General features: G+C 71.0%; 54 protein-coding genes (2 of these 54 cut by a window edge). 15 read left to right on the top strand and 39 right to left on the bottom strand.

The genetic code is table 11. The features are described 5' to 3' along the window. Positions 1-3,891, bottom strand: partial view of an SCO7613 C-terminal domain-containing membrane protein gene (locus ACFO6V_RS14175; protein ID WP_377136374.1) — the 5' portion only. Its footprint begins 1,884 nt before the window's first position; the window shows 3,891 of its 5,775 coding nt (coding positions 1-3,891); the start codon lies at positions 3,889-3,891; its stop codon lies off the left edge, out of view. 149 nt (positions 3,892-4,040) lie between these two features. On the opposite strand from ACFO6V_RS14175, the gene ACFO6V_RS14180 reads away from it, so the two are divergent. Continuing rightward, on the top strand, positions 4,041-5,696 hold the full coding sequence (locus tag ACFO6V_RS14180; protein ID WP_377136376.1) for an AlkA N-terminal domain-containing protein: 1,656 nt from the start codon (positions 4,041-4,043) through the stop codon (positions 5,694-5,696). Between the two features lie 67 nt (positions 5,697-5,763). Continuing rightward, positions 5,764-6,324 (top strand): methylated-DNA--[protein]-cysteine S-methyltransferase, encoded by a 561-nt coding sequence (locus tag ACFO6V_RS14185; RefSeq protein WP_377136378.1) that lies wholly within the window; start codon positions 5,764-5,766, stop codon positions 6,322-6,324. An 86-nt stretch (positions 6,325-6,410) separates the two neighbouring features. Here ACFO6V_RS14185 and ACFO6V_RS14190 read toward each other — a convergent pair whose 3' ends face one another. The 3 genes from ACFO6V_RS14190 to ACFO6V_RS14200 form a co-directional block, all read right to left on the bottom strand. Beyond that, positions 6,411-7,337, bottom strand: a complete 927-nt coding sequence (locus ACFO6V_RS14190) for a carbohydrate ABC transporter permease (protein WP_377136380.1) — start codon at positions 7,335-7,337, stop codon at positions 6,411-6,413. Continuing rightward, positions 7,334-8,320 (bottom strand): carbohydrate ABC transporter permease, encoded by a 987-nt coding sequence (locus ACFO6V_RS14195; RefSeq protein ID WP_377136382.1) that lies wholly within the window; start codon positions 8,318-8,320, stop codon positions 7,334-7,336. The genes ACFO6V_RS14190 and ACFO6V_RS14195 overlap by 4 nt, the downstream gene beginning before the upstream one ends. Before the next feature lie 121 nt (positions 8,321-8,441). After that, positions 8,442-9,839: an ABC transporter substrate-binding protein gene (locus ACFO6V_RS14200; protein WP_377136384.1), complete on the bottom strand. Its 1,398-nt coding sequence runs from the start codon at positions 9,837-9,839 to the stop codon at positions 8,442-8,444. A gap of 289 nt (positions 9,840-10,128) precedes the next feature. Here ACFO6V_RS14200 and map point away from each other — a divergent pair, with 289 nt between their 5' ends. Next, positions 10,129-10,908, top strand: a complete 780-nt coding sequence (gene map / locus ACFO6V_RS14205; protein ID WP_377136386.1) for a type I methionyl aminopeptidase — start codon at positions 10,129-10,131, stop codon at positions 10,906-10,908. A gap of 91 nt (positions 10,909-10,999) precedes the next feature. On the opposite strand, the gene ACFO6V_RS14210 is transcribed toward map, so the two are convergent. The 7 genes from ACFO6V_RS14210 to ACFO6V_RS14240 form a co-directional block, all read right to left on the bottom strand. After that, positions 11,000-11,851, bottom strand: a complete 852-nt coding sequence (locus tag ACFO6V_RS14210; protein ID WP_377136388.1) for an HAD family hydrolase — start codon at positions 11,849-11,851, stop codon at positions 11,000-11,002. Between the two features lie 104 nt (positions 11,852-11,955). Next, positions 11,956-12,738: an HAD family hydrolase gene (locus ACFO6V_RS14215; RefSeq protein ID WP_377136616.1), complete on the bottom strand. Its 783-nt coding sequence runs from the start codon at positions 12,736-12,738 to the stop codon at positions 11,956-11,958. A 103-nt stretch (positions 12,739-12,841) separates the two neighbouring features. Then, positions 12,842-14,113, bottom strand: coding sequence for a serine--tRNA ligase (gene serS, locus ACFO6V_RS14220; RefSeq protein ID WP_377136390.1), 1,272 nt, complete (start codon positions 14,111-14,113; stop codon positions 12,842-12,844). Continuing rightward, a complete protein-coding gene (locus tag ACFO6V_RS14225) occupies positions 14,110-14,754 on the bottom strand; it encodes a hypothetical protein (RefSeq protein ID WP_377136392.1) in 645 nt (214 codons plus the stop codon). The genes serS and ACFO6V_RS14225 overlap by 4 nt, the downstream gene beginning before the upstream one ends. Further along, entirely contained in the window at positions 14,751-16,070 is a 1,320-nt protein-coding gene (locus ACFO6V_RS14230) for a hypothetical protein (protein WP_377136394.1), read from the bottom strand. Before ACFO6V_RS14230 ends, ACFO6V_RS14225 begins: the two co-directional genes overlap by 4 nt. Next, a complete protein-coding gene (locus ACFO6V_RS14235) occupies positions 16,067-16,768 on the bottom strand; it encodes an ATP-binding cassette domain-containing protein (RefSeq protein WP_377136396.1) in 702 nt (233 codons plus the stop codon). The genes ACFO6V_RS14230 and ACFO6V_RS14235 overlap by 4 nt, the downstream gene beginning before the upstream one ends. Positions 16,769-16,836: 68 nt before the next feature. Beyond that, the gene (locus ACFO6V_RS14240; protein WP_377136398.1) at positions 16,837-17,322 is read right to left on the bottom strand and encodes a hypothetical protein; all 486 of its coding nucleotides are present in this window, start codon (positions 17,320-17,322) and stop codon (positions 16,837-16,839) included. A 264-nt stretch (positions 17,323-17,586) separates the two neighbouring features. On the opposite strand from ACFO6V_RS14240, the gene ACFO6V_RS14245 reads away from it, so the two are divergent. Both ACFO6V_RS14245 and ACFO6V_RS14250 read left to right on the top strand, forming a co-directional pair. Continuing rightward, complete coding sequence (locus ACFO6V_RS14245; RefSeq protein WP_377136400.1) at positions 17,587-17,892, top strand: LysR family transcriptional regulator; 306 nt, start codon at positions 17,587-17,589, stop codon at positions 17,890-17,892. A gap of 117 nt (positions 17,893-18,009) precedes the next feature. Then, a complete protein-coding gene (locus tag ACFO6V_RS14250) occupies positions 18,010-20,385 on the top strand; it encodes a hypothetical protein (RefSeq protein WP_377136402.1) in 2,376 nt (791 codons plus the stop codon). A gap of 27 nt (positions 20,386-20,412) precedes the next feature. Here ACFO6V_RS14250 and ACFO6V_RS14255 read toward each other — a convergent pair whose 3' ends face one another. The 3 genes from ACFO6V_RS14255 to ACFO6V_RS14265 all read right to left on the bottom strand — a co-directional run bounded on the left by ACFO6V_RS14255 (position 20,413) and on the right by ACFO6V_RS14265 (position 23,388). After that, positions 20,413-21,531, bottom strand: coding sequence for a diacylglycerol/lipid kinase family protein (locus ACFO6V_RS14255; RefSeq protein WP_377136404.1), 1,119 nt, complete (start codon positions 21,529-21,531; stop codon positions 20,413-20,415). A gap of 39 nt (positions 21,532-21,570) precedes the next feature. Then, positions 21,571-22,368 (bottom strand): glycosyltransferase family 2 protein, encoded by a 798-nt coding sequence (locus ACFO6V_RS14260; protein WP_377136406.1) that lies wholly within the window; start codon positions 22,366-22,368, stop codon positions 21,571-21,573. Between the two features lie 195 nt (positions 22,369-22,563). After that, on the bottom strand, positions 22,564-23,388 hold the full coding sequence (locus ACFO6V_RS14265; RefSeq protein ID WP_377136408.1) for a DUF5926 family protein: 825 nt from the start codon (positions 23,386-23,388) through the stop codon (positions 22,564-22,566). An 88-nt stretch (positions 23,389-23,476) separates the two neighbouring features. On the opposite strand from ACFO6V_RS14265, the gene ACFO6V_RS14270 reads away from it, so the two are divergent. Next, positions 23,477-24,787 carry a CoA transferase gene (locus tag ACFO6V_RS14270; protein WP_377136410.1) on the top strand — a complete coding sequence of 437 codons (1,311 nt, stop codon included), beginning with the start codon at positions 23,477-23,479 and terminating at the stop codon, positions 24,785-24,787. Positions 24,788-24,823: 36 nt separating this feature from the next. On the opposite strand, the gene ACFO6V_RS14275 is transcribed toward ACFO6V_RS14270, so the two are convergent. The 3 genes from ACFO6V_RS14275 to ACFO6V_RS14285 form a co-directional block, all read right to left on the bottom strand. Beyond that, positions 24,824-25,687, bottom strand: coding sequence for a hypothetical protein (locus ACFO6V_RS14275; RefSeq protein WP_377136412.1), 864 nt, complete (start codon positions 25,685-25,687; stop codon positions 24,824-24,826). A 246-nt stretch (positions 25,688-25,933) separates the two neighbouring features. After that, positions 25,934-27,355 (bottom strand): hypothetical protein, encoded by a 1,422-nt coding sequence (locus tag ACFO6V_RS14280; RefSeq protein WP_377136414.1) that lies wholly within the window; start codon positions 27,353-27,355, stop codon positions 25,934-25,936. A gap of 172 nt (positions 27,356-27,527) precedes the next feature. After that, complete coding sequence (locus ACFO6V_RS14285) at positions 27,528-29,006, bottom strand: glutamyl-tRNA reductase (protein WP_377136416.1); 1,479 nt, start codon at positions 29,004-29,006, stop codon at positions 27,528-27,530. Between the two features lie 49 nt (positions 29,007-29,055). Between ACFO6V_RS14285 and hemE the strand changes: the two genes are divergently transcribed. The 7 genes from hemE (at position 29,056) to ACFO6V_RS14320 (ending at position 36,740) form a co-directional block, all read left to right on the top strand. After that, entirely contained in the window at positions 29,056-30,141 is a 1,086-nt protein-coding gene (gene hemE, locus ACFO6V_RS14290) for a uroporphyrinogen decarboxylase (protein WP_377136418.1), read from the top strand. Between the two features lie 142 nt (positions 30,142-30,283). Beyond that, entirely contained in the window at positions 30,284-31,900 is a 1,617-nt protein-coding gene (locus ACFO6V_RS14295; protein WP_377136420.1) for a protoporphyrinogen/coproporphyrinogen oxidase, read from the top strand. A gap of 86 nt (positions 31,901-31,986) precedes the next feature. Next, a complete protein-coding gene (hemC, locus tag ACFO6V_RS14300) occupies positions 31,987-33,057 on the top strand; it encodes a hydroxymethylbilane synthase (protein ID WP_377136422.1) in 1,071 nt (356 codons plus the stop codon). Beyond that, entirely contained in the window at positions 33,054-33,863 is an 810-nt protein-coding gene (locus tag ACFO6V_RS14305) for a uroporphyrinogen-III synthase (RefSeq protein ID WP_377136424.1), read from the top strand. Before hemC ends, ACFO6V_RS14305 begins: the two co-directional genes overlap by 4 nt. A gap of 136 nt (positions 33,864-33,999) precedes the next feature. Next, a complete protein-coding gene (gene hemB / locus ACFO6V_RS14310) occupies positions 34,000-34,944 on the top strand; it encodes a porphobilinogen synthase (RefSeq protein ID WP_377136617.1) in 945 nt (314 codons plus the stop codon). A gap of 23 nt (positions 34,945-34,967) precedes the next feature. Continuing rightward, positions 34,968-36,311, top strand: coding sequence for a glutamate-1-semialdehyde 2,1-aminomutase (gene hemL, locus ACFO6V_RS14315; RefSeq protein ID WP_377136618.1), 1,344 nt, complete (start codon positions 34,968-34,970; stop codon positions 36,309-36,311). A 114-nt stretch (positions 36,312-36,425) separates the two neighbouring features. Then, positions 36,426-36,740 carry a hypothetical protein gene (locus ACFO6V_RS14320; RefSeq protein WP_377136426.1) on the top strand — a complete coding sequence of 105 codons (315 nt, stop codon included), beginning with the start codon at positions 36,426-36,428 and terminating at the stop codon, positions 36,738-36,740. Between the two features lie 3 nt (positions 36,741-36,743). Here the strand turns inward: ACFO6V_RS14320 and ACFO6V_RS14325 are convergent, their stop codons facing one another. The 22 genes from ACFO6V_RS14325 to ACFO6V_RS14430 form a co-directional block, all read right to left on the bottom strand. Further along, a complete protein-coding gene (locus ACFO6V_RS14325; RefSeq protein WP_377136428.1) occupies positions 36,744-37,589 on the bottom strand; it encodes a rhamnogalacturonan acetylesterase in 846 nt (281 codons plus the stop codon). 83 nt (positions 37,590-37,672) lie between these two features. Then, positions 37,673-38,461, bottom strand: coding sequence for a rhamnogalacturonan acetylesterase (locus ACFO6V_RS14330; protein WP_377136430.1), 789 nt, complete (start codon positions 38,459-38,461; stop codon positions 37,673-37,675). Between the two features lie 104 nt (positions 38,462-38,565). Then, the gene (locus tag ACFO6V_RS14335) at positions 38,566-39,378 is read right to left on the bottom strand and encodes a hypothetical protein (RefSeq protein ID WP_377136432.1); all 813 of its coding nucleotides are present in this window, start codon (positions 39,376-39,378) and stop codon (positions 38,566-38,568) included. A gap of 1 nt (position 39,379) precedes the next feature. Next, positions 39,380-40,462, bottom strand: a complete 1,083-nt coding sequence (locus ACFO6V_RS14340) for a helix-turn-helix domain-containing protein (RefSeq protein WP_377136434.1) — start codon at positions 40,460-40,462, stop codon at positions 39,380-39,382. 180 nt (positions 40,463-40,642) lie between these two features. Next, positions 40,643-41,083 (bottom strand): hypothetical protein, encoded by a 441-nt coding sequence (locus ACFO6V_RS14345; protein WP_377136436.1) that lies wholly within the window; start codon positions 41,081-41,083, stop codon positions 40,643-40,645. A gap of 470 nt (positions 41,084-41,553) precedes the next feature. Continuing rightward, positions 41,554-42,165, bottom strand: coding sequence for a hypothetical protein (locus ACFO6V_RS14350; RefSeq protein ID WP_377136438.1), 612 nt, complete (start codon positions 42,163-42,165; stop codon positions 41,554-41,556). A 33-nt stretch (positions 42,166-42,198) separates the two neighbouring features. Further along, positions 42,199-45,483, bottom strand: coding sequence for a LysM peptidoglycan-binding domain-containing protein (locus ACFO6V_RS14355; protein ID WP_377136440.1), 3,285 nt, complete (start codon positions 45,481-45,483; stop codon positions 42,199-42,201). After that, complete coding sequence (locus ACFO6V_RS14360) at positions 45,483-45,932, bottom strand: pilus assembly protein TadG-related protein (RefSeq protein WP_377136442.1); 450 nt, start codon at positions 45,930-45,932, stop codon at positions 45,483-45,485. The genes ACFO6V_RS14355 and ACFO6V_RS14360 overlap by 1 nt, the downstream gene beginning before the upstream one ends. A 1-nt stretch (position 45,933) precedes the next feature. Continuing rightward, positions 45,934-46,404, bottom strand: coding sequence for a TadE/TadG family type IV pilus assembly protein (locus ACFO6V_RS14365; protein WP_377136444.1), 471 nt, complete (start codon positions 46,402-46,404; stop codon positions 45,934-45,936). Further along, positions 46,401-46,814, bottom strand: a complete 414-nt coding sequence (locus ACFO6V_RS14370; RefSeq protein WP_377136446.1) for a TadE/TadG family type IV pilus assembly protein — start codon at positions 46,812-46,814, stop codon at positions 46,401-46,403. The genes ACFO6V_RS14365 and ACFO6V_RS14370 overlap by 4 nt, the downstream gene beginning before the upstream one ends. Further along, a complete protein-coding gene (locus ACFO6V_RS14375; RefSeq protein ID WP_377136448.1) occupies positions 46,811-47,011 on the bottom strand; it encodes a hypothetical protein in 201 nt (66 codons plus the stop codon). The genes ACFO6V_RS14370 and ACFO6V_RS14375 overlap by 4 nt, the downstream gene beginning before the upstream one ends. Positions 47,012-47,076: 65 nt before the next feature. Beyond that, on the bottom strand, positions 47,077-47,988 hold the full coding sequence (locus ACFO6V_RS14380) for a hypothetical protein (RefSeq protein WP_377136450.1): 912 nt from the start codon (positions 47,986-47,988) through the stop codon (positions 47,077-47,079). Beyond that, entirely contained in the window at positions 47,985-48,860 is an 876-nt protein-coding gene (locus ACFO6V_RS14385; protein WP_377136452.1) for a type II secretion system F family protein, read from the bottom strand. Before ACFO6V_RS14385 ends, ACFO6V_RS14380 begins: the two co-directional genes overlap by 4 nt. After that, positions 48,857-50,554, bottom strand: coding sequence for a CpaF family protein (locus tag ACFO6V_RS14390; protein ID WP_377136454.1), 1,698 nt, complete (start codon positions 50,552-50,554; stop codon positions 48,857-48,859). Before ACFO6V_RS14390 ends, ACFO6V_RS14385 begins: the two co-directional genes overlap by 4 nt. Next, positions 50,551-51,345, bottom strand: a complete 795-nt coding sequence (locus ACFO6V_RS14395; RefSeq protein ID WP_377136456.1) for a hypothetical protein — start codon at positions 51,343-51,345, stop codon at positions 50,551-50,553. The genes ACFO6V_RS14390 and ACFO6V_RS14395 overlap by 4 nt, the downstream gene beginning before the upstream one ends. Before the next feature lies 1 nt (position 51,346). Further along, complete coding sequence (locus ACFO6V_RS14400) at positions 51,347-52,039, bottom strand: SAF domain-containing protein (RefSeq protein ID WP_377136458.1); 693 nt, start codon at positions 52,037-52,039, stop codon at positions 51,347-51,349. Between the two features lie 82 nt (positions 52,040-52,121). Continuing rightward, on the bottom strand, positions 52,122-52,394 hold the full coding sequence (locus ACFO6V_RS14405) for a hypothetical protein (protein ID WP_377136460.1): 273 nt from the start codon (positions 52,392-52,394) through the stop codon (positions 52,122-52,124). Between the two features lie 174 nt (positions 52,395-52,568). Next, the gene (locus ACFO6V_RS14410) at positions 52,569-53,510 is read right to left on the bottom strand and encodes a hypothetical protein (RefSeq protein WP_377136462.1); all 942 of its coding nucleotides are present in this window, start codon (positions 53,508-53,510) and stop codon (positions 52,569-52,571) included. Between the two features lies 1 nt (position 53,511). Then, a complete protein-coding gene (locus ACFO6V_RS14415) occupies positions 53,512-54,138 on the bottom strand; it encodes a hypothetical protein (RefSeq protein WP_377136464.1) in 627 nt (208 codons plus the stop codon). A 71-nt stretch (positions 54,139-54,209) separates the two neighbouring features. Then, positions 54,210-54,557, bottom strand: a complete 348-nt coding sequence (locus tag ACFO6V_RS14420; protein ID WP_377136466.1) for a DUF6507 family protein — start codon at positions 54,555-54,557, stop codon at positions 54,210-54,212. Positions 54,558-54,561: 4 nt separating this feature from the next. Further along, positions 54,562-54,861 (bottom strand): pore-forming ESAT-6 family protein, encoded by a 300-nt coding sequence (locus ACFO6V_RS14425; protein ID WP_377136468.1) that lies wholly within the window; start codon positions 54,859-54,861, stop codon positions 54,562-54,564. 48 nt (positions 54,862-54,909) lie between these two features. Then, a complete protein-coding gene (locus ACFO6V_RS14430; protein WP_377136619.1) occupies positions 54,910-55,245 on the bottom strand; it encodes a hypothetical protein in 336 nt (111 codons plus the stop codon). A gap of 300 nt (positions 55,246-55,545) precedes the next feature. On the opposite strand from ACFO6V_RS14430, the gene ACFO6V_RS14435 reads away from it, so the two are divergent. Further along, entirely contained in the window at positions 55,546-56,658 is a 1,113-nt protein-coding gene (locus ACFO6V_RS14435; RefSeq protein WP_377136470.1) for a DUF6177 family protein, read from the top strand. A gap of 18 nt (positions 56,659-56,676) precedes the next feature. After that, a protein-coding gene (locus ACFO6V_RS14440) for a toxin glutamine deamidase domain-containing protein (protein WP_377136472.1) crosses the window boundary here: on the top strand, positions 56,677-57,671 show its 5' end (the start). Its footprint extends 1,807 nt past the window's final position; only the first 995 of its 2,802 coding nucleotides appear in the window; the start codon lies at positions 56,677-56,679; its stop codon lies off the right edge, out of view.

Raw genomic sequence — 57,671 nt, forward strand, 5'->3', positions numbered from 1 at the left:
GGTCCGTTCGAGCACCACCGTGACGACGCCCGCCGCGAACGGCCCGGCGGTGACGCCGAGGACCACGTACCACTCGTTGCGCGAGGTGCGTCCACCGAGCGTGACCACGATGGCCACCAGCGAGGCGACCGCCGAGACCGTGCAGATCGCCGCCACGGTGGACAGCTCGAACCAGCTCAGCACGACGCCGAGCACGGCGAGCGGGTACGCGTATCCGGCACCGACCAGCCACGGGTGCGTCGTCGGCCGCAGGACGGCGCGCAGGGAGAGCAGCAGCACGCAGACGACGAGCGCGCCGGCGGCCGCCGTCGGGCGCGACGCCCAGGAGAAGGCGAGGAGCATGCCGGTCGCGGCGAACGCGCCGGTGAGTGCGGCGGCCCGGGCGAGACGCAGGTCGGCGCCGGTGATGCCGGTCCCGCCGATCGAACGCAGCCGCCCCGACGCGCGGACCAGCGCCCGGACCGCCCCCTGCACGGTGACGACGGCCGGACGCAGCGTGCGCCAGGCCGCCGACCGGTCGGCCGTGGCCGCGACGAGCGTGAACGCGAGCACCGCCACGGCGGTGAGCGAGAAGGCGATGGCGAGCCGGGGGTCGAGCGCGAGGCCGAACGCGGCAAGCAGCACGGCCACCGGGGCAACGACCGCCTCGACCCGCCGCCCACGCCGCGCGAGCCTGGCGGCCAGCAGCGTGACGACCACGAGCGCGGCGGTCCCCAGGTGCGCCCACGGGAGGTTCAGGCTCACGAGGCTCTCGACGGCCCTGCGCGCCGGGTCAGTCGATGCCGGGGGAATCAGCGCGCCGGTGGGCAGCGACCAGCTGGTGTCCCGCACCGACCAGGCCGCTACCCACGCGTCCGTCACGCGGAGCAGGACCAGCCCCACGGCCGGGACCGCGGCGGCCGCCGTGACGATCCAGCCGCTGAGCAGCAGGTCGTCCCGGGTGGTCGGGGCCAGCGCCCCGCGGACGGAGCCGAGACCGACCGTCCGCAGCAGACGTGGTGCGGTCAGGAGCGCGAGCGCCGTCCACACGCAGGCCGCCCCGAACGGGACCCAGCCCGCTCCCGACCACTGGCCGATCCCGCCCAGCAGGCCACCCGCGGCGACCGCGAGCACACCGCCGAGGACCGTCCAGTGTCGGTGGTGGGTGACGCGCCGCATGATCGCGACGGTCACCGCCGTCAGGGCGACGAGCAGCGCGGTGCCGCCGAGGCCCGGCAACGCCTCCGGCTGGTCGACGGAGAACGCGAGGAGCACGACGAACGGCACCGCCACGAGCGCGACGACGTCGAGCACAACGATCTCGGCCCGTAGCGGGGACCCGATGCGCGGCCCGGAGACGCAGCGGGCGGCACGCCCGAGGAGCGTGATGAGCGCGGCGGCGAGGGCAGCCACCGCGGGCAGCCAGGAGCCGTCGGCCGGGTCGACGGCGCCGAGCAGCAGCACCGGGATGACCGGCGCCGCGAGGACCCCGACGGACGTCCATGCCCGCACCCGGAGCGCATGGCCGAGCACCGCTCCGGTCAGGACCACCGTTGACCACAGAATCGCGGCGGCGCCCAGCCCGGTCAGGGGCGCGACGGGCACCATGAACACAGCCACGAGGGAGGCGACGAGAGCGGCGGGCAACCCGGCGGCGCGCACCACCCGGAGGACCCGGGCCTCCACGGCGAACAGCGACCCGCCAGGCGCGTCGAGGCGCCGGACGAGCGCCGGGAGCAGGCGCATCGCCGCCCACGCGACCACGGCGACCAGTACCAGGGCGAGCACCCACCACCAGACCGACCACCCCGACCACGCGGCGCCGGGCAGACTGAGCGCCGCGAGCACCGGCACCAACGGCGCGGCGACTACCGCCGTCGACAGCCAGGACCGGACGCGGAGCCAGTAGCCCAGAGCGACCGCGAGCAGCACCACACCGGACCACAGCACCGTGGTCGCGCCCAGCCTCGTCAGGGACGGCAGGGCCTCCACGGTGCAGGACGCCGCCAGCGCGAGCGGGAAGGCCGCCGCGCGTATCACCCGGAGCGTCGTCGACTCGATGGGGAAGCTCGCGTCGTGCCGCACCGAGAGGCTCGGCACCGCCCGGCCGGCCGCCCAGGCGACCAGCCCGACCAGCACCAGGGCGAGCGCCCACCACCACATCGACCATACGGAGGCGGGCAGGCTCAGCCCGACGAGCACCGGCACGAACGGTGCCGTGACCAGTGCGGTCGTCGTCCAGGAACGGACGCGCAGCCAGTACCCGAGCACCGCGGAGAGGACGACCACGGCGGACCACAGGACGGCCGTCGAGCCTGGCCCGGTGAACGGCGGCAACGCCTCGGCACCCCGTGAGGCGAGCAGGGCGAGCGGCGGCCCGGCACCTCGGAGGATGCGCAGCACTCCTTCCTCGAGCTCGAACGTCACAGCACCGCCGAGCCGCCGTCCGAACTTCGGGAGCTGCCGCATCGCCGCCCAGGCGAGCACCGCGACGAGCACGAACGCGAGCACCCACCACCACGCGGACGACGCCGGGCCGGGGAAGACGAGCAGGACCAGCACCGGGATCAGCGGCGCCGACACCAGACCTGCCGAGGCCCAGGAGCGAACCCGCAGCCACGCCCCGAGCACCACGGCGAACAGCACGACGCCGGACCACAGGATCGCCGTCGTACCTGTCACGGCGTCCGGCGTCACCGCCTGGGCGCCGAGAGCGGCCAGCAGGGCGAGCGGCGGACCGGCCGCCCGGACGACCCGCAGCACCCACGTCTCGGCGACCAGCCGGGAGCCGGACCGCTCGCCGGCCAGCGGCGCCATGCGCATCGCCGCCCACGCGACGACGCCGACCAGCAGCAGCGCGGACGCCCACCACCACATCGACCACAGCGTGAACGGCAGGCCGGCGGCGACCAGTACCGGAACCACCGGAGCCGAGACCAGTCCCGCCGAGACCCACGAGCGCACCCGAAGCCACGCGCCGAGCGCGACGAAGCCGGGGGCCAGCACCGCGAGCACCGTGGCCCGGGCCAGCGCCGGATCGACCTGTCCGAGCAGGCCCGCCTGCATGCCCAGCTCGACGTCCACCCACGCGAGCACCACCGCGAGCGCGGCGACCGCCTCGCTGGTCGTGCGCAGCCCGGCCCGGCGGAGCAGTGCGCCGACCGTCACCGCGGTGGCCGTGACGATCCCCGTGACGACCGCCCGCAGCAGCAGGTTGTCGCCGAACGTGAAGAACACGAAGACGACCGCGGACACCGCGAGCAGTGCCGCTCCCGCGCCTGCGAGGATCGGCTGCAGCGAGATGCCCGGGCCGGACGGGAGCGGCGCCGGAGCGGCGTCCCGTCCGGCGCCGACGGGCGCTACCGCGGGCTGCCGCGGGCTGGTCGCGGCCGGAGGCGTCACCTCGGCTTGGCGCACCGGCGGTGCGGACTGCACCGGCTGCGCGGACGGAACGGGCAGCGGTTGGGCGGGCACCGGCGCGCGAGGCGTCAGCGGCGCGGACTCCGGGGGTGCGAACATCGACGGCGGGATCGCTGACGGCCCGGTCGGTGCCGACCCGGTCGGTGCCGGCAGGGTCGGTGCCGGCAGGGTCGGTGCCGGCGGCGCAGGGACCGGCACGGTGCCGGCAACGGGCGCCGAGCGCGCCGCGCCGTCCGCGACCCGCGTGCCGGAGCCGACCTCGCCGCCCGTCGTGATGCCCTGTGCCCGCCGCATCGCGTCGAGCACCGCCTCCCGGTCCCGGAGGCTGTCCGCCGCGGCGACGGACAGCCGCCACACGTCCTGCGCCTGCCTGCCCGAGACGTTCAGCCCGCAGGCAGCGCAGACGACGGACGCGAGGTGTTCCCCGCAGGCGGGACACCGCGTGGTGTCGGTGAGGCGGGCGACGACGTCGCCGGCCCAGGTCGGAGGCATGCCGGACATCCTGTCGGAGTTGTCCGCAAGCGCGCCATCTATCCACAGGGTGAGTCGACCGGGGCGACGTCCGCCCGCGGTCGGCGCGAGCACCGCGGTGTCCGAAACCCGCTAGCCGGGAGGTCCGGGCGCAACGCAGGATGGTGGCTATGACCGACGTCGAGCTTCGCGATCCAGCGTTCACCGAGCGTTACCGCGCCATCGCCGCGCGCGACTCCCGCTTCGACGGGCAGTTCTACACGGCGGTCCGCACCACGGGCATCTACTGCCGACCGTCCTGCCCGGCACGTACGCCGAAGGCGGAGAACGTCGCGTTCTACCTGACGTCGGCCGCCGCGCACGAGGCCGGGTTCCGCGCCTGCAAGCGCTGCCTCCCCGAGGCCGCGCCCGGAACACCCGCCTGGGACCTGCGCCGGGACCTCACGGGTCGGGCCATGCGCCTCGTGGCCGACGGCGTCGTGGACCGCGAGGGAGTTTCCGGACTGGCGACGCGGCTGGGCTACTCCGAGCGGCAGCTGCACCGCCTCCTGGTCGGTGAGCTGGGGGCAGGGCCGCTGGCGCTGGCCCGGGCCCAGCGCGCGCAGACCGCGCGTGCGCTCCTGGTCGGTACGTCCCTGCGGCTCGCCGACGTCGCCTTCGCCGCCGGCTTCGGCTCGATCCGGCAGTTCAACGACACGGTGGCCGAGGTCTTCGGCGCGACGCCGTCCGAGGTACGCGCACGGGCCCGGCGCTCAGGACGCGGCGCGGCGGGCACCAGCGGTCGCGCGCGCTCGGGTAGCGCCGAGGTCGGCAGCTCCCTTCGGGCCGACGCCGAGGTCGGCAGCTCGCACCGAGGTCGGTCGAGGCCTGTGTCGACCTCGGTGCACGATGCCGACCTCGTGGGCTCAGCTCAGGAGACCGTCGACGAGCCCGTGCGGATCTCGCTCACCCTGCCCGTCCGGGAACCGTTCGACGCGCAGGGGGTGCTGGAGTTTCTCGCCGTCCGCTCGATCGAGGGCGTGGAGACGTCGGACGTGAGCGCCCTGCGGTACGCCCGGACCTTCGCCCTGCCGCACGGTCCTGGTGCGTTCAAGGTGCGCGTTCCGCGCCCGGGCAGCGGCCGGGTCGACCTGGACCTCGAGCTCGCCGACCTGGCCGACGCACCGGTCGCCGTCGCGCGTGTGCGACGCCTGCTGGACCTCGACGCCGACCCGGTCGCCGTCGACTCGGCGCTCGCCTCCGACCCGGTGCTCGCGCCGTCGGTCGCCGCGGTGCCGGGCATCCGGGTACCCGGAACCCTCGACCCGGCCGAGCTGCTGGTCCGAGCCATAGTGGGCCAGCAGATCAGCGTCGCCGCGGCCCGCACGCACCTGTCCCGCCTCGCGCGAGGTGTCGGTACGCCCTACGCCTCCGCGTTCGAGGGCCTCACCCGCCTCTTCCCCAGCCCCGCCCAGGTGGCGGACGGCGCCCCCACACACCTCCGCCTGCCCGCCCGGACCCTGGCGACGGTGGTCGGCGCCGGCCGCGACCTCGCGGACGGCACGCTCGCCCTCAGCGTCGGCGACGAGCCCGAGGACCTGCGCCGACGGCTGGTCGCCCGACCCGGTATCGGCCCCTGGACGGCCGGCTACGTGGCCCTGCGGGTGCTCGGCGACCCGGATGTCCTCATGGACGGCGACGTCGCGCTGCTCGCCGGGGCGCGCAACCTCGGCCTGGTCTCCGCGGAGGCGCCCCGGCCCCACCAGTTCAAGGAGCTCGCCCGACGTGGCGCGGCGTGGGCGCCCTGGCGCTCGTACGCCGCCATGCACCTCTGGCGCTCCGCCTGACATGTCAGACCAGTGGGTCACTTGAGTGACCCGTACGTCTGACAGCTCAACTCACGGAAGGAACACCATGTACGCGACCACTCTCACCACCCCGGACGGCCCGTTCAGCATCCTCGTCGGCCCAGCGAGCGCCGCGACCGGCCCGGCGAGCGGTCCCGCTCAGGAGGCGGTGCTCGCCGGCGGCTGGACCGACGACGTCGACTCGCTGCTCGCCCTCGTCCACCCCATCCTGCGGCCGGACACGGGTCCGGGGCAGTTCGCCCGGCCGTCGTCGCCGGACGGCGTGCTCGCCGAGGCCGCGGACGCCGTCCGCGCCTACTACGACGGCGACCACGGGGCACCGGGCCGCGTGCCGGTACTGCAGGCGAGCGGACCGTTCCGCACGCACGCGTGGGACGTGCTGCGCGAGGTGAAGGCGGGCGAACGCCTGACCTATACCGAATACGCGGCCCGGGCGGGTCGGCCCGCCGCGGTGCGGGCGGCCGCGGGGGCGTGCGCGATGAACGCGGCGGCCCTCTTCGTGCCGTGCCACCGCATCCTGCGCACCGACGGCACGCTCGGCGGGTTCCGCTACGGCCTGCCGATCAAGGAGAGCCTGCTGGCCCGCGAGACCGGTTCCGCGAAGTAGGGATTCGCGAAGTAGAGCGCCTGTCCGGGTCTCCCTGGCGACACCAGCGAATTTCGGACAGGCGCTCTACTTCGCGGAACCCGGGATCAGCCCTTGACCGAACCCGCCAGCATGCCCCGGACGAAGTAACGCTGCAGCGAGAGGAACACGAACAGCGGGACGACGATCGCGATGAACGCACCAGCCGACAGCACGTGCCAGTCGCCACCACGTGAGCCCGCCATCTCGGCGATGCGCACCGTCAGGGGGAACGTGTTGGGGCTACCCATCACCAGGGCGACGAGCAGGTCGTTCCACACCCACAGGAACTGGAAGATCCCGAACGCCGCGATCGCCGGTGTGAGCAGCGGCAGCATCACCGAGAAGAAGATCTTCACGTGCCCCGCGCCGTCCACCCGCGCTGCCTCGACCAGCGAGGCGGGGATGTCCTTCATGAAGTTGTGCAGCAGGAAGATCGCCAGCGGCAGCGCGAACATCGAGTGCGACAGCCAGATGGTCCAGAACGAGCCGCTGATCCCCGCGCCCACGTAGGCAGACAGCAACGGGATGAGCGTGATCTGGATGGGCACGACCTGCAGCGCGAACACCGCCACGAACAGGATGTCGCGGCCCTTGAAGTCGATCCACGCGAACGCGTACGCCGCCAGGAGCGCGACGGTGATCGGGATGAACACGGCGGGCAGCGTGATCACGAACGAGTTCACGAAGTAGCTGATCAGGTTGGTCGAGCTGCCGAACAGCGCTGTCTCGTAGTTGCGCAGCGAGAACACGCCCTCGCCCGCGAGCGCGTCGCCGAAGACCGTCCACCAGCCGCTGGTCCGGATATCGAGCTCGGGCCGGAACGAGGTGACCAGCAGCCCCACGGTCGGCACGGTCCAGATGATCGCGATGATGAGGGCGATCGCGCTCGCCCACGGGGAGGTGAGCGACTTCTTCGCCCTGCGCGCCCGTTCGCTGACGTCCGACACCGGAGGGGTCACCCTCGGCGTGACGGCCGGCTGAGTGGTACTCATCGGACCTCCTCAGCCAGGCGCATCTGGCGCACGTTGTAGATGATCACCGGGATGACGATGACGAAGAGCAGGACGGCGAGAGCAGCGCCCATGCCGGGGTTGAGCTGTCGGAAGCTCTGCTCGTAGAACTCGTTGGCCACGACCGAGGTGCCGTACCGGCCGGCGGTCATGGTGCGGACGATGTCGAAGGCCTTGAGCGTGGTCATGGCGATCGTGGTCAGCACGACGACGAGCGCCGGGCGGATGCTCGGGATCGTGATGCGCCAGAACATGCCGAGACCTGACAGTCCGTCCAGGCGCGCCGCCTCGACGATGTCCGTAGGGATCGCACGGATGGAGGCCGAGAGCAGCGTCATCGAGAAGCCGGTCTGGATCCAGATGAGCACCACCATGAGCAGGAGCGTGTTGCCCGGACGCTCCAGCAGGAACTGCGTCGGCGTGCCGCCGACCCACACCAGGAGCTGGTTGAGCAGGCCCGTCTGGTCCACACCCTCGGGCCTGTACTCATAGACGAACTTCCAGATGATGCTCGCGCCCACCATCGAGATGGCCATGGGCAGGAAGACGAGCGCCTTCGCGAACTTCTCGAACCGGCTGTGGTCCACCACCACCGCGTAGACCAGACCGATGAACGTGGCCACGAACGGCGCTACCAGCACCCACAGGGCGGTGTTCCCCAGGACGAGCAGGAACGCCGGCTCAGTGAACGCGCGGGCGTAGTTGTCGAAGCCGACGAACTCGGAACCGGTCTTGTTCTGGAACGAGTTCACAATCGTCCCACCGGCCGGATAGAGGAGACCGACCGCGAGGAGCACCAGCGCGGGGCCCACGAATCCGGCTGCGACGAACCACTTCGACGGGTTCCGTCGTCGGTCCACCACGAAGAGGATCAGGGCCATCACCACGACGAAGAGCGCGATCGCGATGAGCATCAGCAAAATTTTGTGTACCGGGTCGTCCCCGGCATGCAGCAGCCAGTCCATGGCTATCTCCTGTCGCTGTCCTGGTCCGGTCGTCCTTGACTGGTCCCGCCCTCAGCCTAGGACGGCGGAGGCGTGGGACTCAGGTCCCACGCCTCCGCGCGTCATATGCGAGAGGCGGGCGTCAGTTCGACGGCCAGGAGTTCTCGATGTTGTCCGTGACCTCCTGGCTGCTGCGGTCAGAGGCGAACCACTCGGTGATCTCGGCCCAGAACGAGCCGGCACCGACCTCGGACGGCATCAGGTCGGAGGCGTCGAACCGCGCCACCGTGGCAGGGTCGGCGAGGATCTCGGCCGAGAGCCGGTCGAAGTCCGTGGCGAGCAGCTCCTGGTCCAGGCCGTTGTTGGCGCTCACCCAGCCACCGGCGGGGGTGGCCGCCGCCTTGGCGTTGGCCCAGTCGGAGCTGGACAGGTAGGTCTGGAACGCCTGCACCTCGGGACGGTCGGCGAATGCACCGATGAACTCGCCGGCCACCAGGGTCGGGCGCTCCTCGGTGGTCTCGGCCGGCAGGTAGAAGGCGTAGACGTCGCCGTCGGGCGCCACCTCGGTGCCCTCGGGCCACTGCGTCTGGTAGAAGTTCGCCGCGCGGTGCATCCAGCAGTTGCCTTCCAGGATCTGGAAGCCGGCATCCGTCCAGGACGCCGAGGCGATGGAGTCGACCTCGCCCAGGCCACCGTTCACGTGGTCCGGGTTCTTGAGGATCTCGCCGGCCGTGTCGAAGGCATCGACGATCTGCGGGTCGTTGAACGGGATCTCGTGCTTGTACCACTGGTCGTAGACGTCAGGACCGGCAGTGCGGAGCACCACGTCCTCGATCCAGTCGGTGGCCGGCCACCCGGTGGCGTCACCGGACTCGACACCCGCGCACCAGGGCCGCGTGGCGCCCTCGTTGTTCGCGGCGATCTCTTCGGTGAGCGCCATCATGTCGTCCCAGGTCTCCGGGACCTCGTAGCCCGCCTCCTCGAACATGGACGGCGAGTACCAGACGTAGGACTTCACGTTGGAGCCCAGCGGTGCGGCGTAGAACGTGCCGTCAACCGTGCCGTACTCCTTCCACTCCGGAGCCCAGCCCTCGTCGACGTTTGCCTCGACCTGCTCCGGGGCGGGCAGGACGGCGTCGTACTGGCGCACCAGGGTCTGCAGCAGACCCGGCTGCGGCAGGATCGCGATGTCCGGCGGGTTGCCGGCCTGGACGCGCACGGGAAGCTGCGCCTCCATCTCGCGCGAGGGCTCGTACTCGATGGTGATTCCCGTGCACTCCTCGAACGGGTCGTAGGAGGCCTCCTGGGTCTCCGCCTCCGGCTCGACGATCGTCGTGTAGACGGAGACCGTCTTGCCGTCGAGCTCACCGAACTCGTCGTAGGCGGCGCAGTCGATCTCGAAGGATTCCGCCTCGCCGCCTCCGCCACCGCCGTCTCCACCGTCATCTGTATCGGCACAGGCCGACAGGATCAGGGCCAGGCTCGCGCCGGTCGCCGCTAGGGCGACCGCTCGGCGCTTGGAAGCCATCCGGATAGTCATCTCGTACTCCTCCACTGCTTCGTGGGCTGAGAACCCTCTGACGTGCGGGGACGGACCGGCAGACTGCCAGGTTGCCCTTCCTCCACGCAACCGTGGTTCACGATCCAATGCAAGCCCATACAGCACCGCCTTGCATTACGAAACCGTTGCAATCGCCCGATCGGCCCAAGGCGGGTGAAACCCGAGGTCGCCTTCGCGCAACGGGACGAAGCGCTCGCCAGATCGGCGGTTCCCGCTGGGACGTAGGCTTGTGCCGCCAGATCCCTGGTGCACCTACGGAAGGACGGACATGATCGAGCTGAGGACGCCGCGGGAGATCGAGGAGATGCGCCCGGCGGGACGCTTCGTCGCGGACGTGCTGCTCGCCGTCCGCGAGGCCGCGGGGGTGGGCGTGAACCTGCTCGAGCTGGACGAGATCGCGCACAAGATGATCCGCGACCAGGGTGCGGAGTCGTGCTACATCGACTACCACCCGTCCTTCGGCGCCATGCCGTTCGGCAAGACCATCTGCACGTCGGTGAACGACGCCGTACTGCACGGCCTGCCGTTCGACTACCGGCTCAAGGACGGCGACCTGCTGTCCATCGACTTCGCGGCGTCCGTGAACGGCTGGGTCTCCGACTCCGCGCTGTCGATCGTCGTGGGCACGCCCGCCCCCGGCCGCGCCGAGGCCGACTCGAAGCTGATCCGCACCACCGAGGTCGCGCTGGAGGCGGGCATCGCCGCCGCGCAGCCGGGCAAGAAGATCGGCGACATCTCCGCCGCGATCGCCGAGGTGGCGCACGCCGCCGGCTACTCGATCAACACGGACTTCGGCGGGCACGGCGTAGGCCGCACCATGCACGGCGACCCGCACGTGCCGAACAACGGGCGCGCCGGCCGTGGGTTCCCGCTCAAGCCGGGCCTCGTCATCGCCGTCGAGCCGTGGTTCCTCGAGACGACCGACGAGATCTTCACCGACCCCGACGGCTGGACGCTGCGGTCGAAGGACGGGTCCCGCGGGGCGCACTCGGAGCACACGATCGCGATCACGGAGGACGGCCCGCTGATCCTCACGGCGCGCGACTGACGTCGCGTCCGCCGAAGTAGAGCGCCTGTCCGATTCTCCCTGGTGACACGGGGGAGATTCGGACAGGCGCTCTACTTCGGCGAATGCGTCGTCAGAGCAGGGTCTTGAGGGCCTGGATCACGCCGTGCTGCGAGATGTCGCCCACCGTCTCGTGAGCGATCGCCTTCACCGCTTCGGGCGCGTGCCCCATCGCCACGGCGCGAGCGGCCCAGGTCAGCATCTCGATGTCGTTGATGCCGTCCCCGACGGCGAACGTGTTGTGCTGCGGGACACCGAGCGTGGCGCGGATGGTCTCCAGCGACGTCGCCTTGCTCAGGTGCCGAGGTGTCACGTCGATCCAGTCCGGACCGGCCTGTGTGGCGGTGACGCCGTGCCGGCGCAACGGATCGAGCAGGTCCAGGACGTCCGGGCCGCGCAGGATCGCGCGTGACGCGGGCAGCCCGCCCAGCTCGCTCACCGGGACCACGCGCTGCGCGCCGTTGACCTCGTGCGGCTCGAAGGTCCGGTTGACGCGGTAGCCGACGCCGATCTCCTCGACGCCGATCTGCACGTCCGGGAACCGGCTGAGCGCCATCTGCGCCACCGGTCCGACGTCGAACGTGAGGACGTCCTCGAGCATGTAGCCGCCGGCGCAGGTGTCGCACAGGCGTGCCGTGACGGCTCCGTTGGAGGCGACGACCCACCCGTCGGTGATCCCCAGCTGCTTGGCCACGGGCAGGATTCCCGTCAACGACCGGCCAGACGCCAGGACCACGTGATGCTTCCGGCCACGGACCAGCTGCACGGCCAGAACCGTCGGCTCGGGCACCCGCTGCCCGGTGACCAACAGGGTCCCGTCGATGTCGAGAGCGACCAGATGAGGCGCGTCGTTGCGCACTCGCATGGACACCGGCTGGTCGTCCAGGATCATCACGTACCCCCATGGCACCGTGAGCGCCGTCACACTCTCGACGGATCGCGCCCAAATGTACAGGCTTTCGGTCAGTGATCCATACCTTTGCACGGATAACTTTCACCCGTGGCACTAGCAGTTGGCTATTTTTACCATCAAAGTAGGGATCTGAGCACTTTCACAACACCGTCGTCCTCGATCGATGCCGTCACTTCGTTCGCTGCCGCCCGGACCGCTTCCGCCGCATGACCCATGGCCACGCCTCGAGCCGCCCAGCGCAGCATATCGATGTCGTTGCTTCCGTCGCCCACGGCGACCGTGTTCCCGGCCGCCACGCCGAGCTCCTTGCGTACCTGCTCCAGGGCGGACGCCTTGGTCACTCCCTGGGGCGCGATGTCCATCCACGCGGACCAGCCGACGGCGTAGGTCACGTCGTCGAACCCGAGGCGCGCGGCGATCTCGTGGAACTCCGCACTGGTCTCTCCGGGACTGCGCACAACCACCCGGGTGACGTGCCCCGCCCACAGCTCCTCGAAGTCGACGACGCGGTGCTCACCGTTGAGCTCCCCGTCGGGGAAGAGCTCGGTCATCCGGAAGCCCACGCCGACGTCCTCGACCGCGTAGCGCGCGTGCGGGAGCTCCTCCTTGAGCATGCGGAGCACCGGCTGCGGGTCGAACGTCTCCACCCGTTCCAGGGTGTAGCCCATGTCGGCGGACGGGTCGAGACGCGCGGTCACGGCGCCGTTCGACGCGACGATCCAGGACTCCTCGATCTTCAGCTCCGCCGCGATAGGCGTCATCGCGATGAGCGACCGGCCCGAGGCGAGCACCACGTGGTGCCCGGCCGCGCGCACGGCGGCGACGGCGTCCCGCGCGGCATCGGACAGCACTTCGTCATAGGTGACGAGCGTGCCGTCGATGTCGAGGGCTACGAGCATTCGGTCGCTGTCGCTGGGCACACCCGCAGCCTACCGACCGGAACGTGAACACCAACCGACCAGGGACGGAAGACCTGCCGGTTCGCTTGGTGGGCTACTTGGGCTACTTGGTGGGCTCCAGGAGCTCCAGGCCGCCCAGGTAGGGACGCAGGGCCTCCGGGACGTAGACCGAGCCGTCCGGCTGCTGGTGGTTCTCCAGGATGGCGACGATCCAGCGTGTGGTGCCCAGCGTGCCGTTCAGCGTCGCCACGTTCCGGGTGGACCCGTCCTCGGTGCGCTCGCGCACGCCCAGGCGGCGGGCCTGGAACGTCGTGCAGTTGGACGTCGACGTGAGCTCCAGCCAGCGCTCCTGGGTGGGCAGCCACGCCTCGCAGTCGAACTTCCGGGCCGCCGAGGAGCCGAGGTCGCCCGCGGCCGTGTCGATGACGCGGTAGGGCAGCTCGACCTTGGCCATCATGGCCTCTTCCCAGCCCAGCAGGCGCTGGTGCTCCGCCTCGGCGTCCTCGGGGGCGCAGTAGCTGAACATCTCGACCTTGTGGAACTGGTGCACGCGAATGATGCCGCGCGTGTCGCGGCCCGCCGAACCCGCCTCGCGGCGGTAGCAGGCGCTCCAGCCGGCGTACCGCATCGGCCCGTCGGACAGGTCGACTATCTCGTCGCTGTGGTAGCCGGCGAGGGCCACCTCCGAGGTGCCGACGAGGTACAGGTCGTCCTTCTCGAGGCGGTAGATCTCGTCGGCGTGCGCGCCAAGGAAGCCCGTGCCCTGCATGGTCTCGGGCTTGACGAGGGTCGGCGTGATCATGGGCGTGAAGCCCTCCTGCACCGCCTGGTCCATCGCCATGTTCAGCAACGCCAGCTCCAGGCGCGCGCCGATGCCGGTGAGGAAGTAGAACCGCGCACCGGACACCTTGGCCCCGCGCTTGGTGTCGATGGCGCGCAGGCCCTCGCCCAGCTCCAGGTGGTCCTTGGGCTCGAAGCCCTCTGCCGCGAAGTCGCGACGCCGACCCACCTGCTTGAGCTCGACGAAGTCCTCCTCGCCGCCGGCCGGCGCACCCTCGATCACGTTGGCGATCGAGTACAGCACGCGGTCGAGCTCCTGCTCGGCCTCCGTGGCCGTCGCCTGGTGCTGCTTGACGTCCTGGGCGAGCTGCTTGGTGCGCGCCAGCAGGGCCTGCTTCTCGTCGCCCTGCGCCTGGGCCACCTGCTTGCCCAGGGACTTCTGCTCGGCGCGCAGGTTCTCGAACTCCGACAGGGACGAGCGGCGGCGCGCGTCGGCGTCGAGCACCACGTCCACGAGGTCGGGGTCGTCGCCGCGGGCCACCTGGCTCGCGCGGACTACGTCAGGGTTGTCGCGCAGAAGTCGGAGATCGATCACAGGGGTGAGCCTATCGGGGCAGGGGCGGCCGGTCCGGCATCAGATCCCCGACTCGCCATCAGGTGTCTCCCACGCCCGAGGATCCTGAGGAGTGCACAGGCGATGCCGAGAGCGAAGAGACCCACGCAGAACCACTGCGCCTCCTGCCGGACGAGCGGCGAGAACCACTCCTGGACGCGGAGGAGCCGGCCGATGCCCGGTCCGGACGCCATCGGCAGCAACGCAAGCCCCATGACTCCGACTCCGGCAGCCGCCAACCCCCCGAGCGCTCGTCCCGTGGCTGCCAGGCCGAGCAAGGCCAGGCCCGCGATCGCCAGCCAGCCCCACAGCACGGCACGTTCCGAGATGGATTGGAGCACCACTCCCAAGGCGACATGGACACCTGCGGATCCGAGCAGCAGCGCGAGGTCGATGCGCCAGGCGGGCACCACCGGTCGCCAAGCGCTCCAGTGGAGCACAGGCCATGAGGTGATCAGCACGCCGGCAGAGCTCAGGAGACCTGCCACGGCGCTCACCGGTACCGGCTCCATCGCACCTGGCCAGGACAGCTGCTGCTCGCCGAGGAGAAGCTCGGTGACCATCGCGCACCCGAACAGGCCGAGAGCTGCCGCGCCGCCAGCGGCGCGCACGACGCGGATCACGATGTCCGGAGCAGAGGCACGTCCGACAGGTCACAGGTGCCGACGGCGGTAAGTGCCGCACGGAGGTAGTCCGCTCGCGCCTCGGCGTCCAGCTCCTTGAACCTCGCGATGATCGGATCGCCCGGAAGGACGTACTCGTTCACCTCCGGGCTGTCAGCGATGGACGTGGCGGTCCACCAGCCGAGGACCACCAGCATCTCCACCCAGTGCTCGGGGTCGTCCTCTTCTCGTCCGTCAGCGCACTCGGGCTGCACGGTGAGCGAGACAGCGGCAGAAAGGGCAGCACTGCCGGTCATCGGTACTTCGAACGTGCTCACTCGTTCGTCCGGTTCGAGGTCGATCCTTCCGTCCAGCCTGCGGAAATGTTCACCGGGAGTTCGCTGCCGGAACTCGCCCACCGGGGCGAGCCCCAGCTCCGCCCGAGCCGCTTCCAGGTCACCGAAGCTACGCACCAGATCCGGCAGAGACCTCTCTCCGCCGGGCAGAACACATACCCTCACGCCGCCGTCCACCGCGTCCAGGCACTCCGATGCCGTCGCGGTCGGGTCGCTCTGTACGTCAGGTGTGTCCGCGAGCAGGCCAGGCCCGTACACGACAAAGGGCACCGCGAGCGCCAGGCCGAGAGCCAGGCCGCGCCGCGCGACCGATCGAGCGGACCAGCGCCGCGGTGCGACGACCACGACGGCGAGCCCCAGCAGCAACAGGGCGACCATTGCTCTGTTCGCCAGGAGATCGAGCCGGAACTCGTAGCCGACGAGCGGAATCGATGCTCCGTCGAGGCCCAGCAGACCTCCCATACCGAAGGTGTCGGCCAACCCGGCCGAGACTGCCCACTCCAGCACCAGGACGAATCCGGCGACCAGCTGGCGCGGCCAGATCCTGGCGACGATCGCGCCAAGAGCGACACAGGTGACCGTGGAGGACAGTGCGGTGGCCAGGGCCGGCAGGAACCAGTTCATGTCGTCGCCCGCACCGTCTCGCAGCACCGCGACGACCGCCGCGGTCAGGAGCAGCACCGCGAGTCCGGTGGCAACACCTGCCACGAGCGGCAGCACCGTGTAGACCTGCCCTCGAACCGTCGACGCGGTCCAGTCACGACGTCCGTGGGCAGTCACCTCGGCTGTCGACCATGCGGTGGCCGCGCCGAGCAGCGGTGCGAGCACGAGTGCTTGTGTCGACCAGTTGACCCAGGCCCAGCCGGCGTCTGCGAGCCAGAGCTCCGCGTCCTGCTGAAGGAGAAGAAAGGTGAGCACCAGCGCGGCCGGGACAACCAGCAGTGACGGCGCCCACACGCGGTGACTAATCAGGAGACTCATGCCCTGACCCCGAGCTCCCGACGCAGGGCGGCCATCTCCTCGTTCGGCTCGCCACTCCCCCCGAACTGGGTGCGGACGATCGCGCCGTCGCTCAGCCGATAGATGACGCCGCCCCAGCGAATCGCGTCTTCCACGGAGTTCGTGCTCGCGATGATCGATGTCGCGTCGAGCTCCCGCACGAGTGTTGCGAAGTCGTCAGAGAATACTGGGTCTGCCTCTGCGGTCGGTTCGTCCAGAACGAGCACCTGAGGCCGATGAACGAGGGCTTGAGCCACCGTCAGCCGACGGTGCTGCCCACCAGAGAGACGCGCGACCCGATGCGACCGGATATCAAGGATCCCGGTCATCTCGAGACAGCGATCGGCCTCCGAGCGAACCCGGTTCCTGGGCACCCCACGCAACTGGGCCGCGAGTGCCACGACGTCGGCCACCGTCATCCCCCGGGGCCAACGAATGGACTGGGGTGCGTAGCCGACAGCGCTTGCGAGCCGGGAGGCGTTTGTCCCCTGCACGCCGATTCCCTCTACCTCAATATTTCCCGAATAAGGCAATATGCCCACGATGGCCTGCAGCAGAGACGATTTCCCCGACCCGTTCCTGCCCATCACCACGGTCGTTCGCGAGTCGAACGTGGCAGTTGCCGACTCCAGCACGCGGCGCCTTCCCCGCTTGAGTGAAACACCCTCGACAGCGATCATCGCTCCCCCTCCTCGGCAAGGGCCCATCGGCGCGTCTGCACCGATGGGCCCGATCTCGCGAACTCGTCTCAGCGGTAGCTCATACCCCTGAAGGTCTGACCGCTGCAGGTGTCAGCGAATGAGTCTGACTGGCAGATCTTGATACCGCCACGAATCGATTCAGCCGTTCCCTTGAGCAGCTTGCCGGAGTAGCCCGTCTTCGTGGCGCTGGTCACCGCCGTGTTGGTGGACCCGTCCCCGTACCAGCCTGAGGAGCAGCCCACGCTGCCCTCGCCGGCCGGGTAGCAGAAGCTGCCGTTGAAGTACCACGCCGTGTTCGTGTAGACCCCGTTTCCGTTGTCCCGGCGATCGGTGTAGTGCGACTTGAAGAACCACTTGTCGCCGGAATTGTCGTCGAAGTACGCCGTACCGTACGCACTGCCCAGACGGACGTTGTTGCTGTCGTAGGCGTTGATCGTTCCCCAGTTCTGGAGCGCCTGTGCACCGGTTCCAGCACCCACCAGCCCCGCGGTGACCGCCATCCCCACCAGCAAGCTGCGCAGCCATCGGCTCATAGCTCTACCTCCCCTTGTCCTGAGCAGGGCACCACGCCCTGCCCGCCTGGACCCTAGGAGGCGTACGGATGAAAGTCGACCAATGCCCAGAAGGTTCCACGATCCGTGGAAACATCCTTCAGAACTATACAAGAACTATTGATTCTGATAAGATACGCCCTCGCAACTTCAAAGATAACGCAAATTTCACCCTTGAGAACCTGTATACCGACCATTCGACGTGTTAGGTTGCTCGACACCCCAGAACGGTTACAGGTGACGCAGATGCCTTCCATTCCGCAGATTCGATCAATCGTTGCCATCGATCGATTCGGCACCGTCACCGCAGCAGCAGAGGCTCTCGGTCTCTCTGTGTCAGCCGTGAGCAATCACCTCAACGGTGTCGAGCGGAAACTGGGGGTGACCCTGTTCTCTCGCAAGGGTGGGCGCTTTGTCTCCACCAAGCAAGGTTCCACATTCCTTCAGCTCGGCAGGTCCACACTCGCCCTTGTCGACCAGATGTACGGCGTCGGCTGTGTCGCGGCGCCCGGCTACAAAGACACCCCTCGAGTTCCCCCTGCCCCGCAGTGAGGCCGGGCACGGCTTCGATTCACGACTCACGGTTTCGCGACGACACGTGCACACAGCGTGACCAAGCCGTCACCGTTCCAACGATTTCATCCGCCCGGTGCCACGTAGGCTTGTCAAGTGATTCACCTCTACGCTCTCGCCGCGACGATCACCGTCGCCCTGGCGACGATCGTCGGACTGTTGTGGGGACGTCGAGCTCTGACCCGCATCGCAGCGTCCGCTGCCGGCCTGATGATTCTCGGGCTCATGACGGCATATCTCCTGCCGTCCGGCACGGTCGAGGCCGGAAGCGTGACCACCGACAGCCAGAAGCTCCTCAGCCGTGACCGACCGGTCGTCCTGATCGGCACGTCCGGGCTTCGCTGGCAGGACGTCGACCCGGAGACGACGCCTCACCTGTGGGAGATGCTGGACGCCGGTGCGGGAGCGGCGGGCGCGACCCCGACGACGGCTGGCAGCAACAGCCTGTGCGCGTCGGCCGGCTGGCTCGGGCTGTCCTCCGGCCAGACGGTCCTGACCGGCAGCACCGTGGGTTCCGGCGCGGACAAGGAGTACCGGTGCGCGGACTGGGCCGTCGAACCGGCCGACGGCACGGCTGAGGACGCCGACGAGCACGGCACCACAGGGGCATCAGGCCCGGCAGAGGTCGTGGGCTGGAGCTTCCTCCAGTCGCTGCAGCAGAGGTCGGTCTTCAGGCCGCAGCTCGGCACGCTCGGCGACGCCTTCGCCGACTCGGAGAAGTGCGCCACGGCCATCGGCCCCGGTGCCGCGCTCGTCCTCGCGGACACGTCCGGAACGGTCTCTCGCTATCTGACGATCGAGCAAGCGCTACGCGACCCGGTCGCGGCCTTCTCCTGCCCGTTGACCGTTGTCGACGCCGGGTCCGCGCCGCACGACATGCCCGATCAGGACGACCCGGCGTCGTCAGTGACACCGCCCGGCCCGGCTGCGGACAACGAGCGGGCGTCCGACGTCCGAGCCGTGGACGACATGGTCTCCCGGATCTCCGCCGCCGCCCCCGAGAGCGCACAGGTGCTGTCCGTCGATGTCGGCGGTCCCGCCCCGGGACGAAGCAGTCTCGGCGTCGCCGTGTCCGCTCCTGAGCCCGGCGAAGCCGGGCAGTACCTCTCGACGCCCGGCACCCGGTGGGTAGGGGTGTTCCGTGTGCTCGACCTGCCGATCACACTCACGAGCGCCGCCGGCATCCCCGCTCCGGCGGAGTTCACCGGGTCGCCGCTGACGCAGAGCGGAGCGCGGACCGCGGACACCGCGGAGAGCGTCGCCGAGCTCGTCAGCCTGACCGAGCGGGACCACACGCTGCGGCCGCTCACGGGCGTCGTCACCACCAGCGTCCTGTTCCTCGCTCTGGGCGCCTTCGCCATGATCACTGTTGGGCTACCACGTCTGCGGCAGCGGGGTCGCGTGGTCCTCGCGCGCCGCGCCTCACGCGCGACGGCGGGCATCCTGACCGTGGCGGCATCGGTCCCGGCAGCTCTGTTCCTGATGACCACCTGGTCCTGGTGGAACCCGGCAGCCACCGAGCTCCCCATGTGGACGGCACTGGTGGGCAGCACCGCTCTGGTCGCGTGCACCGCCGCCCTCGCACCCAGGAACAGGGTCTGGGCAGCCCCGGCGATCATCGCAGGCATCACGTTCGTGCTGCTCACGGTCGATGCGGTGCTCGGCACACCGCTGCACCGGGGAAGCCCCCTGGGTGCCGCCCCGACGCTCGGCGGCCGGTACTACGGGTTCGGCAACCCGACGTACTCCGTGTACGCGGCGGCCGCGCTGGTCTTCGCGGCCTGCCTGGCAACACTGGTCAAGCGCCGCTTCGGACGGGTGTGGGCCATCATCGCCACCGTCTCGGTGGGTGCGGTCACGCTTCTGATCGACCTCCTGCCCCAGTTCGGAGCGGACGTCGGTGGGGGGCTCGTACTCGTGCCCACCTTCGCGGTGCTCGTCATGGGCGTGGCGGGCGCGAGGGTCACCTGGCAACGCTTCGCCGTCGTCGGCGGGTCGGGTGTGCTCCTCGTCGTACTGATCGGCTTCCTGGACTGGCTGGGGCCCGCAGAACAGCGGTCGCACCTCGGCGCCTTCTTCCAGTCGGTGCTGGACGGGACCGCGATGCAGACCGTGCTGCGCAAGGGGGGCTACGCTGCCCGGTCGCTCTGGACCGATCCCCTGAGCTGGCTCACGCTGGCGATCCTGGTTGCTCTTGGGCTCCTGCTGTGGCGCGGGCGCACCTTCTGGCCTCGCTTCCAGGCGGGATGGCTGACCCGTACCGAGCGAGCATGGCCAGTTCTTCGTCCGTTGCTGACGAGCCTGATCGTCGCCGCTGTCGGCGGCGCACTCATCAACGACTACGGCATGCGGATCGCCACCTTCGAGCTCTTCGCGGCGCTGCCCCTGATCGGCCTGGCCGTGATCGGCGCCGCACGCTCCACCCCGCAGATCAAGGAGATTCCTTCGAGCCGCTCAGTTCCGGCGCGTTGACGGACGGTTGACGGACGGCCCGAGCGGTCACGGTGCTCGGACCAGCAGGGCACCCGCCTGGACGTGGACGTCGATCTCGACCGCCCGCCCGAGCGGGTCACCGTCGACCTGGGCCTCCTCGCCCGCCGGCACGCGGATCCGCGCCCGGCGCGCCTTGGTGTGGTCGATGCGGCCCAGCTTCTCCGGCAGGTCGTTGCGCACCCCCACACCCTGCATGGCGATCTCGAACGTCAGCTGGGCCCACCCGAACACCCCACCACGGACGTCGACGGCGGCCACGTCGAGCACCCCGTCGTCGAGCACGGCGTCCGGCAGCAGGGTGACGCCGCCGGGGAGCAGGCCGCAGTTGCCGACCATGATCGACCGGGCGCGGGCCTCGACCGGCGGGCTGTCGTCGAGCTGCAGGGTGGCGCGCATCCGCCGGGCCTGCAGGTGCGAGAGCCCGGCCACGAAGTAGGCGACCCAGCCCACCCGCTTCTTCAGGTCCGCGTCCGCTGTGGCGACCATCGCCGCGTCGAACCCGAGGCCGGCGATCACCAGGAAGATGTGCTCGCGCTCCGTGTCGGGCTCGTGGTCGGGCTGGTTGGGATGGTCGCCGTTACGCGGCGCCTCCGCGAACTCGGTCACCCGCAGCCAGCCGACGTCGATGGGGCGCGAGCGGCCGTGCACGATCACGTCGAGGGCATGGTCGACGTTCGTCAGCGGCAGCTCGAGGTTCCGGGCCAGGAGGTTGCCGGTGCCGACGGGCAGGACACCCATCGGCTTGCCGGAGGCGACCATGGTCTCGGCGACGGCCCGGACCGTCCCGTCACCGCCCGCGGCGACGACTATGTCGGCGCCGTCGTCGAGCGCCTGCCGGGCCTGGCCCTTGCCGGGGTCCTCCACCGTCGTCTCGTACCAGAGCGGTTCCGGAAGACCGTGGGCCCTGCAGTGGGCGCGAACCTCGAGCGCCAGGCCGCTCGCGCCCTGCTTGGAAGGGTTCACGATCACCGCGAGCTGCGGTGCGGCCTGCACGCTCTGCGGCGTCGCCCGGTGCGGGTCGCGGCGCCGCATCCGTGCCTGCTGCGTCCAGACGCCGATGGCGACGGCAAGTGCCAGCACGGCGACGCTGATCGCGGCAATCCCTAGCCAGACCTGCCACCCCATGGGATCAGGGTACGGGGCACGCGCGGTGGCGCCCGCGCATCAGCTGCGGACGTTCGAGCCCGCGTGCCGCACCGCGTCCACCGCGCCGCGCATCTTGCGCGCGTTCACGGCCAGCAGGACGTCGCGGTACTGCGCGGCCCGGTGGATCTGTCCCTTGAGGTCGTTCGTCGAGGCGCGGTGCTTGAGATCACAGGGCACCTCCACGGCGACATACCCCTTGCGCAGCAGGTCGATGGTCATGCCCGTCTCGACACCCCAGCCACGCGCCAGCGGGGTGGCCGCCTCGAAGGCCTCACGGGTGAGGCAGCGCATGCCGGACAGCGGCTGCGACGGGCTCCAGCCCGTCATCGCCTCGATCGCCCGGCGGGCCGCGCCGACGACTATGCCGCGCCCGCCCGCGCCGGCCTGCTTGGGCAGCAGGGCGATCGCGAGATCGGCCACGCCCTCGCGAACCGGACGGACCAGCGGTGCCGTGTTCACGGCGGTGTCGCCGAGGTCGCCGTCGATGAACATGAGCAGGCGCGGCGGGCGACCGTCCGCGTCGCGCATCGCGACGACTGCGGCACCCGTCTCCATCGCGGCGGCCTTGCCGCGATTGTGCGAGTGGCGCACGACGACGGCGCCGGCGGCACGAGCAACGTGCTGCGTGTCGTCCTCGGAGCCGTCGTCGACCACGAGCACGAGGTCGACATGAGGGATCGCGCGCGCAGAGCGCACGGTCGCGGCAATGCGCTCGGCCTCGTCCTTGGCGGGGATGACCGCCGCCACCCGCTGGACGTTCTTACCTGCCTGAGCATTGCCGGGACGCGTGGTCTTCGCGACCGGGAGAGCGTTCACACCTGTCCTGCCTGAAGCGTCGATTTGCCTTGGTGGGTGACCGGATAGTCCTTTGCTTGGTGAGTGCAAAGGTTTACCCCTGGAATCCTACTCCCTTGGTCCGCTAGTTGCCGAAACCTGGACCGCTCGTGGCGATCCTCGGTGACTGCCGACGCGTTCCGGGCCGCTCGCGAACGACCGGCCAGGGGGTCCGGACTAACGCAGGGTGACCTGCCGGGAGACGATACCTGCTCTGGCGCGTCGCTCGTTCGCATCAAGCGGCTCCTTGATGGAAAGTGCTTTCGCGAGCTTCTCGCCGAGCTCCGTCGCGGGGCCCTCCAGATCAGCCGCCTCGGTGCCCTTCGGCAGCTCCCAGACGGGTACGACCAGGCCTGACGCGCGAAACGCTCCCACGAACTTCCCACCCGCAAGCCCTGACTCACGCTTTGCGTGCAGACGGGAGAGCGCGTCGATCAGGTCGTCCTCCGGTTCGGGACGTGCCCAGCGCAGGAACTCGCGCGTCATGCTGCACCAGTAGGCCGACTCGACCGAGGACACCTTGACCGTAGGGATCGCGCCGTCGGCGGCGTCCTCCAGGCTCTCCTTGAGCTCCGGGGTGACCTCGGCGCTCGGGTCGAGCCAGAAGTCGAACGTCTCGTGCACGGTGACCTCGAACGGGACGCTCAGGTCGAGCACGTCCTGCAGGCGCGGGCCCTCACCCGGCAGCTCGCCCGACTCGACCGCCGTACCCGGCTCCAGCTCCAGCGCCTCGAGGAGGGCCGCCGCGAGGTCGCGGCTCACGTCGCCGGTGCTCAGGATCCCCTGCACGGCGAGCAGGATCGCGCCGTCGGCACGGTGCAGAGCGGTCCACGCCCCCGGAAGCAGCGTCACGATCGTAACGTCGCGCGAGCCGTACTCGGCGGTGGTGCGAGCCGTCGCGGTCGCTGACGGGACGATCTCACGCATCGCCACCCAGTCGGTCTCCCCGGGGAGACCTTCGAAGGGCCGGAGCACGAAGTCGGAGGAGGGGTTCTTGGCCATGCGGCGAGTGTATCCGCGCGCATGCTCCCAGATCTGTCCGGCCGGTGATGTTTTCGGAAACTGGTCGGGCGCGGCTCATGATGGAGCGGTGGAACCCTGGCTCGCCGCGCACCTGCCCGTGCTCGACCTCGCGCTCGACGCCGTCCGAGCCGTCCAGCGCGCGTCCGCCCGGGCCGGCCGCCGGGTGAACGGGCCGGTCGCGTCCGATGCCGCCCGCCCCGACCCTGTCCACCCCGATCCAGCGAGAGTCGCCACGGCGTTCGCCTCCGACCGGGTCTTCGCGCTCGACGGACGGCCCATGGAGGCGTTCGCCCCGCTCTCCGGCTTCTTCCGCACCTCGGACGGCTGGGTCCGCACCCACGCGAACTATCCGCACCACCGGTCCCGCCTGACCGCCCTCGTCGGCCTGCCCGACGACGTCGGGCGCCCCGCCTTCGCCCAGCGGCTCGCCGAGCTCGCGGGGCAGGACCTCGAGGACCGTGCGGCCGGCCCGGAACCGGGCGGCGGCGCGATAGTGGCGCGCGTACGGACCGAGCAGGAGTGGCGGACGTCGGCGCCGGGACGGGCGTCGTCGTCGGGCCCTCTGGTACGGACCGCGCGGCGGGCCGAGCCCACGGGTGCACGACGGCGCCGCGCGGCGGAGGCCCGGCGGAGTGGGGCGGCACCCCTCGCCGGCGTCCGGGTGCTCGACCTCACCCGCGTGATCGCAGGCCCCGTCGCCACACGGACGCTCGCCCTGCTCGGCGCCGACGTGCTGCGCGTCGACCCACCGGCACCCGCGGAGATCGAGTGGCAGCACCTCGACTCGGGGCAGGGCAAGCGCAGCACCGTCCTGGACCTCCGGGACGGCAGCGACCGCCGTATCGCTCAGGAGCTGCTGGACGCGGCCGACGTGCTGGTCACCGGCTATCGGCCGGGTGCGGTCGAGGCGCTCGGGCTCGAGGCACCGCGCGGTGTCGTGACGGGCAGGGTCTCCGCGTGGGGCGACACCGGACCGTGGGCCGGCCGGCGGGGGTTCGACTCGATAGTGCAGGCAGCGAGCGGTATAGCCCTGCTGGAGGGCCAGGACGGGGTACCGGGGGCGTTGCCCGCCCAGGCCCTCGACCACGCCTCCGGCTACCTGCTCGCAGCGGGGATCGTCGACGCGCTCACCCGTACGGACGACGGGCCAGGCGTCGACGTCTCGGTATCGCTCGCCCGTACCGCGGCCTGGCTGCTGGACCTGCCGGGGCGGGACCCGCTGCACCCGGCTGCCGCGAAGGCATCGGCCGGCGAGACTGTGACCCACGCCGGGGTCACCACAGCGCGCCCGGCCCTCCCGGACCACGACGACTACGCGCACCCCGCACACCGGTGGGGCACCGACGCACCGACCTGGCGCCCGACGCCGCCGAGGTAGAACCCTGGCGAGGTGGAACCATGCCGAGAAAGCAGGTCAGACGCGGACGTGGCTCCGGCGCGCGACCAGGAGCGAGCCCGCGCCACCGACCACCAGGGCGCCGGCCGCCGCCGTCAGCGCGGCCGCCTCGGCGCCGGTCGTGGAGAGCCGGGCCGGGGCGTCCAGCGTGACCTCGGCGAGCGTCGACGCCTCCTGCTCGATGGCGGCGGTGCTCTCGGACGGGACGTAGGCGGTGAGCTGGGCTCCCGCGGTGTCGGCCGCCGTCGGCCTGCCCTGCCACTGCTGCCCGGGCGCCTGGACGGCCGCCGGCTCCAGGCTGGCGGACACGTCGGGCGCGGCGTCCTGCACGGGGGCGGCAACCTCGGCCACCACCGGCTCCGTCTTCTCGACGGGTGCGGCCTCCGCTTCGGGGGCGGTGGGCCGCGGGGCGACGTCCTCCGGCTTCGGCGCGGGCGCCGCGGCCTCTTCCAGGTGCTCCCGGATCGCCTCGCGCACCTGCCCGCGGTCCTGCTCGTCCCAGCCGCCCTGCCAGTCGTCCTGGCCCTGCGAGTCGGTCTGGCTCATCGTCTCGGCGCCACGGTCGGTCTCGGCGCCGCGGTCGCAGTCGCCCCGCTGGGACCCGTACTGCGGCACGTCGTAGTTCGGCTCCGAGTAGGTGGAGGGCTCGTACGAGCGCGGGGCTCCGGCGTCCTGCTCGTGGCCGTAGCCGCGGTGCTGGCCCCCGTCGTAGCCACGTCCGTTGTCGGCGGAGTGGCCGGGGTGACCGTCGTGGCCACCGCCGTCGTGCGCCATCGCCGGGCTGGCGACGGCGGTCGCCGCAGTGGCGAGCGCGATCGTCGCCACGACGCGGGAGGCCGTGGTCTTGGCGACGGACGAAGGCTTGACGGCGGCGTGCTTCATGAGAGCTGCTCCAGCTGGTCGACGACAACTGCCCGGGACCGGGGACGCCACGACGTTACCGGATCGGGAATAGAAGGAAAAAGGGGCGCATCGGAAAAAGCCGGAGCATCGGTAACGATCCGATAACAACGGGCAGAAGAATGGAACCTGGACAAAGTCCCGGAAAACGTAAACAGGGTGGAGCGCCAATGGCGCTCCACCCTGCTACGTCAAGGTCGAAGAGGCTGGGGTCCTCTTGTTCTCAGCTCAGGAGAGGCCTCCCAGCAGGCCACCGGTGAGGCCGCTCACGGCACCGCCGGTCAGGCCGTCCACGGTGTCCGTGACGCCACCGACGGTGTCCGTCACGGCGCCGCCCGCGACACCCTTCACGGTGTCCGTGACGGGCTTGGCGACGCTGCCCACGGTGTCCACGACGGGCTTGGCGACGCCGTCCACGACGACGTCCTTGACGATCGGCTTGGCGACGCCGTCGACAACCGTGTCCTTGACGACGGGCTCCACCACGTTGCCGACCACGTTGTCCTTGACGACACCCTTGACCACGCCGCCGAGGACGACGTCCCCGACGACCGGCTTCGCGACGTCGTTCACGACGCCCGGAACCACGTCGCCCGTCACGGCGCCGACGGCACCCGGGACGACGGAGCCCGCCACGTCGCCGACGGCCGCGGTGGCACCCGGGACGACGCTGCCCTGCACCGAGCCGACCGCACCCGGGACGACCTGGGTGGTGACCGGCTTGACGACGCCGTCGACCGCGACGTCGCCCACGACGCTCTCGACCACACCGGCAGCCGGGGTGGTGACCTTGGCCACGACACCCGGAACGCCGGCGACCACGCCGGGAACCTGCGACACGACGCTGTTCACGACGCCGCCCACGCCACCGAGAACGCCCGGCAGGTTGGCGGTGAGGCCGGCGATCGGAGCGGTCACGCCGCCCAGGACGTTCGGCAGGTTGCGGATCACGTCGGCGACGGTGGACGGCACGCCGTCGACCGTGCTGGTGGCAGTGTTGACGGCCCCGCCGGCGACACCGGTAGCGGTGTTGACCACGTTGCCGGCCACGCCGGTGGCGGTACCCGCGACGCCGCCCACGACGTCACCCTGCAGCGCGCCGCCCGCGACTCCACCGACGACTCCGGTAGCGGTACCGACGGCACCCGTGGCGGTGCCGACGACGTTGCCGCCGAGCACGTTCGAGAGCGCCGACCGGGCGGTGCCGGTCACGCCGGTCACACCGGTCACACCGGAGACGGCACCCGTCACGCCGGAGACGGCGGAGCCGTTGGCCACGCCACCCACGACGCTCGAGACGACCTGGGGTGCGGCGCCCTTGAGGGCACCCGACACGAACTGGGCCGGCTCGTAGTTCGGCGCGAGGGCCGTGGTGGGGGCGATCGAGGCGGGCAGCTCCTTGACCACGGCCTCGGCCACGGGCGCGGCCTTCGTGAGCTCGCTCAGGTCGATCGACGTCGACGAGAGGGCGGGGAGGTTCGACTTGAGGCCCTCGGTGGTGGTCCCGAGGTCACCGAGCGAGTCGAGCGGCGAGGCCTCTGCGGCCATTGCCGGGGCGGCCATGCTCGTGGCTGCCGTTGCGATGGCGACGGTCGCGATGGTCCGCGCACCCGCCGATACGGTCTTCTTCTTGTGTGCTGCGTGCTTCAAGAGTTGCTCCAGCATCTCGTTGCGCATGAGCGCGTTCGGTCCTTGAGCCACCGAACTTAGCCCTCACCCCCGGGTGAATAAAATCACCCTTGTTACGGTTTGGTAACGATGGCCGAATTGGACTCTAGAAACCGGTCCGTCCCGCTTGTTCCGCCAGCTATCGCGTGAAGCGTTATCGGCGGCGAGAGGGATCGGCGTCTCGGTGGGCGGACGCTTCCATCGTCAGCGCCTCCGCACCCTGGACCAGAGCGGCCTCGGCGGCCCTCGCCGCGGCGGTGGCCTTCGCCCGGACGTCGACGATCTTGTCGTGCAGCTCGGCATGCACACGCTTGCGCACCTCACGGGCGATGGCGTCGACGTCGGCCTCGTCCGGGCCGGGCTCCCCGTGTGCGGCCAGCTCGGCGGTGAGCCGGGCGACCGAGTCGGCGATCTCGGCGACCACCCGGACCTCCGCCTCGTCCAGGAGGGCGATCACCGCGGCGTCGGCCTCCCGGCCCAGCCGGGTCTCCTCGAAGCGCCGGGCTGCCGTGTCCACTATCCGCTGCGCCTGCGCGACGACGTCGTGCGCCACGGCGGGGGCGTGCGCCTTGAGGGTGGCGAGGTCGAAGAGCAGCACGCCCTCGACGTCGGCCACGCTCGGGTCGACGTCGCGGTGCAGCGCGAGGTCAAGGATGACCAGCGGCCGGGGCTCCGGCTCGTCGCCGGCGCGGTCGGCGGCGCGCTCCCGCGCGCGGACCAGCGCTGCGGCGTCCAGGACGTGGCCGAGGCTCGCCTCGGGGCCGTTCTCGGTCACCAGGCCGGGGAGCGCCGTCGAGCCGCCGAAGTTGCCGGCCACCGTGGCGCTGAGCCGCTCGTCCTGGGACTCCCCCTGCGCGGCGGCCGCGCGGCCGCGAGCGCCGCTGCAGCTCACCACCAGGTCGGCGTCGGCTAGTGCCTCGATGAGCGAGTCCACCGGCTGCACGCCGTGCGACTCGGCGAAGGCCTCGGCGCGGCCTGACTGCGAGTAGACGCGGATGTCGTCGCAGCCACGCGCCCGGAGGGCGGCGACGGACGCGCCGGCGTACGAACCGGTGCCGATGAGCACTGCGCGCGTGCCGTCCCACGGCGGCAGCTCGCGCTCGGCGAGATCCAGCGCGAGCGCGACGACGGACCGGCCCGCCGCGCCGAGCTCCGTGTCGGTGCCGACGCGCTTGGAGGTGCGCGACGCCGTCTGGAAGAGCAGCTCGAGAGTCTTGGACGTGGTCTCCTGCTCGCGGGCCTCGGCGAGCGAGCGCTTCACCTGGCCGGCGATCTCGCGCTCGCCCACGACCATCGCGTCCAGGCCCGCCGCCACGGCGAACAGGTGCTCGGTGACCTCCGGCCCGGTGCGGACCGTGAAGCTGCGGGCGGCGACGTCGCCCGTCACACCCGAGGAGCGCGCCACCAGCTCGGCCACGTGCCGCGTCGCGTGCCGCACGCTGTCGCCGCTCAGCGGCGCGTCGACGTCGAGGTAGAGCTCGAAGCGGTTGCACGTCGAGATCACCACGGCGCCCGCGACGGGGCCGCACGAACCCACGACGACACGACCCACTGACGACGAACCCGTGGACAGGCGTTCCAGCGCGTCGAGGTCGAGCTCGCGGTGGCTGGCGGTGAGGGAGAGGAGAACCACAGTGCTCCAACTTTATGCACCCCGGCGCGGCAGGGCAGAATCGGTAAGCGTGAAGTCCACCACGATTGCCCCTGCTCATCCGCTCGCCGACGGGCGGACCTCTGCCGCACCCCTGGTGCAGGCCCTCCGGGGTGATCGTCCTGGCCGTACGCCCGTCTGGTTCATGCGCCAGGCCGGCCGGTCCCTCCCCGAGTACCGCGAGGTGCGCAAGGGCACGGGCATGCTCGAGTCGTGCCTGCGGCCAGAGCTCGCGTCGGAGATCACACTGCAGCCCGTCCGCCGGCACGGGGTGGACGCCGCAGTCTTCTTCTCCGACATCGTGGTGCCGCTCAAGCTCGCCGGGGTGGGCGTGGACATCAAGGCGGGGGTGGGCCCCGTCATGGACCAGCCCTACCGCACGGCTGACGAGGTCGCCCGCCTCACCTCCCGCACGCTCGACGACGCAGCCCTCGACCCGATCCGGGAGGCCGTCGCGCTGACCGTCGCCGAGCTGGGCACCACGCCGCTCCTCGGGTTCGGCGGGGCGCCGTTCACGCTCGCCGCATACCTCGTCGAGGGCCGGCCGTCGCGCGACCACCTGGCCGCGCGCACCCTGATGCACGCCGACCCCGCGACCTGGGACGCGCTCGTGACCTGGACCGCCGACCTCACCGGGGCGTTCCTCCGGGCGCAGGTCGAGGCGGGAGCGAGCGCCGTGCAGCTCTTCGACTCCTGGGCCGGTTCGCTCTCGCTCGCGGACTACACGTCGCGCGTCGCGCCGTCGTCGACGCGAGCGCTCGCCTACGTGGCGGACGCCGGCGTCCCCGCCATCCACTTCGGCACCGGGACCGGGCACCTGCTGCCCGCCATGCGCGACGTGCTGGTCGCAGCGGGTCTGGTGGACCACGCGGTGGGCGTCGACTACCGGACTCCGCTCGACGAGGCCGCCGCCCTGCTGCCGGGCGTGCCCCTGCAGGGCAACATCGACCCCGCCCTGCTGGCCGCACCCTGGGACGTGCTGGAGGCGCACGTGCGCGACGTGGTCGCCCGCGGGTCAGCGGCGCCCGGGCACGTGGTCAACCTCGGTCACGGCGTGCCGCCCGAGACGGACCCGACGGTGCTGACCCGCGTGGTCGAGCTGGTGCACTCGTTGTGACCGGGGTGGCCGGGGCCTGGACGGGGGCGGCCGGGGCGGCGATCTTTGACCATGCAGTTGCTGCCAAGATTGCGACTCGACTGGCAGCAACTGCATGGTCAACGAGGACGACCCTTGCGAGCCTCACTCTTCGGCACCCGAGATGACCGGGTCGCCCGAGATGGCCGGCGCCGTCGTCGTCGGGGCCGGGATCGGCGGGCTCGTCGCCGCGCACACGCTCGCTGCGCGCGGGCTGCGCGTCGTCGTGCTGGAGGCCGCCGACCAGGCCGGCGGACCGATCCGGGGCGGCGCCTTCGCGTCCCTGCCGGACGTCCCGCTGGACCTCGGCGCCGAGTCGTTCGCGGTGCGCGGCGGCGTGGTGGAGCGGCTGGCCGAGGAGCTGGAGCTCACCGTCGAGGCACCCGCAGGGCTCTCGGCCTGGGGCTACGCCGCCGGGCGGGCGTTCCCGCTGCCCGCCGCCGGGGTGCTCGGTATCCCCTCGCGGCCGTGGGCAGCGGACGTGCGGCGCGCGATCGGCTGGCCGGGTGTGCTGCGCGGGACGCTGGACCGGGTGCTGCCCGCGCGGTTCGTGGACACGACCGACCTCGGGACGTTCACCCGGTCGCGGCTCGGGTCCCGGGTCGCGGACCGGCTGGTCACGCCGGTCGCGGCAGGCGTGCACTCGGCGCCGCTCGACCGGCTCGACGTCGCCGCCGTCGCGCCTGGGCTGCTGGACGCGTACGCGCGGACCGGGTCCCTCGCGCGCGCGGTGGCGTCGCTGCGGGCTGCCGCGCCCCCTGGTTCGGCGGTGCGCGGGATCGACGGCGGTGTCCATGCCCTGGTGGACGCCCTGGTGGAGCGGCTGGACGTGCGGCTGGGGGCGCGGGTGACCGGCGTGGAGCGCGCGGCCGGGAGCACAGTGACCGGGGGCGCGGAGAGCGGCGCCGCCGAGCAGGCAGGCGCCGCCGAGCGGACCAGCGCCGACTGGCTGGTCCGCACCGAAGACGGCCAGGTACTGCGCGCGCCACGTCTGGTGCTCGCGACCCGCACCGAGTTCGGTCCTTTGCTGGGCGATCCCTCTGAGATCGGTCAGTTGCCTCGAGATCGGTCAATCAAACGACCGATCTCGAGGCAACCGACCGATGTCGAAGCGAAGGACGTGAAACCGGCCGAAGTCACGCCCTCCCCGTCCAGGGAACCGGCGCCGCCGCTCGCGCCGTTCGGCGGGCTCACCCCGCCGCTAGCCCCCGAGCGCGGCGCCGACATCCGGCTCGTCACGCTCCTGCTGGAGGCACCCGAACTCGACGGCGCCCCGCGAGGTTCCGGCATGCTCGTGGCCCCGGGCACGACGCTGGGCACCGTCCGCGCCAAGGCCCTGACTCACGCGACGGCGAAGTGGCCGTGGCTGGCGCGCCGGGTGCGCGACGCCGTCGGGCCAGGCTGGCACGTGGTGCGGCTCAGCTACGGCCGCATCGGCGAGCCGACGCCGGAGCCCACCGCCGAGGAGGCCACCCGCGACGCGTCGGCTCTGCTCGGCATGGACCTGACCGGCCGGGTGCGGGACGTCCTGCACCAGCACTGGGACGGCGCGCTCCCCCCTCCGACGCCCGCCTACCGGGCCACGATCAAGCAGTTCGAGCAGGCGCTGCTGGCCGAGCCCGGCATCGACGCCACGGGCGGCTGGATCGCGGGCACCGGCCTCGCGGCGATCGTCGGGCACGCGCGGCGCACGGTGGAGCGGCTCGGCGAGCCAGGAACGACGCGGAACGGCGCGTTCTGACACAACGTTCTGACAGTCCGCCAGCAAGGCTGTGAGATAGGCCGTCGCGTTTCCTCCAGGCGGGGGTTCGGGTGGAGACTGGGATAGTGACCCCGACCCCCCTCGCCGTCAGCACACCAGGAAGCGTCCCGGGAGACGCCGCGCCGATCCGTCTCGGTACGCGCGCGAGCGCCCTCGCCACCACCCAGAGCGGTCTGGTGGCCAAGCGCCTGGAGGAGCTGACCGGCCGGCCGGTCGAGCTGGTCCACATCCGGACCGAGGGCGACGTGCGGACCGGCAGCCTGGCCAGCCTGGGCGGCACCGGCGTCTTCGTGACGGCCCTGCGCGAGGCGCTGCTCGACGGCCGCTGCGACGTCGCCGTCCACTCCCTCAAGGACCTGCCGACCACTCCCGCGCCCGACCTCACCTACGTGACACCCGAGCGTGCCGACCCACGCGACGCCCTGTGCGCACGCGACGGACTCACCCTCGCGACGCTCCCCCACGGGGGGCGCGTGGGCACCGGCTCGCCCCGCCGAGCAGCCCAGATCCGCGCCGCCCGGCCGGACCTGGAGGTCGTCGACATCCGCGGCAACGTCGGCACCCGGCTCAACCGCGCGCTCGGGCCCGACGCCGACCTCGACGCCGTCGTCCTCGCCTGCGCGGGCCTGGCCCGCCTGGGCCGCACCGAGGTGATCAGCGAGGTGCTCGACGTCGACGTCGTGTCCCCGGCCCCCGGCCAGGGCGCGCTCGCCGTCGAGGTCCGCACTGCCGACCTCGTGCCCCCGTCGGACGAGGCCCGGCGTGCGGCCGACTCGTCGACCGGCCCGGGACACACCCTCGCCGAGGCGATCCACCTGCTCGACCACCGCCCGACCCGCCTGGCCGTGCTCGCCGAGCGTTCGGTGCTGGCGCGGCTGGAGGCCGGTTGCGCCGCGCCCGTCGGGGCCTACGCGACCGTGGCCGGCACCGTGCTCCGACTGCGGTCCGTGGTCGCCGCCGTGGACGGCACCGAGCAGATGTCCCGCAGCGGGGAGACGCAGCTCTCCCAGGACGTCGCGCCCGAGGTCCTCGACGACGCCGCCCGCGCGCTGGGCATCTCCGTGGCCGAGCACCTGCTGGCAGACGGCGCGGAGCGGCTCGCACCGCTGAGCGCGACCGTCCCGGAGAAGGCGTGACCGAGGCGGACTTCCCCATCGAGCCGGCCGACTCCGCCGGACACCCGGTGGTGCTGGTGGCGCGCACGCCGGTGCGGGCCGCCGGGCTGCTCGCGCTGCTGCGTGAGCGAGGGCTCGACGCAGTGGCGGCGCCCGTGATCGAGCGGGCACCGGTCGAGGATCACGCGGAGCTCGACGCCGCCCGCGAGCGTCTCGCCCGGGGCGCGTACGACTGGGTGGCGGTCACGAGCGTGAACGCGGTGGACGCGCTGCTCGGACCCGCGAGCGGAGAGGTACCGGCCCTGGCCGGCCGGATCGCTGACGAGCCCGTCCGGTGGGCCGCAGTCGGGCCGGCCACGCGGCAGGCGCTGGCCGGCCACGGGCTGGCCGTCGACCTGGTGCCCGACGTCGCGACCGGCGCCGGGCTCGCCGATGCGTTCCCCGCTGCGACCGCGAAGGACGCCACGACCGCCGGGGACCCGGCCCACCAGCCGCGCGTGCTGCTCCCGCTGGGGAGCCTCGCTTCCGACACGATGCGCGCGGGGCTCGAGGCCAAGGGCTGGACCGTCGACGTCGTGACGGTCTACCGGACCATCACGCGCGAGCTCCCGCCGGAGCTCCGCCGGCCGTACGACGTCGTCGTGGTCGCCTCGGGCTCGGCCGCCAGCCAGATCGCGGCCCAGCTGGGCCCGCAGCGGGTGGTCGCGATCGGTGAGCCGTCGGCTCGCGCAGCGGGCGCCGTCGGGCACACGGTGCTCGCGACCGCCGCCGAGCCAACGGACGAGGCCCTGGCCGCCGCCGTGGCCGAAGCACTTGTCAGAACCTGATGTACCTGTCAGAGGCGCAGGTCACGCTGGTGACCTGAGTGTCTGACAACTCCTCTCGCCTAACCGGAAGTAGGGAAAAACCTTGAGCTCCACCGGGATCGTGTACCGACCGCGTCGCCTGCGTGCCACACCCGGCATGCGCCGCCTGGTCGCGGAGACTCGGCTGCACCCGGCCGACCTGGTGCTGCCGCTCTTCGTCAAGGAGGGACTGACCGAGCCCGCGCCGCTGACGAGCATGCCCGGGCAGGTGCAGCACACGGAGGAGTCCCTGGTGGACGCGGTGCGGGCCGCACGGGACGCGGGGCTGGGCGGCGTCATGCTGTTCGGCATCCCGACGGTCAAGGACGCGACCGGCTCGCAGGCCGACGCCGAGGACGGGATCCTGCAGCGCGCGCTGCGGGCGTCGCGCAAGGTGCTGGACGAGGTCCCGGCGGGTACGGCTACCCCCGTCCTCATGGCGGACACCTGCCTGGACGAGTTCACCGACCACGGCCACTGCGGCGTCCTGACGTCCACAGGGGCTGTGGACAACGACACGACGCTCGCCCGCTACGCCTCCATGGCTGTGGCGCAGGCGAGGGCGGGCGCGGACGTCATCTCGCCGTCGGGCATGATGGACGGCCAGGTCGCGATGATCCGCGACGCGCTGGACGACGCGGACTTCCTCGACACGAGCATCCTGGCCTACAGCGCCAAGTACGCGAGCGCCTACTACGGCCCGTTCCGCGAGGCCGTGGACTCGGAGCTCAAGGGCGACCGCAAGACGTACCAGATGGACTACGCCAACGCCCGCGAGGGCCTGCGCGAGGCCGACCTGGACCTCGCCGAGGGCGCCGACATCGTCATGGTGAAGCCTGCCGGGTCGTACCTGGACGTGCTGCGCGCGGTCGCCGACCGGAGCGACGTGCCGGTGGCGGCGTACCAGGTGTCGGGCGAGTACGCGATGATCGAGGCGGCCGGTGCGAACGGCTGGATCGACCGGGACCGGGCAGTCCTGGAGTCGGTGACGAGCATCAAGCGAGCGGGCGCGGACGTGATCCTCACGTACTGGGCCCTGGAGATTGCGGAGTGGATCAAGTGACCGAGGCGATCGAGACCCAGTCCCTGCGCCGGGCGCCCGAGGCGAACCACGCGGCGTTCCTGCGTGCCCAGGGCGCGATCCCGGGTGGCGTGAACTCGCCCGTGCGTGCCTACGGCAGTGTTGGCGGCGACCCGCGGTTCCTCGCCTCGGCGAGCGGCCCGTACGTCACGGACGTCGCGGGGCGCGAGTACGTGGACCTGGTCTGCTCGTGGGGTCCGGCGCTGCTGGGGCACGCGCACCCCGAGGTCGTCGCCGCGGTGCAGGACGCCGCCGCGCGCGGCCTGTCGTTCGGCGCGCCCACGGTCGCGGAGGTAGACCTCGCGGAGGAGGTCCGACGCCGGGTGCCCGCTGCTGAGCGCGTCCGCCTCGTCTCCACGGGTACGGAGGCGACGATGACGGCGATCCGCCTCGCGCGCGGGTTCACGGGCCGGCCGCTCGTGGTCAAGTTCGCCGGCTGCTACCACGGGCACATGGACGCGCTGCTGGCCGAGGCCGGGTCGGGCGTCGCGACGCTCGCGCTGCCGGGTTCGGCGGGCGTCACCGAGGCGACCGCCGCCGAGACGCTGGTGCTGCCCTACAACGACCTCGCGGCCGTCGAGGCCGCGTTCGCGCAGCGCGGCTCGGAGATCGCCGCCGTGATCACTGAGGCGTCGCCCGCGAACATGGGCGTGGTGCCGCCCGCCGAGGGGTTCAACGAGGGCCTGCGGCGGATCACGGCGACACACGGCGCGCTGTTCATCATGGACGAGGTGCTCACCGGGTTCCGCGTGGGCCCGTCCGGCTGGTGGGGGCTCGAGAACGAGGCCATCCGCGCCGCCGGGGGCGAGGGCTACACGCCCGACCTGTTCACGTTCGGCAAGGTGGTCGGCGGCGGCATGCCGGTGGCCGCGCTGGGCGGGCCGGCGTCGATCATGGACCACCTGGCGCCCCTCGGACCCGTCTACCAGGCGGGCACGCTGTCGGGTAACCCCGTGGCGGTCGCCTCGGGCCTGACGACCCTGCGGCTGGCCGACGACGCCGTGTACGCCCGCGTGAACGAGGTGTCGCGGGTGCTGTCCGACGCCGTCGGCGATGCCCTGTCCGCCGCGGGCGTGAAGCACCGCGTGCAGCGGGCCGGCTCCCTGTTCTCGGTGTTCTTCGGCCCGCTGGCCGCGGCCTCGGGCGTGCGCGACTACGCGCAGGCACAGGCCGCCGAGACGTACCGGTTCACGCCGTTCTTCCACTCGATGCTGGAGTCCGGGGTCAACCTGCCGCCGTCGGTCTTCGAGGCCTGGTTCGTCTCCGCCGCGCACGACGACGCCGCGGTGTCCCGCATCCTCGACGCCCTCCCGGCGGCGGCCCGCGCGGCGGCTGCGGCGTCCGCCTGACCCGTCTCGGGCGCCGCGCGGCGGCAGACCGTCCGTGGGGAGGTCTACCCACCGACCGCTATGCCATGTTCTGTCACAATCTGCGAGCCCTGCGCACCGTGCGCAGGGTTCGAGATGAGGGAACGAAACATGGTCTTCTTCGGCTGGGGCAGCAAGAGCAAGACTGCGCCGCTCGACGCGGGGCGAGCCCTGGTGCTGCGCTACTCGTACTTCCACCTGTTCTGGCTGCTCCGGGTCTCGTGGGGCCTGAAGTACAGTCTGGCGACAGCCACCGAGGCCGGGTGGGCGACGCGGCCGCTCTCGGACGAGGAGGCCATGCAGCTCGACGCGCCCAACAAGCTCACGCTGAACCTCTGGTGGCGGTGGGGCCTCGTGCTCTGGGCAGCGGTGGCACTCGTCGCCATCGTCATCGGCAACCTGACGCGCTGACCGTCACGCGACGGCGGGGACCGTCTCCGGCCACGTGAACCACGACGCCGGGGCGGCCTCGTCGAGACGGCGCAGGGCGTTCTCGGCGAGGACCCCGGTGGCGAGCAGCCCTCGTGCCACCATCTGCCCCACCACGGCCGCGCCCGTGGCGTTGAAGTGCGTGTTGTCGTCGACGCCCTCCGCGGTGCGCAGAAAGTTGAGCCGGCTGGGCCCGGGCCCGAGCTGCTGCCACCGCGCGATGGTCTGCGCGGTGATGTCGATCAGGGGAACGCCCTCGTCCGCGGCCAGCGCGCGCATCGCGTCCGGGTAGCGCCCGTGGGTCGCGACGGCGTTGCCGTCGGCGTCGAACCGCCACCGTTCCGCAGGGGTGAGCAGCACCGGCACGGCACCCCGCTGCCGCGCGCCGTCGATGTAGAGGCGCAGGAAGGACTGGTAGGTGGTCCACGGGTCGGTGTGCACCAGCGGGTCGGACTTCTCGTCGTTGTGCCCGAACTGGACGAGCAGCACGTCGCCGGCGCGGAGGTCGGCCAGGATGCTGGCGAGGCGCCCTTCCTCGACGAAGGTCCGGGAGCTGCGCCCGTTCATCGCGTGGTTCAGGACCTCCGTCCGGGCCGCGACGTACCAGGGCAGCGCCATGCCCCAGCCGGTCTCGGGGGCGGCACGAGCGTACTTCTGCGCGGCGGTCGAGTCGCCGGCGATGTGGATCCGGAGCGGGTGCTGCTCCCTGGCCGTCCGGGCGACGGCGCGGACCGCCGGCTCACGAGCGGGAGCGGCCGCGGGTGCCGCGCTCGCCGTAGTGAGAACGAGCGGGCCGGCGACAAGTGCGGCGAGCATGAAGCGACGGGTCATCGGGGCGGCCATGCCTGTAGGGGTGCCTCTCGTGCGCAGAACCTGGGGTGTTCAGGACGAAAGATATCCGATCTACCTGCTGGTCAGCGCCGTATCTGTCCCGTGACCTGGGCCGCCGGCTCGGGCCAGGCGAAGCACTCCATCGGGACGTTCTCGTGGAGGCGGGCTACCTCGTGCTCGGCGAGAACCCCGGTGGCGAGCAGTCCACGCGCCACCAGCTGGGCGACCTGGCCGGCACCCGCCGGGCTGAAGTGGGTGTTGTCCTGCCGCTCGGGCAGGAAGCTGAGCAGGCTGCCTTCCGGGCCGAGCTCCTGCCACAGCGCGATGGTCAGCGCGGTGACGTCGACCAGACGCACTCCCTCGGTGGCGGCCAGCGCCCGCATGGCGTCCGGGTAGAGGCCGTGGGTCCCGACGGCGTTGCCGTCGTCGCCGAACCGCCTGCGTGACGCCGGGGTCAGCAGCACCGGCTCCGCTCCGCGCTCCCGGGCCGCGTCGAGGTAGAGAAGCAGGTGGGACCGGTAGGTGGTCCACGGTTCGGTGCCGATGGGCTCGGGCTTCTGGTCGTTGTGCCCGAACTGGACGAGCAGCACGTCGCCGGGCCGGATGACGTCGCGGATCGCGTCCAGGCGCCCCTCCGCGACGAAGCTCCGGGAGCTGCGGCCGTTCATCGCGTGGTTGACGACCTCGATCCCGGGCGCCAGGTACCAGGGCAGGGCCATGCCCCAGCCGGTCTCGGGGGCGGCCGGTGCGTACTTCTGGGACGCGGTGGAGTCGCCGGCTATGTGGATGCGGCGCGGACGCTGGTCTTCAGCCTTCTGCGCGACAGCAGCCGGCGCGGTGGGCCGGGAAAGGCGGGACGTTGAAGCGGGCATGCCAGCGGGTACCTCTCGTGCGAGACCTGGATGGTCGGAACGAAAGATATCCAATCGGACGGCGTCGGGGATCACCGGACCAGCCTGGCGGGCGCAGGTGCGAGTCACATTGCGGCAAGCAACTGGCTCACGAGAGCGGCAAATGCTGGCGCCACAGTCGGGTCCCCGGGTGCGGCGCTGGCCGCCAAGACAGGGATCCGCCCTTGTGCACTCGAGCCCTGTGCGCGGAGTAGGTCAAGTGCTTCGTTGGTGACGGCAGCGGCGTGCTCGTCAGCCGAGTGAGCCTTGAGCCCGCTGACAAGGTCGGCGGTCTCGACGGCTTGCAGGACGCGGAACATGTCGAGGGCGTCCTTCTCTTTGAGCCGATCGGGCTGCTGGTCGGCTTGTTCGAGGCGTTCGGCGATCTTGATCGCCTTCGCGGTCAGCAGTGCAGCCGGCCCAGCCACTCGCAGGCCAACCCTGCGGGTGTCGGTGGTCTCGAACGCGGTGATCGTGACTCGCTCGTTGTCGAGGAGCGCGGGCTCCAGACCGCGGGCGATGCGGGCGGTGCGCTTGTCGTGGGGATGCAGGCGAGCCGCGCGAGCGGATGCCCGTGTCGTGCCTGCCTGATGTGGCACGACCATCAGGTCGACTGCAACGTCGCTGGCTGCAATCCAGTGTCCGGGGTTGGGGCCGTGCGTGAATCCGGCTGCCCGAAGTACTTCGCCGATCTCGGGCACGTCGGCGAGACCGGTGGCGTTGATCGCAAGGTCCGCGTCGGTCGTCATCAACGGCACGTTCAGCTCAGCGGCACCAGTGTGGTGATAGACCGCCTGGGCACCGACGAGGATCAGGTTGTCGAGGTGTCCTTCGAGTGCGGCAAGTGCGTCAAGGAGAACGCGGCGCGCGGCGACGTACTCGGGGGCAAGGTCGTTCATCTCATTCGTTCCATGCGGGGTCGTTTTTCGCTAGTGCTTCCATGAGCTGGTCAGCCTCGGCGTCTGAGCGGCCGGGGAGTGTCAACAGATCAGCCAGCACGAGCGCTACCGGTGCCGTCGTCAGCGACAGGTCATTGAACCCCGGGAGAATGTCCTTGTCCTGCGGTGCGGCGATCACGACGTTGGCGGTCGCCGGCTCCGCGGCGATCAGATCCAGCTCTCGGGGCAGGGCGATTGGCTCAGCGGCATACAGAGCGAGCAGTTTGAGCGGAACGACGGATGTCATCCCGTGGGGCAGGATCCGTCGCGCCGCAGCCGATCCCGTGAGCGCGATACCCCCTCGATCTGAGAGTTGGGCCGCCGCGCGGTCGAGCCCTCGCGGCGCGATGTAGTAGCTGACGGCGCGGTTGGACTTTGCGAAGGAGTAGTCCTGCGCCCATCGCCGGATCAGTGCGCGCCGTCGCACCGTGTGGACTCCGCCGCGCTCGTCCCGGTCGACGACGCCCTCGGATGCCAGGGTGGCCAACAGCTTGGAAGCCGAGCCAGGCGAGACGCCGGCGAGGTTGGCGAGTTCCCGTACGCCGATGGGCAGATCGCTGTTCGACAAGGCACGGATCGTGCGGCTCGCCGCGATCCCGTTGAGCCGGGTGACTGCGCTGGCAACCCGGGTCTGCGGGGAACGCTTGGCCCCGTGGCTAGTGAGCAGGATGAGGGGGTCTTCGGAAATCACTCGCACCCATCCTGTGGCATCGGCAAAGCTGATGCCCTCGGCGATCAGGGCGGCTCGCAGGGACGGCCCGACGTAGTCGGAGGCGAACAGCACGGGCATGCCTGCGCGGCGTGCGTGCTCGCGCAGTACGTCGAGGAGGACTGCTGTCGACACAGACCCTGACAGCTTTGCCTCGACCGCGAACGCGGCTCGGTCGCCGCTCGGGCCTACCAGCTCTACGACGGCGTCGAGCCGCACGCCTCGGAGCACGACTTCCCGGCGCTCATCGAATCTCCAGGAGGCAGGCAGCAGTTCGACGATGGAGCGGAGTGCATCGCCAAGAGTGTCTGTTTCTCGAATGGACGCGTTTCTCATGATGAGAAACAGGGTAGTTTGAGAAACAGCGGTCGCCAAGTGGACTAGTCGATTCCACCCGATTCCACGGTCGTAGGCGAACATTGCTGCTCGTCACCGACCTCCGACCTTGATATCAGTGAGCCGAGTCGCCGCCATGGGCCACGCCCCTTCGCATCAAGATCTTCAGGCCGAACCGGATCATTGGGTAATGACCTGGGCCTCGCCCATCACGATGTTCGCCGTCGCCTCGAAGTCCAGCGGGATCGTGCCGGACTGGCCCATACCCTCCCACTGCACGGTCCAGTACGACGTAGCGGTGACCTCGTACTCGCCCTGCTTCGTGTAGCGGTGCCCACAGTCCGGCGACTCCGCGGTGTCGAACCGGTCCTCGTACGGAGTACCCGCACCCACGCAGGTCACGGTGGTGCCGTCGCCCATGTCCCACACGACCTTGTCGACCTTCGCGGTAGCAGTCACCGACGCCGACCCTGCGGTCGCCTTCCGCGTGATCGGACCGAACGACTTCGGCCTCGGCTCGTTCACCCACATCCACTGCGGCATCCCCACGATCCCGACCCGGTCGGGACCCTCCTCAGGGACGATGCCGATGTCGATCGCGCGCAGCTGCATCCTGGTCACGGCGCGTCTAGCGAGCTCTTCCGCTGAAGGGCCGCCCAGGTTGGGCAGGGATCCGGTCCAACGGTCGAATGCGCAGTCGGGCACCCACGACTGATCCGGCTGCTCCACACACATCGGCGGCGTGCAGGTCACGATCAGACCGTCCGTGTGCCCGCTCCACACGGGGTTGTTCGTCGGGGGTGGCGGATCCACGGCCTCCACGTAGCAACCTCCGTCCCAGATGCCAGCACTCGTGCGGCATGGGATCTTCTTCCCGCGGTCGGTGCACTGCGGTTCTCCACTACCGGAGTCACTCACCGGAACCTCGGCGCCATCGCCCGAGGAGCTATCGCCCGAGGAGCCGCCGTCTACGGTCTCCTCAGCCTTGCCCGTGCAGACCCCAGTGGCTTCATCACAGACAACGTCAGCACTGGCAGGCGATGCGACGGCGAGCAGAGAACAACAGAGGGCAAACACGAGCAGTACCCGCCTCAGCACGACTTGTCCTTCAGGTACTCGGTGTACGCGACCAGCCACGGCCCGTCCGGGTAGTCGTAGTTGGCCACTCCGACCCTGATCACCCCGCGGTCCTTGCGGTCCGCAGGGATAATCGAATCGCCGGCTTCGTCGACCGTGTCAAGGTTGGTCACGTCATAGCAGACGTTGAAATCGACGTACGGAATCTCCGGCGGCGTTACCTTCGGGTTGAAGGTCAGGTCCACCTTGTCAACGTCGAGGGAGACGATCTCAGTCACCCCGGTCTGGTGCAGCCCTTGCTCCCCAGCGGCACCGTGAAACCTCTTCAGGTCGTTTTGCGCTGTTCCGATAGCAACCTTCTCGAATTGCTGGTGCCTGAACGCCGCGGGGTCCTGCATCGCCTCGTCCTTCATCTGAAAGTATTGGGAGACAAGGGGCTCGGCCTGCGCGATCGCTTCCTCCTCCGGCGAGAGCTCGGTCGGAGACGGCGACGCCGTCGCGGACACCGATTCCGACGGCGCGGCGGCCGGCGCCGAGCCGCCGGAGCAGGCCCCGAGGCTCAGCCCCAGTGCCACGACAGCGACGGCACCCATGGTGCGAGCGGCAATGCGGTTGGTGCGTGACATGCGGGTCCTCCTGCGGGACAAGTGAGTTCTCAATCAGAGCGCCTCGACCATGAGCCGGTCGAAGCCCGCGCCAGGGCTCTTCAGCGCCGCCAGGAGCTGCGCCGTCTCGGGCTGCAGATCGCACTCGAGGCGCTCGGTGATGCTGAGCAGGCTCTCGATCGCCTCGGTCTCGGCCCCGGCGTCCCGACTCTCGTGCGCGGCCAGGATCCGGACGCGCCACAGGCTCTCCTGCGCCGGCTCGACCCGCAGCCCGACGGCGACGGCCTCCTCGGCCGAACGCCAGCGGCCCTCCAGCAGACGCCGCTTCGCGAGCGCGTACGACGCGTCCACGATCTCCGCGACGAGGCGCTGCCGGACCGGCTCCGCCCATGCGTAGCGGCGGCCGTGCGCGCCCTCGAACGGAACGCCCCGCACCAGCGGGAGGGCTGCCTCGAGATGCTCCGTCGAGGCCTCCAGCGGAGCTCCCGCCAGCAGCCGGTTCCACGTTCCGACGTCGGTGGTGACCGACGGGAGGAACCCGTACCCACCGTCGGCCTGGTGCCGGGGCAGGTAGTCCTGTCCGTCGGGGTCCTGCCCGACCCAGCGCCGCAGTCGCGACGTCGCGGCGTTACGTACGGCGAGGTTGTCGGTGCCCGTCCGCTCGGGCCAGAGCGCGTCGTCGATCTCCGTCCGTGTCGCTCCTGGGTGCAGCGCCAGGTAGGCGGCGAACTCCAGCAGGCGCGCGCGGTTGCCGTCCTCGACGCTCCCGGTCGCGTTCTGCAGGCCCACCTTGCCGAGCACGAGGATCTGGGGTGTGCCGCCCGAAGGAGTCGTCCGAGGGTCCGCGACGATCGGCACCTCCAGCGTGTCGGGCGCGGGCTCGCCGTCGTAGGGGTCGGGGGTCTCGACAGGCGCGACCAGCGGGGCCGGCGCGACCAGCGGAGCAGGCTCGATCCTCGGAGCCCGCTCGGCCAGCGACGTCGGCTCGACCCGCGGAGCTGACTCGACCAGCGGGTCGGGAACAACCAGCGAAGCGGGCACGATCGGCACCTCCGCGGTGTCGGTCCGCGGCTCCAGCACAGGCCTGATCGCCTCGACCTCAGCAACGCTGGGTTCGGACTGCCCCGCCCCCTCGAGCTCGCCGGGATCCGCCAAGGAGACGAGCCGCAGCAGGTGCCCGTACTCCTCGGACGGCAGCCGCTGCGGGCGCAGCTCCAGGCCTATCGGCGAGAGGACCGCGAGCTCCTGCCCGGGCAGTACCTGGAGAGCCCATTCGCCCACGCTTGTGCCGCCGGTGATCGTCGCGAGCGCCACGTGCGGCAGGACGTCCATCAGCTCGGTCAGTCGCGCGCGCTGCGCGTCGGAGACCTGGTCGGCGAGCAGCACGATCTCCGGCACCCAGGCGTCGGGCACCGCACCGGTCACCCGGGCCGAGTACAGGTCGGGCACGCTCTGCGCCGCGAGCGCCGCACGGTCGGCGTGCGCGCGCTGTGTCAGGTCCTCGATGATCCGGCCGACGCTCGGCAGGTAGCGGATGCGACCAGTGCGCATCGTGTCCTCGAGGTCGGGGAACGCGCCCACGAGGGTCACCTGGAGGTCGTCGGCCCACACGGACGTGGCGAGCTCGACGGCGACGGCCGCGAGGATCTCGAGGGTGGCGGAGTCGTCGCCCGTGATCCCGAGTGCGCCGAGGTGCTCGAGGTTGAGGAAGACGTGGCCGTGCTCGTCGTCGGACCCGATGGTGACGAGCGTCGGGTAGGGGGCGGGGACGACGGCGGGGTCGACCGGGGCGAGCCGTCGCAGGTCACTGACGTCGAGCGTCCAGACCGTGGAGTCGGCAGCGGCGCGCCACGGCTGGGGCAGGAGCGTCGGTTCCTCCAGGTACAGCTCGAAGGCCTGGGCGGTGAGCCGGGCCGCACGCACCACAGGGAGCGGGCGACCGGACTCGACGCACAGGCTCGCCAGGGACCGCAGCGCCAGGTCGACGGTCTCTACCGACAGCTGGTCGGCGGCGGCCCGGATCGTCTGCTCGAACGCCGCGGTGTCGCCGGCGGGAAGCGGGATGCGCTGCCCCGGGCGGCGCAGCCGCTGCTGGTCCCGGCGGCGGCGCGCGAGGACCGTGAGCATGCCGGCGGCCAGGATCGTCCCGACGCCGGTAGCTGTCGCGACCTGCCAGGGGGCTTCGTCCGACATGCCGTCGTCCGCCGCCTCGTCGTGGGCGGTCTCGGCCTGCCGCTCGGCGGCGACCTCGCCCTGCCGTGCGAGCGCGGGAGCCGGGGCGGCCTTCGGCCGCTGGGACTCGGCCCCGGTACGCGGCAGTTCGGCCGACGACGACGCGGGTGCCTCCGCGTGCGTCGAGGCCGCGTTCTCCGCCGGGGCGACCGGCTTCGGCTCGGGTGCCCGGCGCTCCGGAGCCGTGTGCGGCGCGGACGCCGGCGCGGTCTCCGCGGCACCCGGCACCTGGACGGTCCATCCCGGGTGGATCAGGTCCGGGTCGGTCAGGCGGGCGCCGCCGGGCTGGTCGACGTCCTGCGTGGCCTCGAAGAGCTCGGGGTACCGGGAGGCGTCGCCGAGCTCCTCCGCGGCGATGCCGGACAGGGTGTCGCCGCGCTCGACCACCACGGACCTGTCGGCGCCCTCCCGCGAGTGCCCGGCGTCCACGTCGGGCGCGGCGTCGGGCGCCGCCGGGATCGTCAGGACCCAGCCGGTCGTCAGGAAGGCCGGGTTGTCGGCGAGGTGCTCCTGGTTGAGCTCGACGATGTCCCGGTACCGGTGGCCGTCACCCAGGTAGGTCTCCGCCAGACCCCACAGCGTGTCGCCGCGCACCACGGTGTGCTGGACGGTCGTGGGGGCAGCCTGCTCGGCAGCCGCCTCACGTGTCGACGACGGCGCCCGCTCCGCCGGAGCCTCCACCACTGCGGGTGCGGACACCGACACCGTGTGCGACTCCATGACCGGCGCCGCGCCGGCCGGCAGGACCGCGGCACTGGCCATCGGCACCGCGGTGAACAGGAGCAGCATCGCGGCGACCAGGCTGCGGGCGGCGCCCTGCGGCACCTGCAGCCCGGGGAGCCGGGGCGCGCGGACGCCACGCAGCTGCGCGACGAGCTCGACCACTATCGAGCACGCGAGGAAGGCCCACGCCAGCCAGCCGACCACCTGCAGCACGACCATGAACATCGTGCCGTCGTCCCGCGAGGTCAGCATGTCGACCACCGTCTCGAACGACGGCGCACCTGCCCCGAACGGGTCGGCGCCGACGGCGAGCAGCACGAACGGGAGGCCGACGGTCACCCCCACGATCACCAGCAGTGCCAGCAGGCCCTTCAGACGACGCATCACTGCTCGATCCCTCCGACGACCCGCACGATGCGAGCCTCTGCCTCGCCCGACACCGGCATGGAGCTCAGGCCGATGAACGACAAGAACTTGGTCTGGTACACGTCCTCGGCCCGCACCACGACGCGGACGCCCCCGGGCACGGTGACCGTCCCCGTCATGCCCGTCGAGGCGAGATAGGTCCGGGCGGCGACGGCGGCCTGGTGGTAGCTCGCCTGCGCGCCCTCACCGCGGAGAGCAGCTCCGCCCTCGAGCTGCTGCCCGCCCACGCGAGCGGCCTGCGAGGCGACGTCGCGGGCGCGCTGCTGCGCGTGGACCTGCCCGGTCAGGTCGACGGCGATGCCGACGCCGAGGATCATCACGAACGTCGACGTGACCAGCCAGGACGACACCGAGCCTCGCTCTCGGGCGGCGTCCTCGGTCGTCGGTGAGCGTCTCAGGCGCCACATGTCAGTGCTCCCGGTAGGTGTCGATCGGGCTGGACATCGTCTTGGTGATCGTGATCGCACCGGGCACCCCGGGCAGTGCGACGTCGGACAGGTCGACATCACAGGACACGGTCGCGGCCACCTGCGCCGGCGTGCCCGGAGGCACGGCGAACCCGCTGGTGTCGACGGTGACGTTGCTGCGGGTGCACCGGACGTCCTGGTTCGCCAGGCTCGCCTTCGCGCCGGCCGCCGCCTGGGCATCGGCCTCACCCTGGGTGCGCGCGATCGACGCCGACCGAGCGGCCTCCGCCGCGACCGACTCGATGGCCTGATTCGCGATAGCCACCCGGCCACCGGCGATCACAAGGGAACCGAGCAGCACGAACGCGGTCACGCCGATCACAGCCTCGATGGAGGCCGACCCGCGCTCGCCGTCCCGCCGCCGGCCCTCCGTCCCCTGCCGCAGAGCCCACCACGGCGCGCGCCGCATCATCCGGTGACCCTCTCCACGGGCAGCGTGGCCGACTGCTCGACCGTCGGCTCCCAGCCCGGGACGAGCGACACGGTGTGCGTGGTGACGTTGACCGTGGCGTGCGTCGCGGTGCGCTGCCCGGTCACCGTGGTGCCTTTCAGCCCGACGGTCGTCGTGTTCACGTACTCGTGCGCGGCACTCACGCCGGCACCGGTCGTCCCGTGCTCGGCCGCCGCGGCGCGCGCACCCTCCTGCGCAGCCGCCAGTGCCACCGCCCTGCCCTGGTACAGCATGGCGCCCTGCACGAACACGAACATCAGCGTGAAGAGGGCAGGCAGCAGGAACACGTGCTCGATGCTGGCCGAGCCGCGTTCGCCGACCTCCCGGGAACGACGTACCCGGGAACGCGCGTGCCGGGGACGATAGGTCACCCGATCTTGGCCGCTTCTGACGTGACGAAGGCCCTGATCGCGGCGACCACGATCGCGACGATGGCGATGACCGCCACAGCCCACAGGACGTTCTCGATGGTGACGTTGCCCCGCTCCGGGGCGACGGCCAGCCGAGCGCGAGCCCGGTCGGTCACCCTCAGTCCGAAGGCATGCAGTGTTGCGACGATGTGGAGCATTGGGCTCCCCTTTCTGAAGGGTCCGGCGTAGTGGATCGGTCGGGCTGGTACGAGCCGGCGGTACATCAGACGCCGGCCATCACGCGCAGCAGCGCTGGTGTGATGAGGATGATCATGAACACCACGCCCAACAGGGACATGGGCATGTTGATGCGCTCGCTGGCGGCGTTCGCGGTAGCGCGCTCGGTGTTCAGCATGGCCGAGCGCAGGGCGGTCGAACGGGCCCGGAGATTGTCGTAGACCTGGGATCCCTCGCCGCTCATGCGCATGACGTCGGCCAGGTCGTTGAGCTCGGGCAGCCCGAGCTCCTCGGACAGGTTCTGCAGCGAGTCCCAGGGCGCCAGGCCGCTCCAGCGGGAGCGCTGCAGCTCCTCGCCGATACGGCGGAACACCCAGTTGTCACCGACCTCGGCGGCGCTCTCCATGGCCTGCCGGGACCCGGCACCGCTGAGCCGCTCGAGGGCGACCAGGTCGGTGTAGACACCGAGGGCCCGGGAGAAGTCCCCGCGGGCCTTCTTGGCGTCGGACCGGACGTTCAGGTCGGGCGCCAGGAACAGGAAGGCCGCCAGCACCAGCGAACCGGCGGCCGGCACCACCACGGGAACCGGCAGCTCGATCAGCGTGAAGTAGTACGACAGGACCGGCGGGATCACCAGGCCGACCAGCGCGTACACCACCTTGGTGCCGTAGTGCCGGTGGACCGGCACCCGCAGCAGCGCCAGCTCCTTGGTGGGGGACCGGCCCCAGACGGACGCCGGAAACCGGCGGATGGCCCAGATCCCGAGCTTCTCGACGGTCCCGGGGGCAACGACCTCCTGCCGCACCGCCGAACGTTCCTTCGCCGCCTCGGGCGAGTAGCGCCGCACGACGTCGACCACGTCCGGGTCGGCGGGCATCAGGCGCCAGACCAGCAGCGCGACGCCGAGGCCGAACACGGCCCCGCCCAGCAGCGCGATCTGCAGACCGGTGGTCATCATGGCCTCGCCCCGTCCCGCGCGTCCGCGCCCATGAAGCGCGGCAGGGGAGCGCCCTTCGACATGTTCCGCATCATCACCAGCAATCCGACGTAAGCAGCCAGGAAGAGCGTGATCAGGAGCTGCCCGACCGGCGTGCTGTAGGGCTGGATGTAGTCGCCGGTGAGGGCGAGTACGCCCAGCACGCAAGCGGTGATGATCGTGACCCAGCGCGCCGTCGACCGGGGCCCGGCACGCTCGGCCTCGATCTCCCGGCGGGCCCGGACGTCGTCAGCCACGGACTGCGCGGTGGACTCCAGGACCGAGGCGAGGCCCGCGCCGCGGCGGCGCGCGCCGAGGATCAGGCTGGCGGAGACGACGTCGCCGGTCGCGTCGTCGAGGTCGTCGGCGAACGCGCGCAGCGCGGCCTCCGTGCCCCAACGGGCGCGCAGGCGCGCGACGAGCGTGGTCACCTCGGGCCGGATCGCGTCGGGAACCGAGCGCAGCGTCATGCGCAGCGCTTCCTCCAGCCCGACGCCGACCGTCAGCACTCCCGCGAGGCTGCGGACCCACTCCTCCAGCGCCTCGAGCTTCCTGATCGTGGACGCCGAGTCGCTGGAGCTCAGGAGGACGGGCAGGCCGATGCCGGCCAGCGGCCCGATCACCAGGGCGACCAGCCAGCCGGTGATCAGCCAGACGGCCACGCCCGCGGCCAGGCCCACCAGGGCCAGCAGCCGGGTGCGCCGGTCCATCCGCATCAGACGGGCCACGGCGCGGCTCCGGCGCCGGCCGGGCGGGGCCGCGGCGTCGACCGGGGTCCTGCGCAGCCCGGCGATCAGGCCCAGGATGCCTGCCACCACCAGCGCGCCGCCCAGGGCGGGGATGAGCACGGTCATCGCACGCCCTCCTCGCGCCCGTTCTCGGCCAGGTAGGAGGTCAGGTCGAACCCGAAGCGCTCGAGGTCGCGCAGCTCGTCGGGCATGGTGCCGGGTACGGCAGGTCCGCCGTGCCTGCTGGGTTCGAACACGTGCGTCGTCGCATAGCCCTTGAAGGCCTCGCCGGGTGCCACGTGCACGATCTCCGAGACCCACCGGGACCGGCGCCACTGGGTCCCGGCCGCGTCGAGCGGCTTGGTGTCCAGATTGATCTGCACGATGAGGTCGACCGTCTCGGCGAGCTTCGACGTCGCCAGCTCGCGCGTCACGTGCGAGCCAGCCTCCATGGCACAGGTGACGAGCTTGCGGATCGCGGCCTCGCCGTCGGCAGCGTGCGTCGTGGAGATCGAGCCCGCGCCCGACTCCATGGCCTTGATCATGGCCCAGACCTCTTTGCCGCGGACCTCGCCGACGATCTGGCGGGACAGGTTGAACCGGAACGAGTCGTACAGGGCCTCCTCCAGGCCGAACTCGCCGGCCTGACGGCCGTCCGGCCCGATCTCCCCGGAACCCGGCCGGGCCTCCCATGCGTGGACGATGTCGTGCACGTCGGTGAGCTCGTGCAGGTGCAGCTCGAACTCCGTCTCGAAGGTGCCGATCGCCTCGTACCGCGGGATCTCTCCGCACAGCGCCCGGACCATGGTGGTCTTGCCCGCGCCCTGTGGGCCGGCCACGACTATCGACTTCTTGGCCCGGACCGCGGCGCTCAGGAACGAGGCCTGGCTCGCGCTGAGCATGTCGCGCCCGACCAGGTCGTCGAGTGTGACCTTTCGCAGCCGGTGACGCCGGATCACTACCGAAGGACGGGCGGTGACCCACGCCGCGGCGGCGAGCCGGGAGCCGCCGTCGAGCCGCATGTGCAGCCGTGGGCTGGACGTGGAGAAGCTCCGCGCGCTGCCCTCCGAACGCGTGGCGATGAAGGCGAGCTCGTCGAGCAGCTGCGTGTCGGAGTCCGCGACGGGGTCCTTGCGGACCAGCTCGCCGTCGGTCTTCTCGACCCACACGTTGTCCGCGCCGCTGATGATGATGTTCTCGACAGAGTCGTCGTCGACAAGAGCCTGCAACCTGCCCAGGCCGAACACGGCGTCGAAGACGGCCTTGGCCAGGGCGTCCTGCTCGTCGGTACGCCACACCTGCTCGCCGTCGTGGAGGCGGTCGGCGACGACGTCATCGAGCAGGGTCTGGATGATCTCCTTGCCCAGCTCCCGCTCGGCCTCCAGGTCCTTGCCCTTGTCGTCGCCGAGACGTTCGACGAGGCGCTCGGACGTCTGCGCACGGAACAGCGCCACCTGGTGCCAGTCGATCTTGACGGTCGGGACCGGCGGCGCGGCGGGGGTGGCCGGGGCGGCACGGGCGCGCAGCCTCGTGGGGGTGGAGGGCGCCACCTTGCCCAGCCACGGGCTCATCGCGCCGGACGGGGGCTGCGCGAGCACGGGCGGAGCCGGATTCGGGCTCTGCACGGGCGCCGGGGCGACAGGCGCTCCGGCCGGCGCCGCCGGCTGCGCCGCGATCCGGCCGGCCAGCGAACGGGCGGCGGGCCGCCGCGGCCGGATCTGCCCGACGGGCGACTCACGGACCGGCTCCTGCGGGTCCTGCCACTCGTCCGGCCCGCCGAAGATCGGCAGGGCCGTGGGATCCGTGGGCTGACCCGTCACCGCAGGATCCCCTCGGTGGCGACGCCCAGCTGGGCCCTCGACCGGGTGACGCCGGCCCGCACGCTCTGCACGGCTGCCCGCAGCGACTTGGTGAGGTTCGACGCCTCGAACTTGCGTGGGGGCTTGGCGCCGTACGTGTACACCTCCGCCGACGACGGGTCCCAGGCCACGCTCGCGATCACCGGGCGCTCCAGGACCTTGGCGATCTCGCGGTTGTCGTACGGCTTGCCCGGACCGACCGCGAGGACACCAAGACTGTCCAGGGCGCCGGCACGCGTGAACGACTCCCGCAGGGTCGTCGCCCACGAGCTGGCGGCGACCAGGGCGGGCAGGTTGGAGCGCGTCACCAGCAGCGCCAGGTCGGCCTGCGTGGTGAGCTTCATCGCGAAGCCCTCGAGACCCAGGCGGCCCGCGTCGACGATCACGTCCTGCCCGGTGCGCTCAAGCGACTTGAACACTCCGCCGAGCGGCTCCCACAGGCTGTCGAGCGCGCGCGCCTGGTAGTGGTTCTGCGGCCCGCTCAGCAGCTGCACCCCGGTGCCCGGGACCGGGATCAACATCCGCGGCAGGTCCTCGGCCAGGGTGCCCTGCCGGTGCGAGACCGCGAGGTCGATGATCGTGTGGTCGTTCGGCAGCTGCGCACCGCCGAAGTACCCGGCGGGGATCGCACGCGCGCCCGTCGGGTCCGCGTCGACCAGGATGACCGGGCGAGGCCAGGTCATGGCCAGGCCGAGCGCCGTCGACGTCACGCCGGGTGAGCCGCTGGCAGAGGTCAGGACGATCAGCGCCATGTCACTGCTCCTGACTGTCCAGCACGAGCGCTACCTCGCCGGCCGCCGCGCGCCTGGCCACACCCGGTGCGACGTCGGTCGCCACCTGCACGTTCACCAGCGTGTTTCCGGTGATCTCGTCCGGGGACGTCTGGACGACGGTCGCGCCGTAGGCCGCGGGCGGCGGTCCGGCGGCCGCTGCGGCCTCGCCCCCCGTCGTCACGACGCGCACCTTGTCGCCGACGGCGAGCTGTTTCGTCGGGAGCATCGCGGAGGTCAGGCTCAGGCCGACGACCGAGAAACCCTTGGGCGGAACCACCGCCTCCGTGACCTGATCCCCGGTGATCACGCTGTGCGCGGCGATGTCGAGCGCCGCCCGTTGTCCAACGAGCGTTGCCATCTCCGCGGCCTTCACGGCCTGGATCGCCGGGTCGACGCCGATCCGCACGGTCACGAGGTTGTCCTCCTCGATCACCTCACCGCGGAGCACGGTCTCCCGGACCGTCAGCACCTCCTGCGCGGTCGACGTCGACTGCCACGCCCACGCGCTGGTCAGGCCACCCACGCAGATCAGCGCCACCGACAGGGCGATCATGGCTGGACGGCGGCGCATCTTCGGCGGCGGCGCGATCTGGTCGAGACCAGCGGCTCCACCACCGGTGCGGCCGGGGCGCTCGACGCGCGGGGCGTCCGGGGCGGGTGTGGTCGTTGTCATGCTGGAAGGCCTTCCTGGGTATGCATGGCCTCGAACGGGCGAAATTTGCCGCCGTCCGCCCCCGCATCGTAGTCGGGGCTTGTCAGGATTCGGAGGAAAGATCAGTAGGTACGTCGCGTACCACGTCAATCGCCCCGACCAGGGCCCACTGCAGGTTCGCGTCCTCGTCGTCCAGGACGGTGGCCGGCCACGCCTTGTCGGCGGTGGAAGCAGGTCTGGAGGCGTCGTCCTGCGTCGGGTCGTCCGGTGTCTCGCGCACCGGAGCCCTTTTGTGGTCTGCCGACGCCTTGCCGACGGCGGTCCCGCCGCCACCCTCGCGCGCCTGCTCCTGGGCCCTCGCCACACTGCGCGGCATCGAGTCGAAGAATCCGCCCCGCGGCCATGCCCGCCCCCTCCACCGGAGTCGCGCGCCCTGGGATGCGCCCGACTTTCCAGGGGCCACGGTACGTGGTGGGGGCGAAAATCTACACTTGCGTGTTTTCGTGGAAATTCGGCGTCCGGGTCCTTACCCTGCGTGCAGGCCCGGCCGTCATTGGGTGATGACCTGAGCCTCGCCCATCACGATGTTCGCGGTGGAGGTGAAGTCCAGCGGGATGGTGCCGGTCTGGCCGATGCCTTCCCACTGCACCGTCCAGAAGGACGTCGCAGTCACCTCGTACCTGCCCTGCTTCGTGTAGCGGTGCCCACAGTCCGGCGACTCCATCGTGTCGAACCGATCTTCGTAGACCGCGCCCGGACCGACGCAGGTCACCGACGTGCCGTCGCCCATGTCCCACACGACCTTGTCGACCTTCGCGGTAGCGGTGACGGTCGCGCCGCCGGCCGACGCCTCACGCGTGATCGGACCGAAGGTTCTCGGCCTCGGCTCGTTCACCCACATCCACTGCGGCATCCCGACGATCCCGACCCGGCCGGGCCCTTCCTCAGGGACGATGCCGATGTCGATCCCGCGCAGCTGCATCCTCGACACCGCGCGTTGAGCCAGGACTGCAGGGTCCGGAGCGCCGGGCAGGGCGGGCACCCAGCGGGTGACCGTCACTGCGCACAAGCCATCCGGGTTCCCCATCTGGCTCCCGGTGTTGGCCTCGTCGCAGAACGGGGTGCAGGTCACGATGAGGCCGTTCTCGTTCCCCCGCCACACGGCATCGCTCTTCGGAGGCTGCGGGTCGACAGCCCGCATATAGCAACCGCCGTCCCAGACACCGTCGTCCGAGGTACACGGAACCTTCTCGCCCTCGTGAGTACAAACCGGCTTCTTGCCACCGCCAGGCTTGCTCACCGGGGTGGTGCCACCAGCCGTACCGCCTGCCTCGATGTCGACGATCACCAAGCCCTTTCCGTTGGCTGCGGCACCGCCGGTGGGGTCTGGGTCGGCGACGTGGACGGCTGCCACGTCGAGCGCAGCGTTCGCGACCGGGGCACCCATGAAGATCAAACTGACCGTCGTGAGAACCGTCGCGATTCGGCGCACGTCAGCACTTCTTCCCGGTAGAAGCATTCTCGTCGAGCGACCAGATGCCCTCTTGCTTCTGACCCTGCATCACTACCTTCATGAGCACCCTGTCCGGACCGCCATTCTGAACGGCCGAAGTCCCGTCTGGTCGGACTACATCCCTGCCGCTGTTGTCGATGCACACGTTCATGTACACACGCTGGCCGGTGACGTCCTTCTTGAGCGGGTCGCCCTCGTACTTGGTCACCTCGACCACCTCGACCGTCTCGCTACCCGGCGGGCCGGTCTCCTTGAGCTTCAGCTCGGTGAACTGTTCCCAGTACGACTGCTCCGACTCCTGGAGTTCCGCGCTACCGATGTAGCCCCCGCTCATCAGGTCCCAGAACGGGTTCTCGCCCTTCTGCGCATACTCGCTGGTGATGTCCTGGTATTCCAGGTAGCGCTGCTCAGCCTCGGCGATGTTCTTCGCCTTGGCTGCTTCGGCAGGATCCTCCGGAGTCGGCGACGGCGAGTCCGTCGGAGTCGGTGACGCGGACGGCGAAGCCGAGGTCTCGGGGGCCGCCTCAGTTTCCGCCTGGCAAGCGGCAAGGCTGAGCACCAGAGCGACGGCGGCACCAAGTGCGGCAGGACGGGGCGTGCGGAACATGCGGAAGTCTCCTCGGTGGCAACTCAGGGGCGTGCAGCGAAACACGTCGGGACATCAACCAGCTGCACGACTCACCCGTTGGACGTGCCCGAGAACCCACCCGACGTCGTCGCCTGCGACGCAAGACTCGTCTGCGTCTGGGCCATCTCGTCATCAGCGCGGTCATAGCTGGCGACCGCCTGCACGGCGCCCGTCATACCAGCTTCGATCCGCGTGCCGATGGACTTCAAGGTCTCGGTCCGCCCGCTGAAGAACGTCCCGAGCGCCTCGGCGATGATCGGGCTTCCGCCGGCGCCGGTCACCGCCTTGGTCACATGCCCCTCAAGCCCGCCGAGGGTGGTGGACAACGACTGCGCACGGTCCTGGACCTTGCGCAGCGTCGCCTCCACGCCCTCCGGCGAGACCCGGTAACCGGTCACCTGATCAGCCGATCGAGTCGACCGCGGCCCTGGCGCGCGTCATCGCGTCCTGAGCAGTCGCGTCGTTCTGCTCCAGCGAGCTCCGCAGCGTGCGGATGATGCCCCGGACCTCGCCCGCGACGGTGTTCCATCGCACTTCCTTGGCCCGGTAGTCCTCGGAGACGCCCGAGGCCTCGTAGTCGGCCATCGCGGCCTTGACGTCCGCGTCGCGCTGATCGATCAGCGCTTCCAGGCGGGATGCGACCCGCTCGAAGTTCTCCTGCGCCTCGGTCGACGCGCCCAGCTCGTAGTCCCGACGATCCATTGCATTGGCCATGATTCTTAGCCCCCTGGTCTCTGTGCTGTCTGCCGGTTACTTGCCGGCGCCGAAACGCGCGGCGTCGAACGAGACAGAGCCCTGCTTCGCCCGGGTCTCGTCGGCCATCGTCGTGTCGCCCTCGCTGAAGGACCTGTCCATGCCCGCTACACCGGTCAGGACCGCACCCAGCGCCTGGTTCAGCTCGACGGAGATCTCCTCCGTCCGGCCCTTGAAGGCATCGAACGCGGCACGACCCGCGCCGTTGAACTTTCCCTCCAACGGCTCCGCGGCCGCGCCCAGCTCCCGCACCAGCGACCCCAGATCCTCCGAGGACGCGCCGGTCTTCTTCGTCAAGGTCGAGAGTACTTCCGACCCCATCGCGAACTTCATAGCGAGCTCCCTCACGTCGGAACGCCTCTCCGCCGACTCAGTTGAGCGGGCGAAATTACACATAAAAGTACAAGACCCCCAGGTCTGCGTCCACGAAACCGCGAGGCGATCGCCCCGACGCCGCTACCGATGGTCCGGACGGTCGACCGCCTGAACCCAGAGACCCCGGGCTGAGAGCCTCGTCCGGTATTCCGTCCGGCTCGAGCCGCATGGGAAGTTTCATCCACATATGCATGCTTTCGTGTCAGAATCGTGCCTCCAACACGGGCCAGCACGTCGTGAATCCAGGAGATGCCCCGTTTGCCCACCGAGCCAGAGCCCGCACTGCACCCCCTGATCGACGGTTGGGACGTCGAAGCCAACCTGTTCCTGACCCAGAGCCGTGCCGTCGTGGCCGGGCTTACCGAAGCCCGTTCGGACCTGCTCCGGTCGATCGACGGATCGCGTCTGGTACTCGGCACCGACGAACGCTCCTACCTGACCCGCCCCATGCGCGATGCCCTGGTCGGCACCGGCGGCATATGGATGGTCGACCAAGGTGACGGCACCTTTCGTGACGGCATCACCGGCAGGCAGTTCTCCCGTCTCCAGGATGCCGTAGACGCCTCGTCCGGCCCACCAACACTCGAGAGCATGTCACCCGTCTTCCTCGGCGGGACGCCCGACAGCATCGACGAGCAGGTCGCCGCCGATCTCACGGCACGGCGCAGCGGGCCGGTCGCGGGGACGGTCCAGCTGTCGCTGTCCGTGCGGCACAAGGCGCGGCCGACCACAACCCTCGGCCGCGCGGCCGAGCTCGCGATCGAACACCTGACCGGCGCCCCGCCGTTGTCGTGGGGCACGCACGAGCCCGCGCTCGCCGCATGGGACCGCACGGTGCTCACCCGGTACGTCCGTAAGCGGGCACCGCAGCCGGTGCGCCTGGTCGTGGTGGGCGACGGCGTCATCGGAACGATGCTGGTGCGCCGCACGCGGGACGGTCTGGAGGAGATCACCACCCTCGACGTCGTCACCGGCAGGCCCGGCAGCGACGCAGCGCGCCACGTCACCGAGAAGGTGCCAGGCCTGTTCGACACGCTCGGCAACGAGCTGCTCCCGCTGTTCTGCCTGGCCACCACTCGCATCGGCCGCGGTGACCTGCGGGTCCCGCCCGAGCTCGAGGCTCCGCCCGCACCACTTCAGATGCTGCTCGGGGCCCCGGGGATACGCCAGCTCAGGGTCGATGTCGACGCGGCAGTCCGGGAGCACGGCGCCGTCCGCCTCGGCGCCCGGCGGCTCCCGGTTCTCCGCTTCACCCTCGGCACGTTCGACCACGCCGACTGGAACACGGCCACCCGGATCGTGCGCTGGCTCGGAGCCGAAGAGCTCCTGGCCGATCTGCACGGCACAGCACCCAGCGACCCTGCACCATGACCAAGAGGGCGGACATGAATGCCGGCGATTGATCCCGAGCTGATCCCTGGCGCGAACCTGGATCCGGACGCGGTGGACGATGCCGCGTACAGCCTCCGGGCAGATGCGCTGGCGGTCCGGGACGCAGGTGTCGACGTAGTCGGTGCGTGGTACGGGTTGCGGGCCGACTATCAGGCGCCGGAGGCTGACCGACTTCTGTCCGCGTTGGACCCGGTGCGGTCCGATACCGCCACGCTCGGCGATGACCTGGAGCAGGTCGCCACAGCGCTGGGCCGCTTCGCCCAGGACCTGCGCGCGATCAAGTCGGCCTTCGACGTCGTGCGCGCTGATGCGTGGACCTTCCACGCGCGGATCGCTACCAACCCGGAGTGGGAGTTCGACCCGGAGCTGGTGGCGCAGAACACGACGCTGCTCGGGCGGGTCAACAGCGTGCAGGTGCAGCTGTGGGACGCCGAACGGGAGTGCGCCAACGCGATCCGCGCGATCGACTGCCTGGCCCCCTGGAACGCGGGAGTCAGCGACGGCCCTGCCGACCCGAATGCGTTCGGGCTGACCGAGATCCCCACCGAGACGGCGATGCCATGGGGCGCACCGGTGGAGCAGAAGGAGCACTGTCCCGCTTCAGCGGTCACATCAGTGAGGTCGGCTGTGTGGGACGGGTTCGCCAAGGACGTCGTCGGCGAGGGTTTCTTGGGCCTGGGCGGCCTCATCGGCCTGGACGAGCACGGGTTCAGCACCGAGACGTTCACCGCCACGTGGGGCGGGATGGGCGCGTTGATCGGCCGCGACCCGGCCTCCGGCCAATGGTCTTGGGGAACGGCCGGCGACGCGTGGCTGGAGACGGGTAAGTCGCTCGTGGCGTGGGACATGTGGGAGGAGGACCCTGCACGTGCGTTCGGCACGGCGGCGGGCAACATCCTGCTGGCGGTGGCGACTCTGGGCACCGGCGCCGCGATCAAGGGTGTGGCGACCGCGGGCCGGACCGGACAAGTCCTGTCAGCCACGATGCAGGG

The sequence above is a fragment of the Promicromonospora alba genome (assembly GCF_042654905.1).
Taxonomy (GTDB): domain Bacteria; phylum Actinomycetota; class Actinomycetes; order Actinomycetales; family Cellulomonadaceae; genus Promicromonospora; species Promicromonospora alba.

Coding starts and splice junctions, on each gene's coding strand:
- ACFO6V_RS14180 (WP_377136376.1), top strand. CDS start 4,041: ATGACCGACGTCGAGCTTCGCGATCCAGCGTTCACCGAGCGTTACCGC.
- ACFO6V_RS14185 (WP_377136378.1), top strand. CDS start 5,764: ATGTACGCGACCACTCTCACCACCCCGGACGGCCCGTTCAGCATCCTC.
- ACFO6V_RS14190 (WP_377136380.1), bottom strand. CDS start 7,337: ATGAGTACCACTCAGCCGGCCGTCACGCCGAGGGTGACCCCTCCGGTG.
- ACFO6V_RS14195 (WP_377136382.1), bottom strand. CDS start 8,320: ATGGACTGGCTGCTGCATGCCGGGGACGACCCGGTACACAAAATTTTG.
- ACFO6V_RS14200 (WP_377136384.1), bottom strand. CDS start 9,839: ATGACTATCCGGATGGCTTCCAAGCGCCGAGCGGTCGCCCTAGCGGCG.
- map (WP_377136386.1), top strand. CDS start 10,129: ATGATCGAGCTGAGGACGCCGCGGGAGATCGAGGAGATGCGCCCGGCG.
- ACFO6V_RS14215 (WP_377136616.1), bottom strand. CDS start 12,738: ATGCTCGTAGCCCTCGACATCGACGGCACGCTCGTCACCTATGACGAA.
- ACFO6V_RS14230 (WP_377136394.1), bottom strand. CDS start 16,070: ATGAGTCTCCTGATTAGTCACCGCGTGTGGGCGCCGTCACTGCTGGTT.
- ACFO6V_RS14235 (WP_377136396.1), bottom strand. CDS start 16,768: ATGATCGCTGTCGAGGGTGTTTCACTCAAGCGGGGAAGGCGCCGCGTG.
- ACFO6V_RS14240 (WP_377136398.1), bottom strand. CDS start 17,322: ATGAGCCGATGGCTGCGCAGCTTGCTGGTGGGGATGGCGGTCACCGCG.
- ACFO6V_RS14245 (WP_377136400.1), top strand. CDS start 17,587: ATGCCTTCCATTCCGCAGATTCGATCAATCGTTGCCATCGATCGATTC.
- ACFO6V_RS14255 (WP_377136404.1), bottom strand. CDS start 21,531: ATGGGGTGGCAGGTCTGGCTAGGGATTGCCGCGATCAGCGTCGCCGTG.
- ACFO6V_RS14265 (WP_377136408.1), bottom strand. CDS start 23,388: ATGGCCAAGAACCCCTCCTCCGACTTCGTGCTCCGGCCCTTCGAAGGT.
- ACFO6V_RS14275 (WP_377136412.1), bottom strand. CDS start 25,687: ATGAAGCACGCCGCCGTCAAGCCTTCGTCCGTCGCCAAGACCACGGCC.
- ACFO6V_RS14295 (WP_377136420.1), top strand. CDS start 30,284: ATGACCGGGTCGCCCGAGATGGCCGGCGCCGTCGTCGTCGGGGCCGGG.
- hemB (WP_377136617.1), top strand. CDS start 34,000: ATGCGCCGCCTGGTCGCGGAGACTCGGCTGCACCCGGCCGACCTGGTG.
- ACFO6V_RS14320 (WP_377136426.1), top strand. CDS start 36,426: ATGAGGGAACGAAACATGGTCTTCTTCGGCTGGGGCAGCAAGAGCAAG.
- ACFO6V_RS14325 (WP_377136428.1), bottom strand. CDS start 37,589: ATGACCCGTCGCTTCATGCTCGCCGCACTTGTCGCCGGCCCGCTCGTT.
- ACFO6V_RS14330 (WP_377136430.1), bottom strand. CDS start 38,461: ATGCCCGCTTCAACGTCCCGCCTTTCCCGGCCCACCGCGCCGGCTGCT.
- ACFO6V_RS14335 (WP_377136432.1), bottom strand. CDS start 39,378: ATGAACGACCTTGCCCCCGAGTACGTCGCCGCGCGCCGCGTTCTCCTT.
- ACFO6V_RS14340 (WP_377136434.1), bottom strand. CDS start 40,462: ATGAGAAACGCGTCCATTCGAGAAACAGACACTCTTGGCGATGCACTC.
- ACFO6V_RS14350 (WP_377136438.1), bottom strand. CDS start 42,165: ATGTCACGCACCAACCGCATTGCCGCTCGCACCATGGGTGCCGTCGCT.
- ACFO6V_RS14355 (WP_377136440.1), bottom strand. CDS start 45,483: ATGCGTCGTCTGAAGGGCCTGCTGGCACTGCTGGTGATCGTGGGGGTG.
- ACFO6V_RS14360 (WP_377136442.1), bottom strand. CDS start 45,932: ATGTGGCGCCTGAGACGCTCACCGACGACCGAGGACGCCGCCCGAGAG.
- ACFO6V_RS14365 (WP_377136444.1), bottom strand. CDS start 46,404: ATGATGCGGCGCGCGCCGTGGTGGGCTCTGCGGCAGGGGACGGAGGGC.
- ACFO6V_RS14375 (WP_377136448.1), bottom strand. CDS start 47,011: ATGCTCCACATCGTCGCAACACTGCATGCCTTCGGACTGAGGGTGACC.
- ACFO6V_RS14380 (WP_377136450.1), bottom strand. CDS start 47,988: ATGATGACCACCGGTCTGCAGATCGCGCTGCTGGGCGGGGCCGTGTTC.
- ACFO6V_RS14385 (WP_377136452.1), bottom strand. CDS start 48,860: ATGACCGTGCTCATCCCCGCCCTGGGCGGCGCGCTGGTGGTGGCAGGC.
- ACFO6V_RS14395 (WP_377136456.1), bottom strand. CDS start 51,345: ATGGCGCTGATCGTCCTGACCTCTGCCAGCGGCTCACCCGGCGTGACG.
- ACFO6V_RS14400 (WP_377136458.1), bottom strand. CDS start 52,039: ATGACAACGACCACACCCGCCCCGGACGCCCCGCGCGTCGAGCGCCCC.
- ACFO6V_RS14405 (WP_377136460.1), bottom strand. CDS start 52,394: ATGCCGCGCAGTGTGGCGAGGGCCCAGGAGCAGGCGCGCGAGGGTGGC.
- ACFO6V_RS14415 (WP_377136464.1), bottom strand. CDS start 54,138: ATGTTCCGCACGCCCCGTCCTGCCGCACTTGGTGCCGCCGTCGCTCTG.
- ACFO6V_RS14425 (WP_377136468.1), bottom strand. CDS start 54,861: ATGGATCGTCGGGACTACGAGCTGGGCGCGTCGACCGAGGCGCAGGAG.
- ACFO6V_RS14430 (WP_377136619.1), bottom strand. CDS start 55,245: ATGAAGTTCGCGATGGGGTCGGAAGTACTCTCGACCTTGACGAAGAAG.